This window comes from Chryseobacterium sp. CBo1, from assembly GCF_001693475.1.
Taxonomy (GTDB): domain Bacteria; phylum Bacteroidota; class Bacteroidia; order Flavobacteriales; family Weeksellaceae; genus Chryseobacterium; species Chryseobacterium formosense.
This window is the reverse complement of sequence record NZ_MAUH01000071.1, coordinates 1-57,671: the sequence shown is the minus strand read 5'-3', so window position 1 is coordinate 57,671 and position 57,671 is coordinate 1. Positions and strand designations below refer to the sequence as shown.

Annotated in this window: 33 protein-coding genes and 1 tRNA gene (1 of these 34 running past the window's edge); 7 read left to right on the top strand and 27 right to left on the bottom strand. The window is 35.5% G+C overall.

Going from position 1 to position 57,671, the window contains the following annotated elements:
* From BA768_RS20495 to BA768_RS20475, 5 genes are all read left to right on the top strand, one after another.
* A protein-coding gene (locus BA768_RS20495) for a DUF4450 domain-containing protein (RefSeq protein ID WP_065722240.1) crosses the window boundary here: on the top strand, positions 1-733 show its end. Its footprint begins 2,876 nt before the window's first position; 733 of the gene's 3,609 nt are visible here — the last part of the coding sequence; its start codon lies beyond the left edge, outside the window; the stop codon is at positions 731-733.
* A gap of 368 nt (positions 734-1,101) precedes the next feature.
* The gene (locus BA768_RS20490) at positions 1,102-3,237 is read left to right on the top strand and encodes a hypothetical protein (RefSeq protein WP_065722239.1); all 2,136 of its coding nucleotides are present in this window, start codon (positions 1,102-1,104) and stop codon (positions 3,235-3,237) included.
* Between the two features lie 321 nt (positions 3,238-3,558).
* On the top strand, positions 3,559-4,605 hold the full coding sequence (locus tag BA768_RS20485) for a GntR family transcriptional regulator (protein ID WP_034678383.1): 1,047 nt from the start codon (positions 3,559-3,561) through the stop codon (positions 4,603-4,605).
* 79 nt (positions 4,606-4,684) lie between these two features.
* Positions 4,685-5,119 carry a nuclear transport factor 2 family protein gene (locus tag BA768_RS20480; RefSeq protein WP_065722238.1) on the top strand — a complete coding sequence of 145 codons (435 nt, stop codon included), beginning with the start codon at positions 4,685-4,687 and terminating at the stop codon, positions 5,117-5,119.
* Positions 5,120-5,164: 45 nt separating this feature from the next.
* Positions 5,165-5,719: a hypothetical protein gene (locus BA768_RS20475; protein WP_065722237.1), complete on the top strand. Its 555-nt coding sequence runs from the start codon at positions 5,165-5,167 to the stop codon at positions 5,717-5,719.
* Positions 5,720-6,022: 303 nt separating this feature from the next.
* On the opposite strand, the gene BA768_RS20470 is transcribed toward BA768_RS20475, so the two are convergent.
* From BA768_RS20470 to BA768_RS20365, 22 genes are all read right to left on the bottom strand, one after another.
* The gene (locus BA768_RS20470) at positions 6,023-7,174 is read right to left on the bottom strand and encodes an alpha-hydroxy acid oxidase (protein WP_065722236.1); all 1,152 of its coding nucleotides are present in this window, start codon (positions 7,172-7,174) and stop codon (positions 6,023-6,025) included.
* Between the two features lie 117 nt (positions 7,175-7,291).
* The gene (locus BA768_RS20465) at positions 7,292-8,680 is read right to left on the bottom strand and encodes an FGGY-family carbohydrate kinase (protein ID WP_065722235.1); all 1,389 of its coding nucleotides are present in this window, start codon (positions 8,678-8,680) and stop codon (positions 7,292-7,294) included.
* A gap of 222 nt (positions 8,681-8,902) precedes the next feature.
* On the bottom strand, positions 8,903-10,183 hold the full coding sequence (locus BA768_RS20460; RefSeq protein ID WP_065722234.1) for a TIM barrel protein: 1,281 nt from the start codon (positions 10,181-10,183) through the stop codon (positions 8,903-8,905).
* A 219-nt stretch (positions 10,184-10,402) separates the two neighbouring features.
* Positions 10,403-12,505: a bifunctional aldolase/short-chain dehydrogenase gene (locus BA768_RS20455; protein ID WP_065722233.1), complete on the bottom strand. Its 2,103-nt coding sequence runs from the start codon at positions 12,503-12,505 to the stop codon at positions 10,403-10,405.
* A gap of 195 nt (positions 12,506-12,700) precedes the next feature.
* Positions 12,701-14,779, bottom strand: coding sequence for a RagB/SusD family nutrient uptake outer membrane protein (locus BA768_RS20450; protein WP_065722232.1), 2,079 nt, complete (start codon positions 14,777-14,779; stop codon positions 12,701-12,703).
* A gap of 19 nt (positions 14,780-14,798) precedes the next feature.
* Entirely contained in the window at positions 14,799-17,840 is a 3,042-nt protein-coding gene (locus BA768_RS20445; protein WP_065722231.1) for a SusC/RagA family TonB-linked outer membrane protein, read from the bottom strand.
* A 349-nt stretch (positions 17,841-18,189) separates the two neighbouring features.
* Positions 18,190-18,507, bottom strand: a complete 318-nt coding sequence (rhaM, locus tag BA768_RS20440; RefSeq protein ID WP_317039980.1) for an L-rhamnose mutarotase — start codon at positions 18,505-18,507, stop codon at positions 18,190-18,192.
* 3 nt (positions 18,508-18,510) lie between these two features.
* Positions 18,511-19,599: an L-rhamnose/proton symporter RhaT gene (gene rhaT / locus BA768_RS20435; RefSeq protein ID WP_065722230.1), complete on the bottom strand. Its 1,089-nt coding sequence runs from the start codon at positions 19,597-19,599 to the stop codon at positions 18,511-18,513.
* A gap of 514 nt (positions 19,600-20,113) precedes the next feature.
* Positions 20,114-21,271, bottom strand: coding sequence for a glycoside hydrolase family 88 protein (locus BA768_RS20430; RefSeq protein WP_065722295.1), 1,158 nt, complete (start codon positions 21,269-21,271; stop codon positions 20,114-20,116).
* Positions 21,272-21,530: 259 nt separating this feature from the next.
* On the bottom strand, positions 21,531-22,307 hold the full coding sequence (locus tag BA768_RS20425; protein WP_065722229.1) for a rhamnogalacturonan acetylesterase: 777 nt from the start codon (positions 22,305-22,307) through the stop codon (positions 21,531-21,533).
* 3 nt (positions 22,308-22,310) lie between these two features.
* Complete coding sequence (locus BA768_RS20420; RefSeq protein WP_065722228.1) at positions 22,311-24,191, bottom strand: rhamnogalacturonan lyase; 1,881 nt, start codon at positions 24,189-24,191, stop codon at positions 22,311-22,313.
* Positions 24,192-24,725: 534 nt separating this feature from the next.
* On the bottom strand, positions 24,726-25,529 hold the full coding sequence (locus BA768_RS20415; protein WP_065722227.1) for a DUF4350 domain-containing protein: 804 nt from the start codon (positions 25,527-25,529) through the stop codon (positions 24,726-24,728).
* 130 nt (positions 25,530-25,659) lie between these two features.
* A complete protein-coding gene (locus BA768_RS20410; RefSeq protein WP_065722226.1) occupies positions 25,660-28,434 on the bottom strand; it encodes a glycosyl hydrolase in 2,775 nt (924 codons plus the stop codon).
* Positions 28,435-28,714: 280 nt separating this feature from the next.
* Positions 28,715-30,037, bottom strand: coding sequence for a rhamnogalacturonan acetylesterase (locus BA768_RS20405; RefSeq protein ID WP_065722225.1), 1,323 nt, complete (start codon positions 30,035-30,037; stop codon positions 28,715-28,717).
* 3 nt (positions 30,038-30,040) lie between these two features.
* Positions 30,041-32,896: a glycoside hydrolase family 2 protein gene (locus BA768_RS20400; RefSeq protein WP_065722224.1), complete on the bottom strand. Its 2,856-nt coding sequence runs from the start codon at positions 32,894-32,896 to the stop codon at positions 30,041-30,043.
* Positions 32,893-34,269, bottom strand: coding sequence for a glycoside hydrolase family 28 protein (locus BA768_RS20395; RefSeq protein ID WP_065722223.1), 1,377 nt, complete (start codon positions 34,267-34,269; stop codon positions 32,893-32,895). The genes BA768_RS20400 and BA768_RS20395 overlap by 4 nt, the downstream gene beginning before the upstream one ends.
* Before the next feature lie 173 nt (positions 34,270-34,442).
* Positions 34,443-37,442 carry a LamG-like jellyroll fold domain-containing protein gene (locus tag BA768_RS20390; protein WP_065722222.1) on the bottom strand — a complete coding sequence of 1,000 codons (3,000 nt, stop codon included), beginning with the start codon at positions 37,440-37,442 and terminating at the stop codon, positions 34,443-34,445.
* Between the two features lie 567 nt (positions 37,443-38,009).
* Positions 38,010-38,810, bottom strand: a complete 801-nt coding sequence (locus BA768_RS20385; protein ID WP_065722221.1) for a helix-turn-helix domain-containing protein — start codon at positions 38,808-38,810, stop codon at positions 38,010-38,012.
* A gap of 63 nt (positions 38,811-38,873) precedes the next feature.
* Positions 38,874-40,289: an aldehyde dehydrogenase family protein gene (locus BA768_RS20380; RefSeq protein ID WP_065722220.1), complete on the bottom strand. Its 1,416-nt coding sequence runs from the start codon at positions 40,287-40,289 to the stop codon at positions 38,874-38,876.
* Between the two features lie 250 nt (positions 40,290-40,539).
* Entirely contained in the window at positions 40,540-41,151 is a 612-nt protein-coding gene (locus BA768_RS20375; protein ID WP_065722294.1) for a DUF4142 domain-containing protein, read from the bottom strand.
* A gap of 173 nt (positions 41,152-41,324) precedes the next feature.
* Entirely contained in the window at positions 41,325-41,921 is a 597-nt protein-coding gene (locus BA768_RS20370; RefSeq protein ID WP_065722219.1) for a Crp/Fnr family transcriptional regulator, read from the bottom strand.
* Positions 41,922-42,110: 189 nt separating this feature from the next.
* Positions 42,111-43,544 (bottom strand): hypothetical protein, encoded by a 1,434-nt coding sequence (locus BA768_RS20365; protein ID WP_165601811.1) that lies wholly within the window; start codon positions 43,542-43,544, stop codon positions 42,111-42,113.
* Positions 43,545-44,293: 749 nt separating this feature from the next.
* Between BA768_RS20365 and BA768_RS20360 the strand changes: the two genes are divergently transcribed.
* Both BA768_RS20360 and BA768_RS20355 read left to right on the top strand, forming a co-directional pair.
* Positions 44,294-45,553: a polysaccharide lyase family 1 protein gene (locus BA768_RS20360; protein WP_065722217.1), complete on the top strand. Its 1,260-nt coding sequence runs from the start codon at positions 44,294-44,296 to the stop codon at positions 45,551-45,553.
* Positions 45,554-45,749: 196 nt separating this feature from the next.
* Positions 45,750-47,840, top strand: coding sequence for an outer membrane beta-barrel protein (locus BA768_RS20355; RefSeq protein WP_065722216.1), 2,091 nt, complete (start codon positions 45,750-45,752; stop codon positions 47,838-47,840).
* Positions 47,841-47,920: 80 nt separating this feature from the next.
* Here BA768_RS20355 and BA768_RS20350 read toward each other — a convergent pair whose 3' ends face one another.
* The 5 genes from BA768_RS20350 to BA768_RS20330 all read right to left on the bottom strand — a co-directional run bounded on the left by BA768_RS20350 (position 47,921) and on the right by BA768_RS20330 (position 57,353).
* Complete coding sequence (locus BA768_RS20350; RefSeq protein WP_065722215.1) at positions 47,921-49,720, bottom strand: T9SS type A sorting domain-containing protein; 1,800 nt, start codon at positions 49,718-49,720, stop codon at positions 47,921-47,923.
* Between the two features lie 246 nt (positions 49,721-49,966).
* Positions 49,967-51,925, bottom strand: a complete 1,959-nt coding sequence (locus BA768_RS20345; RefSeq protein WP_065722214.1) for a T9SS type A sorting domain-containing protein — start codon at positions 51,923-51,925, stop codon at positions 49,967-49,969.
* 462 nt (positions 51,926-52,387) lie between these two features.
* Positions 52,388-52,461: transfer RNA gene (locus tag BA768_RS20340), tRNA-Arg, on the bottom strand.
* Positions 52,462-52,537: 76 nt separating this feature from the next.
* Complete coding sequence (locus tag BA768_RS20335; protein ID WP_065722213.1) at positions 52,538-54,307, bottom strand: TonB-dependent receptor; 1,770 nt, start codon at positions 54,305-54,307, stop codon at positions 52,538-52,540.
* 82 nt (positions 54,308-54,389) lie between these two features.
* Positions 54,390-57,353, bottom strand: a complete 2,964-nt coding sequence (locus BA768_RS20330; RefSeq protein WP_065722212.1) for a tetratricopeptide repeat protein — start codon at positions 57,351-57,353, stop codon at positions 54,390-54,392.
* Between the last annotated feature and the right edge of the window lie 318 nt (positions 57,354-57,671).

Here is a 57,671-nt window from a genome sequence, read left to right as displayed (position 1 = left end):
TGAAAACCAAGGTCAGTTTAACAATATATCATTGGCTTCAAAATACAATGAAAAAGTGACTGAAATTTTCAATCAGAAATACCTTTCGCCAAGACTGGAAGTTCCGACTTTACAGCTTCCGTGGCAGGGAATCGGAAACTGGTGTTATCCGTTAATCACCGCTCAAATCGATGACAGCGGATTGATGAGCAAAAGAAAAAATGGTAAAGTTGAATTTCTTGGAATTCCTTTTTTAATTGATAAAACCGATAAAAACATCGCATTTGTCAGTCAATGGGATAATTATTCAGATGCTCTTGAAATTCCAATTTCAGGGAAAGGAAAAAAAATCTATTTTCTGATGGCTGGAACTACCAATCCGATGCAGTCACAGATTGTAAATGGAAAAATTACGGTTCAGTATGCAGATGGTTCGACAACCGAAATGGAGCTGAAAAATCCGACGAACTGGTGGCCGATTGAGCAGGATTTGTTTGATGATAATTTTGCATTTGAAATTCCGGATGATAAGATTCCGTATCGCGTGAAACTGAAAACGGGCGAATTGTACAAGGGCGGAACTTTGAGCAAATATTCAAGTATTAAAGGATTTACAGACCGTCAGGTGGATGGTGGTTCTGCAACGATTCTGGATTTGCCAATTGATGCGAGTAAGGAATTAAAATCAATAAAACTAACGGCCGTGAGCAATGATGTGGTGATTGGAATGATGAGTGCGACAGTTTTGAAATAAATTTAAGATCAATAGGGACGGGCTTTAGCCCGTTCTGAAAAAATAATTATTCATTGGCTTTAGCCAAAACTTAGTTTAGATTTTGGCTAAAGCCAATGATTATTAACCATTAATAAAATGGGCTAAAGCCCATTCCTATTGATAAATATTCGAAAATAACAATCAAAATGAATGATGTTCTATTTTGATACGTGAGATATTGCAGCCCGACTTGAACGGAAATCCTTTTGCGAGGAGGAACGACGAACAAAAGATTGGGAGTGGAAGGCGGAAATGTCTGCCATAAAAAAATAAATTAAGATTCGAGGTAGTCAATAGCTGCCCAAAATATAACATTGAACAAATTTATTTACTGAAATAAAAGAAAAATGAAGAAAATTGCAATATATCTAAGCATTTTCCTGATGGGATTTTCTTCCCTGAATGCCCAGAAAATCGACCGAAAGAAAGTCGTTCAGCGACATAATATTGTCAACACAAAAGCCGATACCCTTTCAACTTTGACTGTTGGAAACGGAAAATTTGCCTATACGGTTGACATCACCGGAATGCAGTCGTTTCCTGAATATTACAAAAACGGAGTTTCTCTCGGAACCCAGTCTGAATGGGGCTGGAACAGTTTTCCGAATAAAGAAAACTATAAATTTGAGGAAACTTTAAAGCCTTACGATTTCAATAATGACGGTCGAAAAGCTTTGTACTCTGTTCAAATCAAAGAACCGGAAAGGAATAAAGGTGCTGTGGAATATTTCCGTGTGAACCAACACCGTTTGCAGTTGGGAAATATCGGGATTGAACTGACGAAAAAAGATGGCCAGAAAGCAAAAATTTCAGACCTGACCAACGTCAATCAGAAGATTGATTTATGGACAGGAATCATCACAAGTGAATTTACTTTGGAAGGAACTCCGGTAAAAGTTTGGACGGCTTCTTTCCAAAATTCAGATAAAATCGGGGTGAAAATTGAATCTGATTTGGTGGCTAAAGGAAAGCTTAAAGTTTTTGCCAAATACCCGCATCCATCGGGACAGTTTTTGGATGATGCCGCATTTTATGGAAGAGAAAACGAACATACCACGAAAATTGTTTCTTCTCAGTCGACCCAGGGTTTGATTCAGCATAAATTGCAAAGCACGGATTATTATACTCAATTCAATTTTACGGAAGGGAAACTTCGTGAGGCAGGAAAACACTACTTCGTTTACGAGCCTTCTTCCAAAAATAAAACCGTTGAATTAAGTGTTGAATTTTCAGCTAAAAGTCCGAAATCTAACAGAACTTTATTCGCTGATGCTGAAAAAGAAAGTACTTCAGGTTGGAAAAACTTCTGGGAAAGCGGTGCTGCCGTTGATTTTGCAGGAAGTACAGACCCGAGAGCCAATGAGCTTGAAAGAAGAGTGGTCTTGTCAGAATATTTAACGAAAGTTCAGTGTGGTGGGAACAATCCGCCTCAGGAAACAGGTTTGACATTCAACAGCTGGTACGGAAAACCACACACGGAAATGCATTGGTGGCACGGTGTTCACTTTGCACTTTGGGGAAGACCGGAAATTTTGGAGAAGCAACTCGATTATTATTTCAGGTCATTTGATAAAGCTAAAAAATTAGCAGAAAGACAGGGTTACAAAGGCGTTCGTTGGATTAAAATGTCGGATAATGAAGGTAACGAAAGTCCATCTTCTGTTGCTGCATTTTTGATTTGGGAGCAACCGCACATTATTTATATGACCGAACTTTTGTACCGCAACAGCAAAGATAAAAAGGTTTTAGAAAAATATAAAGATTTGATTTTTGCAACGGCTGATTTTATGGCAGATTTTGCGACGTATGATAAAGAGAAAAATCGCTATAACTTGGGTAAAGGAGTCATTCCTGCACAGGAAGTTTTCCCCGCGAAAGATACTTACAACCCTACTTACGAAGTGGCATATTGGGATTGGTCGTTGAGAATCGCTCAAGAATGGAAAGAAAGATTGGGTCAGCCGAGAGATAAAAAATGGGATGATGTGATTAATAAACTGGCTCCGCTTCCCGTTCAGGACGGCGTTTATTTATCGACAGAATCTGCAAAAGATTCATTCACATTTCCAAAATGGATGACCGACCACCCTGCTGTTTTAGGCGCATTGGGAATGGTTCCTGAATCTCCGAAACTGGATAAAAAGATTATGAAAAACACGCTGGATATCGTTTGGGAAAGATGGAACTGGGAGCATACGTGGGGTTGGGATTTCCCGATGACTGCAATGAACGCAGCAAGACTGGGACTTCCAAATAAAGCTTTGGACGCTTTGTTTATGGACATTCAAACCAATACGTACCTGAAAAACGGTCATAATTTTCAGGACAAGCGTCTTAGAATTTACCTTCCTGGAAATGGCGGTGTTCTGACAACTGTTGCAATGATGTTGGAAGGTTGGGACAGCTCAACTGGACAATATCCAGGTTTCCCGAAAGACGGAAGCTGGAAAATAAAAGCGGAAGGTTTTAAAAAGATGCCTTAAAAAATTTCACATTCATATTAATTGAAGTCTGTCCTGAAAAGGGCAGGCTTTTTTAATTCAATATTCAAAGCTTTTAGTATAATATTTTTTGGCTTAAAAGTCTTATATTTCATTTTACATCAAGAAATTGGTGATTTATTCGATTTAAACATAATTTAAATAAAAATAAAAACACACTGAAAATCAAATATTTAAAAATAATTAAATATTTAAACATGACGATTATCAGTTATTGTAATTTTTTGTAACTTGTCTTCTGTCACAAAATCATTTTTTGAAATTAAATTTTGTTAAACTAAAATAATTTCATTACGACAAGTCATGGCTGAAACATTCGAAATAAACATCAACGAAAACTCCAGAGTTCCAAAATATAAGCAGATCGTCGATTCTATTCTGAACGGAATTGATGGTGGCGAAATCAAGATCGGAGAGAAAATCCCTTCGATCAACGAACTTAGCGAATCATGTTTTCTTTCGAGAGATACTGTAGAAAAAGCTTATAAAGAGCTTAGAAAAAGGCAGATCATCGAGTCGGTAAAAGGTAAAGGATATTATATTTCACGCATCAATAAGAACGACAGCATTAACATTTTCTTTCTCATTAATAAACCGAGCACTTACAAAATGATGATCTACAATTATTTTGTGAACGCTATCGGTAGCAAAGGAAATGTAGAAATGTACATTTACCATTGTGATGAGACCCTTTTCATCAATTCACTCAAAAAAAATCTTGGAGGTTTTGATTATTATGTGATTATGCCTCATTTCCGTGATGAGCAATCTAAACATACAAGTTCCACCAAAGAAGTTATTGATATTATTGAGAAGATTCCGAAGAATAAATTATTAATGCTTGATAACACGAAACCTGATATTTCGGGAGAATATGGTTCTATTTTTCAGGATTTTGAGAATGATATTTACAACGCATTGAAAGAAGGTTTAGATAAAATTCAGAAGTACGAGAAGATCATTTTGGTATATCCTGACAAAGATATTCACCCCTATCCTTTCCGAATTGCACGAGGTTTTGAGAATTTCTGCAGAGACTATAAGCTTGATTATGAGATTCTTGATGAAATTTATCCCGATATGGAATTACAGGATAGAGATATTTTTATCACCATTCGTGAACGCGACCTTGTAAATTTAGTGAAACAGATCAGACAGAAAAACCTGAAATTGGGCGAAGACATTGGAATAATTTCTTATAATGAAACTCCACTGAAAGAATTACTTGGCATTACAGTTATCACTACAGATTTCAAAGCGATGGGCGAATCCGCTGCTTATATGATTCTTAAAAATAAAAAAGAATCTGTGAATAATGTATTTAAATTTATTCAAAGAGATTCATTATAAACCAAGATTTATTAATATTTAAAACAAATCCATGCAATCGATTACACTAAATCGGTTCATTAAAAATATATATTTAATTATGATCAAAAAAATAATTTTTGCATTTAGTTTTTTAATGGTAATTTCTATTTCTGCTCAAAAGAAAGATGATACACAAGCTGTCACCGAAGCAGCAGAAAAGCTGAGATTAGCTATGGTGAATGGTGAAAAAACAGAATTGGAATCTTTAATTTTACCGGAACTGACTTATGGACATTCTGGCGGGCATATTGACGATGCCAAAGAATTTGTTGAAAAACTTGTCAGCAAAAAATCTGATTTTGTAACGATTGAAATTACAGATCAAAAGGTTCAGATTGTTGGCAATACAGCGATTGTCCGTCATCATTTTTATGCAACAACAGCCGATATGGGAAAAGCTCCGGGAGATGTAACTTTGGATATTTTGTTGGTTTGGGTGAAAGCAAAAAAAGATTGGAAACTGTTGGCAAGACAGGCGGTGAAAGCGAAGTAGTTTGAAGAGCCAAGGAAAAAGGTAAAAGAACCAAAATAAAGTTTTATGAAAGACTACACGACAGAAAAATATAAAATTACTATTTATTCTGAACTAACTTTTACCGAATTGTCAGTTGATAATATTATTAACTATGACTTTATATATTTTGAAAAATCTGAATATAAATTCTCAAGTATTTTTGGAATTAGAGTATACAATAAAGATGCTTTAATTAAAAGTGCAGTAATTGGGTCTGATGGTGGAGAAACAGGTCTTCATGATACTTCCACAATCATTGAAGATGATAAAATCTTAATATGCTGTTCAGATTCAATTTTCTGTTTATCGATTCCCTATTTAAATTTACTATGGCAAACAAAAGCAGACCCTGCTACTTGTTTTGAAATTTATAAGTATAAAGAAAGTTACATTATTCATGGTGAACTTCAAATCTCAAGACTAGATAACGATGGAAAAATACTTTGGCAACAGGGCGGTCAAGATATATTCACAACACCGGATTCTGAGAATGATTTTTTAATTAAAGATGATTATATAGAAGTTACTGATTGGGAAAACAGAGTATACAAGTTTGATTTTGATGGTCAAATAATATAGTCTACGCTAAATAATTATTCTCAAAAATTTACCACCATAAGAACAAAATATTGAGCTATAACTCTCCACAACCGTCTTACAATTTACGTAACCACAAAGAACACTAAAGCTTCCACTAAGGACACAATAATTGTGAACCTTCTGGAAAATATTTGTGGTACCTTGTGGTAAAAAATATTAGTACAAAAAAAATACAATTCATAGAACTGTATTTTAAATTTTATTATCGTTTAAAGAGGTTTGCAATTTTAAAAGCATAGCTGAAAAACATCCATCTTCCTGCTTCCATCTTCCCGCTCAAACCTACTTCACCCTAAAATTCTGCAACTGTTCCGGTTTATCACAGCAAACCTGCTCCATAACCTGTCTGAACTGCATTTTCAGCATTTCGATAATGTGATCCCCACCTTTTTCGCCTAAAGCTCCGACGGCATACATAAAAGTTCTTCCCATAAAGGTAAATTCAGCACCACAACTCAAAGCTCGGGCAACATCCGGACCGGTTCTTACCCCGCTGTCCATCATGATTTTAATCTGACCTTTATATTTTTCGCTAATATCTTTTACCACAGCAATCGTAGATTCTCCGGCATCCAACTGTCTTCCGCCATGATTGGAAATAATCATTCCGTCGAAACCTAAACGTACAGCTTCTGCAGCATCTTCGTCGGAAGCAACTCCTTTAATGACCAATTTCCCTTTCCATTTGTCACGGATCGCTTTAATTCGGTCTGAATTTAATCTTCCTGAAAAAGTAGAGTTCATGAACTGTCCCAATTGCTTCACGTTCATATTTTTATCCATGTATTTTTCCATGGTTTTAAAACTTGGAACACCGTGTTTTAACATTTCTAAACACCACTGCGGTTTTGCCAACGCCTGAGAAACATTTCTAAAATTCAGTTGAGGTGGCATTGCCAGACCATTTCTTATTTCTTTAGCTCTGTAACCAAAAGTCGGAACATCAGATAAAACACAGAGCACATCATAACCCGAAGCTTCACAACGGTCGAGAATATCGTCTCTTAACCATTCTTCTCTCGGATGATAGAGTTGAAACCATGCGTTACCTTCCGTCAGTTCAGCAATTCTTTCGATACTGCTTGTCGTTACGGTACTTAAAATGAAAGGAAGATTATGTTTAAAAGCAGCTTTTGCTAAAATTTCAGGAGCATTCGGCCACATTAATCCCTGTAAACCTACCGGAGAAATACCGAAAGGTGCAGAATAGGTTTTTCCGAATAGTTCGGTTTCCATATTGGCTTCTGCGTAGTTGTTGTTCAGATATTGCGGACGAAGCAAAACCTCTCTTAGTTCACTTGTATTTCGGTCGCGGTTGATGTTTTCATTACAGCCTCCGTCTAGATATTCAAAGGCAAAACGGGGCATTCTTTTTTGAGCCTTTTCAATTAAAAGTTCAAGCGATGCATATTTGGTATCAAATGGAAATGCCATAGTTTGTTTGATGTTTGATGTTGGTTGATGGATGTTTGATAATAGACGATACAAAATTAATTAATATGTATATTTTCATTTAACTTCCAGCATCTGACTTCCAGCTTCCAACAAAATTTATAAATTAAAAATTAACGGTTGAAGCACTTTCATCTGATAATGCTGCTGTAAAAAAGTTTCGTCTATTTTTTTGTTGGAAATTACCATGGAAGCTCCTAAAGCAGAACCCAATGGAGAATGCGTAGACATTACATTGTAGTGGTGGAAATGATGCGACATCAGTTTCATGAATACATCATTATCTGTAAATCCGCCGTCGATGTAAATGTTTTGAATTTCAGAATTTCCGATGGCATTTTTGATGGTGTGAATCTGTAAATCCATCAACTCAATCATTAACTGATGATATGCTTCTTCAAAGGTTGCAAAAGAGTTCAAATCTGTTGCGCTTATCATTTTCCTCTTTAAAATAATGCCTTCAAAACGGAAATAAACTGCTTTATGCTTCATCAAACGCAGATACAAGTCCTGATCAAACTTTACTTCTCTATGATAACCATATTCTTTTCCGTAATGAGCACACAGTTTTTCAACCTGAATTTTATATTCATTCCCCATGAAAAAACGGGATGCTTTTACACGTTTCCCATCAATTCTCATATAGTTCAGGCAATTGTTTTCGATGTCTTCATCGGTTAAACTTTCATCATTAAAAGGATTCAGTGAAATACTCCAGGTTCCTGTTGAAAGCAGTAAAAATGGCTCTTTTTTACTTAAAATATAAGGTAAAAGCGCTGAAGAACTGTCGTGAATTCCAACACCGATTTTCATTTTTTGATTTCTGTACGAAGTATTGATACTTGCCGAAGTAGGAACAATCGGAGGTAACATATGATCGATTTCCTCTTCATAAACCCAGTCGTGATAATCTGCTTTATCATAATCCCACAAATTGGTGTGGCAGCCTATCGAAGTGAATTCCGACACACAAATTCCGGTAAACAGATATGATAAATACTGAGGTAAATGAAGACTGTAGCGAATCTTTTTAAATACTTCTGGATGTTTATATTTTAACCAAAACAGCTGCAATCCTGAGTTGAGCATTCCTGCTTGTGGAGAAGCTGTTTCACGGGCAATTTTCAGTTTGCTGCCGTGTTTTTCGTAGAATAAATCCAGGATCTCCTCTTCGATTGGTTTTGTGTAATTGTACAATGGTGTGAGAACATTTCCTTTCTGATCCAGATGTACAAAACTTGCTCCGTACGTAGAGAAATTAATAGCCTTAACTTCAAAATTTTCATCGTCAAGAATGGCATTAAAATTATCTTTGATCCAGTTTTGCAAAGCAACTAAATCTTCCGTTGGATAACCGTCTTCATCGGTCGTAAGTGGTAATTCTGTATACTCACGAACAACTTCTTTATAATTTTTATCAAATAGAAAGAATTTTTTATTGGTTTTCCCAATATCAAATACGATGGTTACCTTTTTTTTCTTGGACATTCCTGTGATGAATTATTTATTTAAACATAATAGCGCAGATGTTTTGACTAATAGCGCTAACTTGTTTACTTTAATTAAAAAACAAAATCATTAAGGAGTGTTCAGATATTAAGAAAAACTTAATAATCTAAACACTTTCCCCTTAACGAAACTATATAAGGATACATATAATAAAAACTTTCGATTGCACCTGAAAGTTAGAATTATCAAATTAAAACAGGTTTATAATCCTGTTGCTTTTACATTTAACCCTCTTTCGGAGATTAAATTTTCTCTTACTTTAAGGTTTCTGTATGCTGCGATCGGGTCTAATGCTGCACCGGTTTGTAATCTTGCTGCTTTTAATAACGGACGAACGTCTGTTCTGTATGCATTCTGCAAAATTTCCTGAGCACGAACCACATCGTTATTCAGTTGAGCATCTTTCAATGCTTTCTGATCTACTAAAAGAGCCTGTGCATAAGCAATTAAAATTGCCTCTAAAGACTGAATCAAATCTTCCAGCGGATCTTTGATGTTGTGACTTGCATCGATCATCCAAGCCGGGTATGGGTTATTCGGATTGTTCTCGATTCCGTAAACCAATTCGTTGAAAATCAAGAACAGCGCGTAAGGTTTGATAGAACCTACTGTTAAATCATCATCTCCATATTTACTATCGTTGAAATGGAAACCTCCTAATTTCCCTTTATACATCAAAGTTGCAACGATTTGCTCAATATTTGAGTTTGGCAAATGATGTCCTAAATCTACCAAAGTATACGCTCTTTCACCACAAGCGTTTGCCAACATGAAAGATGTTCCCCAATCCTGGATTGTTGTTGAATAGAAATTTGGTTCGTAAGGTTTGTATTCGATGAATAATTTCCAGTCTTCCGGTAAATCCGAATAAATTTCTTTTAAACTCTGTTCAGTTTTTGACAAAGCCGTCTGGAAATTCAACTGTCCCGGAAAACTTGCTCCATCCGCCAACCAAACAGTTAAGCTTTTTGAATCTAATTCTTTTCCGATTCTGATTACTTCTTTATTGTGTTCAACTGCGTAAGCTCTTGCATCTTCATTTGCTGCATTTAACGAACCAAACTTATAAGATTGTTTTGCGTTCGGTTGATCCTGGAACGTATTTGAATTCATCGCATCGAAAATCAATCCGTGAGAAGCTGCTTTTTCTTTAATCGCCGCTACATCACTTGGAATATCCCATGGAATATGCAATGAAATCGCTCCTGCAGAATGTGTCAAAGCGTGAATTAACCCTACATCATCTAATTTTTGTTCTAAAGAAGAAGGTTCGCCACCGTAAGAAAATCTTCCGAAACGGGTTCCACCTGCTCCTAAAGCCCAACTTGGAATGGCTACCTGAAAGTCAGCAATTTTGTTGACAATCTCAGAAACATTAGCTCCTGATTTTGTTAATTTATCTGATAAATATGCGAAGTCTGAATTGAAATTTCCTACTTCGATTTTATTGTTTTGTTCAATAATATCTTTTCCTATAATCATACTTTGATTTTTATTAACCTTATCAAGGTTTTGAACCTTGACAAGGTTGAATTTTTTTGATTAAAATTAACATTAAATATTGATTCCGGCCCATAATTTACTTTCGAATCCTTCGCAGCCCGACCTGAGTGGAGCTCTTTTTGTGAGGAGGTACGACGAGCAAAAAAGCGGGAACGGAGGGCGGACTAAGCTGCCCAAATAAAAAACATTAATCAATAATTATCTTGGGAACGCATTTGCCATTCCGCCATCTACATTGATGATATTTCCTGTACTTTTATCTAAAATTGCCACACAAGCAAAAACTCCGTTTGCGATATCTTCAGGTAGAATAATTTCGTTCAGAAGATTTCTTTTTGCGTAGAAAGCAGGCAATTCTTCAACGGTGATTCCGTTTGCTTTTGCGCGACCTTCTGCCCAAGAACCTTCCCAGATTTTACTTCCAACGATTACTCCGTCCGGATTAACCACATTGACTCTGATTTTATCTGCTGCCAATTCTGCCGCCAATAATCTTGTCATGTGTTGCTGAGCTGCTTTAGCAGTTCCGTACGCTACGTTATTCGGTCCTGCAACCAATCCGTTTTTACTTGCAATATTCACGATGTCACCCCCTAAGTTCTGCTTTTTGAAAATTTCAGTTCCTGATTTAGCCATCATAAACTGACCTTTAACCAAAACATTTTCAAGCAATTCCCAGTCTTTTATCGTTGTATCTTCCAACGATTTAGAAATCGCCAAACCAGCTGAATGAACGATGATATCTACTCCACCGAAAGCTAAAACAGCTTCTTTATAAGCATCTGCAATTCCTTCTTCGCTTGTAACGTCACACTGAACAGCGATTGCCTGATCTTTGCTGTATTTTGAAGTAACAGATTCTGCAGCTTCTTTGTTTAAGTCTGTGAAAACCACAACTGCACCTTCAGCAACCATTTTATCCGCAATTGCTTGTCCGATTCCACCTCCGGCTCCGGTTACGATTGCAATTTTTCTGGATAATGGCTTTTCTTTCGGCATTCTCTGAAGTTTAGCTTCTTCCAACAACCAGTATTCGATGTCGAAAGCTTCCTGTCTTGGTAGTGATGTGTATTCTGAGATTGCTTCTGCACCACGCATTACGTTGATTGCGTTTAAATAAAATTCGCTTGCAACACGCGTTGTCTGCTTATCTTTTGAGAAACTGAACATTCCCACTCCCGGATAAATGATGATTACCGGATTCGGATCACGCATCGCAGGGCTGTTTGGATGTTTGCAAGTTTCGTAATATTCTTTGTACTCGTTTCTGTACTGTTCGAAAAGTGGATTTAATTTTTCTAAAATTGCTTTAGAATCCGTTAAATCTTCATTTTTATCTAAAGTTAAAACTAAAGGCTGAATTTTCGTTCTCAAGAAGTGATCCGGACAAGAAGTTCCAAGCGGAGCCAATCTTTCCAAATCATTACTGTTGATGAACTCCAATACGACATCGCTGTCTGTGAAATGACCCACCATTCTGTTTTCAGAAGAAGCCAAACCTCTTAATAAAGGCATAATTTGAGCTGCCTTGTTTTTACGTTCGTCAGCAGGAAGTGATTCTACTTTTTGTCCGCCAAAAACCTGACCTTTTTCTTCAATTTTTTTAGCAATATATTCAGAAGCCATTTCGATAACTTCTAAACTGTTGATATAAGATTCGTAAGAAGTGTCTCCCCAAGTGAATAAACCATGACTTCCTAAAACGATTCCTCTGATTCCAGGATTGTCAGCTAAACATTTTTCTAACTGTAAACCTAAATCGAAACCTGGTCTTTGCCAAGGAACCCAACCCATTGTATCGCCCCAGATTTCTTTTGTAATTGCTTCGCTGTCTTTTGCTGCAGCTACTGCAATTAAAGCATCCGGATGAAGGTGATCAATATGTTTGAATGGAAGAAGTCCGTGAAGCGGCGTATCAATAGAAGGTGCTTTGCTGTCAAGATCGAAGATACAGTGATCGAACAAGCCTACCATTCTGTCTTCGTCTGCCAAACCTTCGTAAACATTTTTAAGGTTTCTTAATCTTTCTGTATATAAACCGGCAATTCCTTTTCTTGTCAAAGTTCCGATATCACCACCTGAACCTTTTACCCACATTACTTCAACTTCTTCATTCGTTAAAGGATCTTTCTCGATGGTTTTACAGCTTGTGTTTCCGCCCCCGTAATTGGTGATTCTAAGATCTGCCCCCAAAATGTTTGAGCGGTATAAAAATAAAGCAACCTGGTCATCACCGAAAGATGCTGCTTTTTCATCATCCCACAAATAGTCTACGTATTTGAATGTTTTTACTTTTTCCATTGATTTCTTTTGTTTTCTGAATTTTAACCCAAATTTAGACTGTAATATTTTCAACAGTATCCCGCACTATACTGCTGAATCTATGATTTAAAGATAAATTAACAGTGACATTTATCATGTCTAAGATTCAGCTGCACGGTATTTCATTTAGGTAAATGGTAAATTAATATTATGATTTGGTGTTTTGTAAATTTCTTAATACCCAGGAAGCTGAGTTAAGTTCGGATTATCAACCATTGGATGACCTGCAGATTGCGCTGCAAACGGAAGTAATTCTGTCTTATTCGGTACAAATCCGTAGAAAAGACCATCTCCTCCACCCTGAATCCAGTTTGGATAAGTTCCTCCGTTTTCTGCTGAACCAGTTGGTTTGGTGTAGATGATGTTTCCGATTTGTAATGTGTTTACCGCACCTGTACTAAAGCCAACTGTTCTTCTTGCATTAGCATTAAAAGTACTTGTATATGCCTGGAACATATTTACAGGGTACCACTTGTCATCAGTTGTTGAAGTCTGTCCGTTCGCTAATGCTATGCTTTTTAAAGTTGTTTGATATGCAGCATAGTTAGCCGAGTTCGTTGGAATTGCCGAAACCGTTGCAATTTGTGCAGGATCTGTAATATTGATGTAGGTTACCGCTAAGAATGGATCACCGTAAACCTGTGCATTTTTATGAAATTTATACAAACGAATCGCAGGCGTATTGGCATAAGCACCTGTTTTATCTGATAAATTTTTCATTGCCTGTCTTGTAGCATTGATTTCGCTTTCAAGTTTATTCATTCTGATTAAATCAGTACGAAGGTTAAACTCGCCCGCAAATTCCCATTTACGCTCCTGAACAAGAGCCTGCTCAAATGCCGCCTGACCACTTGGAACAGGCATTGAGCCAATTCCCGCACGATTTCTAACCTGCATCAATGCAGCAATCCCCTGTGCTGTAGGACCTCCGTTTAGATAGTTTTGGGTTTCTGCATACATTAATAATACATCTGCATATCTTATTAATGGAATATTTAGATTTCTTGCATCTGCTGCCTGTGGTTCTACACACCACGAAATTCTGAATTTACCCGGCATAATACATGAGAATGTAGTTCCCACATCTACGAATGTATCACCAGCATTTCCGTTATTTAAGAAATAAATGCTGTATGATGTACAAGAAACATCTCTTCTGGTATCTCCGGGAGCAAAAGATAAGTAGTAGGTCGGTAAGACGAACTGAAGTGCTTTACGAGATCCATAAGTTCCCCCTCTTGTTCCGGGATGTGCATATACTCCAAATGCCGAATTGGTATTTTGTCCGTACTGAGCGATCTGCCAAATAATTTCATTATTTACTGCCGATAAATTTCTTCTGCAGAAATTAAACCATAAGTTTTCGAAACCGCTTTTTCCTCCAGAAGCCTGCATTAAAGAATGTCCTCCTCCGTTGATGACCGCCGCAGCTGCATTGTCTGCAATCTGATATAATTGCTGAACTCTTGCATTATCCGGACGTCTTGACATTGTTCCGGGAGTTGAAGAGTTTAACGGCCAACGAAGAGAATATCCTGCAGCATATAAAGCAATTCTAGCAAGCAAAGCATTTACTCCAGGTTTTGTTAATCTTTCTGTAGTAGGAAAACCAGGCTGTCCTAAACTAGGCATTGCGTTTACCGATTCCTGAAGATCAGCAATGATACGGTCGTATATTTCATCACGTGAAGCACGTTTCGGATATAATGTATTTGGGTCATTCGGATCTAGTTCTAAAAGCTGTGTCCAGATTGCAGGAACATCACCATAAACTCTGATCAAATTATAATAGCAATATGCTCTGATGGCTTTTACTTCTGCCAATAAAGCATCTCGCTTTTCGCTTGCAGGCATTTGTCCTAATCTGCTGATTGCAATATTTGTTCTCTCAATGGATGCATACATTGCTGCATAAATTCCTGTAACCGTATTGGGCGTATAAGCATCATACTGATAATTACAGATATTGTATTTTGAATTGTTTGTAGAACCATCTTCGCTGGAATGAATTACTGTATCACCAGCTCCTAACTGATAGTACATTTCTGTAGGAACCAAACTTCTGTAGCAACCCTGAACAAATATATCTGCAGTAACAAGATCTGCAAATACAGATTCGGTATCGGCTGCATCATATGCAGGCTGATCTAAAAAATCATCACTGCATGAATTTATCATTTGTGTTGCCACGATTAAAGACGGAATAATGATCAGTCTTTTTAAAAGTCTTAATTTATTATTAGCATTTTTCATGATCTAAAACATTTTTTTCTTAGAAGGTTAAATTTAAACCAAGAACATAACTTCTTGAACGTGGATAGGTAGAACTATCAAATCCAGGGGTAACTGCAACACCACTTGCTGCTGTAACTTCAGGATCATAACCTGAATATCCTGTAATTGTCGCCAGATTATTCACTGTAAAATAGATACGAGCATTACTTAGTTTCACATGCTCAAGAAAATCTCTCGCAAAGCTATATCCTAATGTTACCTGTGCAATTCTCAAATAAGAACCATCTTCTACATAATATGATGAAGGATAAGTAATGTTTTGAGAGTTGATCGCACTTAAACTCCAAACACGAGATCCTTCGTCGGGATTCAGTTCTCTCAATCTTGCAAGATTATTGGTAATTAAACCTGTATTAGGATCAATTAAACGGTAGTAATTATCTCCAAATTCTGAAGGCACGTTCTGAAACATCGCATACGGACTTAAGCTGTGTTTTGTCGCATTATAAATGTCGTTTCCTACACTGAATTTCATGAATATATTAAGATCAAAACCTTTATACGAAAAACTATTACTGATACCTCCAATAAAATCAGGAGTACCATTACCAATTTTTTGCATTTTTCTTGTAAATTGATCACCTTTTTCATTGTCTGCAGCAAATTTCATATCACCAGGTTTTGGAGTTCCAGTTGCAGGTTTTACAACACCCGGTTTTAAGCTAAGAGATCCATCGGCGTTCTGAATAAAATCATCAGTAGTATAAACTCCCTGATAAACATATCCGTACATATCTCCTAATTCTTCGCCTACTGTGGCATAATAGGTAACCATACCCGTTCTGTTTCCTCCTACACTGAATGTTCTGTTCGTTTGCCCCTGTTCCAGAGACATTACTTTAGATTTGTTGAATGAAATATTGAAATCTGTTGACCATCTGAAGTTTTCAGATTTAATGTTCACAGTGTTTAAAGTAAATTCCAGACCTCTGTTTCTTAAAGAACCAATATTCTGATACTGTCTTGAATAACCTGTTGAAACCGGAAGTAAACTTTGCAATAACATTCCGCTTACATTATTATTATACCATTCTGAAGTTAATTTAATTCTGTTATTAAATAATGCGATGTCAACCCCTAAATTTGTAGCTTTCAATTCTTCCCATCGAAGTAAAGGGTTACCCAAATTTGAGCTCGTTACATACGCAGGATTTCCAGGAGTATTATTCATCGGATAATCGCTTAATGAAAGATTTGTTACAAATAAATTGTTTCCGATATCATTATTACCCGTAATACCATATTCAAATCTTAACTTTAAGTCATTAATGAATTTTTCAATTTTAGAATCCTGCCAGAAACTTTCCTGAGAAACACGCCATGCTGCCGCAACAGATGGAAATACTCCCCATTTATTGCTTGGTCCGAATTTAGAAGAACCATCTCTACGCACTGTTGCAGTTAATAAATAACGATCATCATACGTATAGTTTACACGACCGAAATAAGACAATAAACTGTTGCTCGAACGACCTGAAGATTTCTCCTGTACAAATGCATTAGATATATCATCAAGCCCAAAGTTTGGGAATGGGAATTTTGTTAGTCGCATACTGTTACTTTCAGATTGTGAATAAACAATTTCGTAACCCGCTAATACATTCACCCTATGTTTTTCTGCGAAAGTTTTATTGAACGTTAAAGTATTGGTAATCTGATACCTGTAAGACTCACTATTCCCAATACTACCATTGATACCTGTATTTACAGGATCTGTAAGATACGCTCTAGAATTTTCATCTGAGAATGAAGTAGATTTGCTTTGGTTCCAGTTGTACTGACCTGCAGTTCTGAAAGTGAAATTTTTCAGGAAGTCAAACTCAATCCCTGCGTTGGCAATAAAAGTTCTGGAACGGTTGTTTGAAGTTGACGCACTGGTTTCCACAAAAGGGTTTTCTGTATCAAAACCTGAATCAAGACTTGAGAAGTCCGGGAAAGTCTGGGTATTAAACAACTGATCCTGGTTGAAAAGTGTACCGCCCGTGATCGGCTGAAGTAGAATTTTTTTCATTCCGCTATAAGCTCCACCTCCATTGGTTGAATTCGAATTAAACATTGAGTTAAAATCTACTCTTACCCCTTTGTATAATTCTGAATTGATGTTTGCACGTAATGAATTTCTTGTTTCACTGGAATTTTGCAATAAACCCTCCTGCTTATTGTAGTTATAACTAATGAAAGCCTGAGTTTTTTCGTTTCCTGTAGAAATATTAACATTCTGATTCTGAGTTAACCCTGTTCCGCCCAACATTTTATCTTGCCAGTCTAAAGCCGAAGCCGATGCATAACGATTGGAAATTCTGTTGAAAGCACCCGAATAGAATCCCGGAGTATCTAGTGGAAGACCATTGTCGAAAACACTGCTCCATCCTGTCATTTTATTCTGAAGCTGGGCAAACTCATACTGATATTTTACATATTGCTCTGTATTGGAAATCATATCCAGCTTTTTAGAGAGCATATCAAACATCATGAAAGAATTATAATTGATGGTTGTTCGACCTTTTTTACCGCTTTTAGTTTTAATTACGATAATACCGTTAGATCCACGAGCTCCGTAGATTGCAATCGCAGAAGCACCTTTTAGAACGTCAATACTTTCAATATCATTCGGGTTAATTACGTTTAATGCATTATCAAGTTGGAAACCATCAACGATATATAATGGTGAAGTTCCCTGTGTGATTGATGCTCCTCCACGAATGGTAACATTTGCACTTGCTCCCGGAGCTCCACCTGAAGTAACGATATTCAAACCTGAAGCTCTACCCTGCAAAGCCTGTAAAGCATTCATTGCCGGTGTTGCGGCCAGGTCTTTAGCTGACACGGATGCTACAGATCCTGTTAAATCAGACTTTTTAACTTTACCATAACCTATTACAACGACCTCTTCAATATCTTTTATATCTGTTTTAGCAGTATCACTTACCGCTTTTTGCCCGAACATAAAGCCGGACGCAAGCAGAAATAGCGGCGCAATGAGTGGCTTAAAATTCGTCTGTTTAATAATCAAACACATATCTATTAATTTTTTATGTTACCAAAGTACACCGTTACAAAAGTTTTGGCATCCTGCAATATCCTGCATAAGAAAATTCATAATTTATCATAAATAATTATATAAAAATGCTTTAATAAATACAAATATTATCGATTTAATTATGAAAAATAAAATTAAATATCAATTTTTAAACATTTATTAACCAGTGTGTGTTAAATTAATATAACCAAAAACGATCACCGGAATTCATTTTTAATTAACACAAAAAAAGACACCAGAAAATTTGGTGTCTTTGAGCTTCTAACTCTTAACTATATGAATATGATAAAAAAAATAAACTATTTATCTTAAAATGTTGCAATTCTTATTATTCCAGATAAAATACCTCTTCTAAACTGATACTTCTCGGAGAATTATCTTTATTGGTCTGCATAATGTCTTTATTATGTTCCCACCATTTTTGCATAACAGGCTGTAATGGTAAATTTTGATATTCCATCTCTTTACTGCATTTTAAAACACCAAATAAAAGATGTGTTTCTTCGTCTAAAAAAATCGAATAATCTTCCACTCCAGATTCTTTTAAAAGAACTTTAAGCTCTGGCCAGATTTCTTTGTGACGTCTTTTATATTCTTCTTCGAAACCTTCATGAAGAAACATTTTAAATGCAATTCTTCTCATCATTAATTATCTTAATGAATTCCCGTATCCTACAATTAAAATAGAAACAAACATTACAATCATCCCGACAACGATTGTAGAAATTGTTTTTTTGGAAACACCTTTCCATTCTTTGATGACAACTCCCCAAAGATTGGCAATCAAAATAATAAATGCCATATGCAAAATCCATGAACTTGGGCCGTTCCCCATTTTACTCTCGCCCATTCCGTAGAAGAAGAACTGTAGAAACCACATTGTTCCTGCTAAAGCGCAGAAAATGATATTTTTTACAACGGGAACATTTTTCTTAGAATAATCAGTATATGATTTATTTTTAAATGAAAGATAAAGACAACCAATAAGATTGGAAGCCATCCCACCCCAAAGCACAACGATATAGGTAACATTATTCTGAAATAAAAATTCTCCCTGTCCCGGATTTGCCAGTTTCCAGGCTTCGTTTGCCACAGACGCCATTGGTTTTCCTGCCTCAAGTCCGAAATTGAAACAGGCACTCAAAACACCGGAAATAATAGCAACGGTTAATCCTAAACCAAATTTATATTCAGTTTTTACTTCCACTCCATGTGGGTCGATAGAATCGGTTTGAAGCTCTTTGTCTTTCATGACACCCGCTTTCCCGCTGATGATAATCCCGACAACACAAACCAAAAGTCCCAATAAAACAAACTGTCCCCAACTGCTGGAAAACATGAGACCGATATTATCTTTTCCTGCTTCAGGAGAAAATTCATAATAAATAGATGGAACGAGCGAACCAATAACCATCGTCAACCCCAACATGATGCTGCTTCCGAGTGCTACTCCTAAATAACGGACACCCAAACCGTACATAAAACCGCCGATTCCCCAAAGCGCACCGAACAAAAAGGTCAATCCTAAAATTGATGAAGATTCATTCTGAATGATTTCCCAAAAATTGGGAATGGTAAGAAATGCAGCCAAAGGCGGAACAATAATCCACGAAAATACACCGCCAACCAACCAAAAAGTTTCCCATTGCCAACCTTTTACTTTTTTATAAGGCATATAAAAACTGCCCGAAGCAAAGCCTCCGAGAAAATGGAAAATCACTCCTAATAATGCATTCATAATTTATTCTAATTGATTGATGTTGAAAATTACCAAGATGAAACCGATTGCGCATCTTGTAGTGTCATGCTAAAATTTTCGATAAAATAAGAATTTTTGCAATGTCTCAAAAAGGTTATTTAAAACACTATCTTATTGACACTTACACAGATTTCATATTAATTTTAAACCTAAAATATTTCCTAAAACACAGAGTCAGATTCAGGAATTTGACTTATCATGTGTAAAATATTATGAAATTAAGTTGACCAAAAAGAAATTAAGGAAAAGTATTTTAACGCAATGTTCGCAAAGTTAATGTTTGAATGCTTTATTTTTTCTGTTCTCAATGGCGCTCCGCTCAGCAAATGACAACTGAAAACATATTAAAATTATTGTTTACAAAAAACCTTAGAAAAACGCTTTGGTTTGAGGAAATAAAAAAACCTGATGAATTAAAATCCATCAGGTCAAATTATTTAAAAACCATGTAATCATACTTGGTTCTTTTTACTTTTTACTTGTTTCTTTAAACCTACTTCAATTTATAAACCTCACTTCCCGCCAATAAAAAACATCCTAATCCGTAATCTTCAAAATCAGGAACTTTGTCAACCGCTAAAGGTTGTCCGTCTTTAGGCTCCTTTCCGGTTCCCTGAACCCAACCTAAAAATCCGTTGGGCTGAACTGAATCTTTTACCATTGCGTTCCATGCTTTTACTAAAACCGGTAAATAAGTATCTCTGTCAATTAAATTATTGTTCACTCCATAAGCCATTCCATATACAAAAAGTGCAGTTCCTGTCGTTTCTTTTCCGCCATAATTGGTTGGATCATGAAGACTTACATTCCAGAAACCATCTTCTCTCTGAATCGGAAGTAAGGCTGCCAACAAATCTTTATAATCCTTCAGATATTCCTGGTAATGAGGATCTGTTTTCGGAGTATCCTGCAGCGTTTTCGCTAATGCAGCCACTACCCAACCGTTTCCACGGCTCCAGTAACAATCTTCACCATTCGGTTCTTTGTAAGGCGGGACAAAACTTTTGTCTCTCCACCAGATTTTATCCTGTTGGTTATAAAGTCCGTTTCCACCATGCTTATATTTCGTATAAGCGTACATTTCGTAGTTTTTATCAAAATACTTCTGCTCACCTGTAATTCTTCCTAATTTCGTAAAAATCGGCATTGACATTTGTAAAGCATCAATCCACCACCAATCATCAACTTTTGAGGTTGCAATCATACTGTCCATCGCCGCTTTCACATTTTTGATTCTTTCAGGATTTTTTCTTCCGTCGATTTCATACAAATCAATGTAGGTCTGTCCACAAGCCTGATGATCGGCATTTCTGGTGTACGTTCCACGCTGTAAATCCCAATTATGATTGTTTGCCCATGACATTGCGTAATCGTAATATTCTTTTTTCGGATCTACCGAATACAAAGCCATCAAACCTTCATAGTAAACCGCTCTCGTCCAAAGATTACTTGGCCATACTTTTTTACCAACGATGTCTTTTTTGGTATCGGACCATTTGTTCATAAAATATTGGTTGGCTCTTCTCGAAACTTCCAAAACTTCTTTTTTGTTAGGAAGTTCAACCTTCGCAGTGGTATTTTTCTGTACTGAACAGGAGGTTATTCCTGCGATAATCAGTGCGAAAAAACCTGTTGTTAATAGCTTTTTCATAAGTATTATATATTTATTTTTCTTTATTATTTTCTTTAACGCTAAGTCCGCTAAGTTATATTTAACAAGACAATGCATATTTTCATTCGCAAAGGCGTTTGACTGCGTCGAATCTCCCGATTTCACTCAGCTAAGGTATATGCTATCATTTGCTGAACATAAACTGAAAGTTTACGAACGAAGTTCTGCCATTGCGAACGAAAACATTTGCTGATTCTTTTTTTTAATTCCTTGCGACATCACCGTTTAAAATCATGTGTTACTTTACGTATTTTCTAAGTTCACATTTCTCTAAATCTTTAATTCCTTTCGCTACCAATTCAGCATTTACAATTGCTCCTTCTTTGTTGGTATGCGTATGGTCTTTTGGGAAATAAGCATTTACTTTTTCAACGCCCATTTTCTCATATTTTTCGATAACCATTGTATTTAAATCTAAAAAATAAGCTCCGGTTTGCTGTGCCACTTCTTTTGCCCAAACTCCGTACTGATCCTTTTCTATTTTTCCCTTATCATTAAATTTATTCCTCGGAACAGGCGAAACAATAATCGGAACCGCTCCTTTTGATTTTGCTTCGTTTGCGTATTTTCTCATATAATGACCATATGTAAAAACCGTTTCGTTGACTTTTCGGATTGGATTAAAAATATCTTTTGACTCTTCGCCAATACCTTTAATTGTTCCTCTGGCTCTCAACGTATCCGCCAATTCGCCACCATCATTATGCCCAAACTGCATCAACACATAATCACCTTTTTTAATGGTTTTCATAATGGAATCCCAGCGACCTTCTGTTAAAAAAGTTCTGCTGCTTCGTCCACCTTTTGCGTGATTCTGGATTTCGATTTTATCTGTGTTTAAAAATAAATCCATAAAACTTCCCCACCCCCAAAGTGAATCAGCTCCTTTTCCTGAACCATTCTGCACAGTGGAATCTCCAATAATATATAAAACAGGTTTGTTTTGAATTTTCTGAAATGAAGCTGCAATCATTACCATTAAAGTGACAGCTGGAAGTAATAATTTTATTTTCATAGTTTATTTTTGAGATTTTACAGTTACAACATTCGGTTTCGGCATTTCCTTAATCGATTCATCCAAGTAGTAATCTGTATGTGGTGGCTGGTTGTACCCAACATTTTGCCACACAATACTCAATCGATACTGAGGATTGTGCATCAAAGTGTATAATCTGTGTTTTGTCGGAATCGTTGTACTAAAAATCCTCAATTCCTGATTGTCGGCCGTTCTGTACATCACCTCTTCACGCCAATCCCCGAATAAATCGGCAACTAAAGCAGGATTTTTCTTCGTTCCGTTATTCGATTCACACTGATAATTTTTAGCATCAAAAATGACATTTGATTTCTCCTTTTTCCAATCCCATTTTGAAACAACTGTTCCGTCTAAAATTTCGCTTAAAAAATCTCCGTCCCAGTAAATTCCCATATTGGCGGGCGGATTTTTCTCGCTTATTTTCTTGCCTTTGGTATTATATATTCCTTTAAGTCCGGCTCCGGCTGCCCAAGATTCCGAACCTTCATAACGGGGGTCAATATTCAAAGACAATCCTCTTCCCGGACCTTGAAATTTACCTTGTTTACTATAAACAGTAGATGGTAATTTCCATAAAACTTTTCCGGTCTTCCCGTCTCTGAAATGCGCTCCTGCATCATCAAATTTTTCCTGAATATCAAAAATCTCCAATCCGGGATTGGATGGGTCTAAATCTCCAACGTGCAAAGCATCTCCGTGACCGTAACCTGTACTGTTCAACACTTTTCCGTCATCATCAACGGTCATTGCACCGAAAACGATTTCGTCTTTTCCATCATTATCAACGTCCGCGATACTCAAATTATGATTTCCTTGCCCACGAAATTTTTTATTTTCTTCCGAACTTTCGGTATCAAAAAGCCATCGCAGACTCAGTTTTTTATTTTTATAATCCCAGGCTGCGATCGCAGTTCTTGTATAATATCCTCTCGACATAATCACACTCGGAGTTTTTCCGTCCAAGTAAGCAACAGCCCCTAAAAATCGGTCGACGCGGTTTCCTTTCGCATCGCCCCAAGTTTCGGTCATTTCTTCGTTGTTTGGGTTTAAACTTCCTGCAAATCGTGGAACTACATAATTAACGGTGTGAATTTCAGCACCGGTTTGTCCGTCAAAAACTGTCAAATATTCCGGTCCGGAAAGAATCATTCCGTTTTCGTTGACGTAATTTTTGTTTGGGTCTCCAATGAATTTTCCTTTTCCGTCTTTGCTTCCGTCGGCGGTTTTCATTACGATTTCCGCTTTTCCGTCTTGGTCTAAATCATAGACTAAAAATTGTGTGTAATGTGCTCCTTCCCTGATATTTTTGCCTAAATTAATTTCCCAGAGAAACTTACCATCCAGTTCATAAGCCTGAATAATTGGCGGGTCTGTTTCTCCTTTCTGACTATTGTCCTTTGACCTTCCGGTTTGATGAAGAATGATTTCGTATTCTCCATCACCATCCAAATCAGCAATTGAAGCGTCATTTGGAGTGTAACCTTGCGGCGTTTTCAAAGGAATTGAAAAATAAGGTTTTTGATTTGCCGTATATTTTGCAAAATCCTGGTCAACGTCCTGATGTTGTGTATTTGATTTTACAAAATAAGTATAGCTTTTCCTTTTGTCAGCGGTTTTATCTAAAAAATTTGTTTCGTTGAGCAAAGGTTTTTCATTCAGTTTTTTCGTCTGATTATTTTCTGTACGATACACATCGAAATGGGTATTCTGAGCTTCTGTTCCCAGCAATCGCCAACTTACAAAAACTCCTGAATCTGCCGGAATGGCAACAATTCCTCTTTTCAGGTATTCCATTTGTCTTTGGGCAAAGAATGTTTGCGAAAGAAATAATGCGGATGTAATGAATATGTATTTGATTTTCATAATTATACCTTTTTTCACTTTTTTCTATAAAAAAAGAAGAAGTAACAGGTCGCTCCTCCGGAGCTTGTTTTTATGGTCTTCATTTTTCTACTAACAGTAAATCCCGATGGGATTTCAAGACGTTCCACTAAGAACGGACTGTTAATAGAAAATAATCATTCAATGAATTAAAGCTCTAGAAGAGCGACCTGTTAATTGTATTTCGATTTTTTATCACTTTACCTTTTACCTAAAGCCAGATTTTAACCGTAGCCTTTCGAAATAAACTTCCTATTCTTCGATTTTTTTTGCATTGAATTTATCTCTATTGTTTTATTTTTACTTTGAATCGATGAATCTCGTTCCTCGATTTTTCGCAGCCCGACTTGAACGGAAATCCTTTTTTGCTATGACTTTAATTTCTATCTAAAGCAAAATCGTCGTGCAAAAAAGATTGACTTCGTCGAACCACTTCGTTAGGTTTGGGAGTGGAAGGCGGATTAAGCTGCCCAAATAATACCAATCACTAAATTTTAATCGATTGCACAAAATTGTTTATTTTTGAGAAACTTGCTTCAATAACCATTTAACCCATTCTTCAGTTCCCTGGTAATTGGTAAAATCTGCGGGTAATTTTTTGCCGTCGATATATTCGTTATAACACCACGGGTCGCCCAATGCGAAAACAGTTCCTTTACCTAATTTTGCAATGGCTGCGATGTTTTTACCTTCCGCCGACAACAATTCTTTTGCCGGACTTTTTACAGAAATTGTCGCCACTTCTTTCATGTATAATTTTTGCTCAGAGAAAATCTCATTTCCAGTCGGAACCATAACTTTTCCTTGTTCAAATTCTCTTTTCTGAACTCTGTTATAACTATCTTCATTGAAATGAATGCCGAATTTTTCTGCTAGATGATTGAGATGTTCAAATTCTGAATTTCCCTTATCGTTGCTCATTAACACTAAAACACCACCTTTTTCAACCCATTTTACTAAATTTTTAATAGATTTTGCGTCAATCAAATTGGCTTTTCCACCGTACGCTTCTTTGTCGATATCGGCATCTACAATGATGTAAATATTGGCATTTTTTAAATCATTTTTTGAAGGAGCTGTTGTTAATGTACTGATTTCCGCACCCTGCTTTTGGAAGATTTCGCCCAACAAAGAAAATCCTCCATTGGTTGTATCATTCCAAGTATAATGAGAGGATTCCAAAACTTTGGTTTCTTTATTTTCTCTTTTTTCGTTGTTGAAAAAGTTGTCTAAAACAACTTTCGGTTTGTTCTGAGCACTGGAAAATCCGAATGCGAGAAGACTTCCTAATGCAAATGTTTTTACGATATTTTTATTCATAAATCTTTATTTTTATTTCTAAAAGGCTTCGACAAGTTCAGCCTGACAACGCTAAATATAACGTTTATTATTAGAGATGTCACACTGAGCTTGTCGAAGTATCTCTATTTATTAATTCCTTCTTTTAAAATTATTTTGAGAAATATACAGGAATTAATTGAATTTCACCATCCAATCCTGAAGGTTGCACTTTCCAATTGGATGCATCAAAAGGCTTATAGTTAATATTCACAAAGTTAATTTCGTGGTAATTTCGCCATTCGATTTTATTTTGATCCATATATCGGATTCGGTTTGCCATCAAATTTGAAACCTCAATTTGTATTGTGTTTTTACCTTTCTTTAAATATTTCCCAACGTTAATTTCAAATGGATTGCTCCAGACAATTCCGGCTTCCTGTCCGTTGACAATCACTTTTGCACTTTCATAGAGCTTATCAAATTTCAAAAGATAATCATCTGCTTTACTTTTCTTTACATTTAAAGTTGTCGTGTAAACTCCAGTTCCTGAGAAACTTTGGGTTGAAGCGTCTTCTGTGAAGTTTGTCCAGGGCTGAAGTTTCGTTATCGTTCTGGATTTCGGAAGTTCAGGACCGCCTTCTTTGAAAGCTAGTTGCCAATTTTGGTTTAAAATAATTGGAGCTTCTGTTTTTTCAACATATTTCCATTTTGGAATCGATGAATCTGTATTTTCTGAAGCTTTTATAATTAAAGATTCTCCTGATTTTAATTGAATCCTAACTGAATTATTCTGAATTTCAGAAATTCCAAAATCTCCATTTTCAGGATTCATTGAAACAACTTGTTTTCCTACAAAATTGAACGGAATATTTTGATTGATTTCTTTCGAAGTATGATTGACAATGTAATAAAATTTCCCGCCATCGAATTGTCTTCTGACAAACTTCAATCCAGTATCGGTTAATTTTTCTCTTTCAATTTTTAAATATTCTAAACCCTTTTTGACATCAGAACTTAATATGATTTTTCCTTTTCCGAAAGTTGCCAATTTTAAATTCCCATTTTCCTGAAAAGGAATTGATTTCCATAAAGCCTGTAAATCCGATTTTCTTTTTTCGGACTCAAAAAATCCTGGAATATTTTTCGGCTCATTTTGAAATATGATGGATGCGCCGTTTTGAGCTAAATTTAAAATGCTTTTTAAGGTTGATTCAGGTAAATAATCAAGCTGAGGAATGATGAGAACTTTGTAAGAACCTCCTTCTTTTGAAACCTGAATATTTTGATCATCCAATTTTGCCTCGCCAATCATTTTGTCAGAAACCATATCCAAAGAATATCCGGATTTGCCTAATTTATCGAGGTTTTTATAGAATTCTGTCGGCTGTAACCACTTTTCAATATTGTGAATTTTAAACGCTACATCTTTTCCTTTCGGATTTGCCCATTGGTCATATATTGGCCAGTACATCAACAGTTCATTATCCGATTTTCCGCTTTGTAAAACACTTTGCGTTCTCGCAACGTAAGAATTTAATCCCGTTAAATGTGACCACAAACTGTTTTCAGGAACAAAATTGGTCGATGCATAAAAAAGCCAACCCGGGAATTTCACATCCGCGGGAGTGTAAGTCGTTCCGTGATAGAAAACGTGATTGATTCCTGATAAAAACACCTGCTCAACTTCCGGTTTTGCCTGTGACCACGAGGTTTTAAAATGTTCTGTCAACCAAGTAAAAGTTTCGTTTGAAATCACTTTTTTTCCCATCACATTTGCTGCCGAAGAAGAAAATTTTAACATATTAATATCCGGAACATCCGCTTTCTGAATGTCTGCGCTATCTCTTTTCAAACCAATAACATCAAACGGTGTACTTCCGAAAGTTTCAGATTCGGGAATATCTACAGCAGCATATAAGTCAAGCAAATTTCCCGGTGAACCGTGTGCCTGATTGGTATTTTTTGAGTTTTTGAAATGCGCCCAATCCGAGAAATCTTTAGTAAAACGATTTAAAATCAGTTCGCTCATCGTTTCTCTGTAATCGGATTTTATTTTTCCGGCGAGTTCAGTTTCCTCATTTCCGACCAAATATTTGATATATAGACTTAAGTCATAACCGCGTCTTTTCTTAAACTCTTCTTTAAAATCAGCAGTCCAGTCGGCATTATAAACTTCATAACTGTCATTGAAAAAAGAACGAACCCCATAATTTGAATTACCGAAAGCCTTATCGAAAGTTTTCAGATAATCCTTTGTAGCAGTTGGCGAAAAATGATCTAAAGTGTACCCTTCACCACCCGGAGCGGCGCGTTTTACTTTTTGTAAAGTTTTACCCACAAAAACAGTATAAATTATCCATTTTCCTGAAGTCGGTTTCCAGTTTAAAGTTCCGTCAGCACTGATTTTATCCGTTAAAACTATTGCTTCATTTTTCTCATTGTAAGCAGTGACAATGTCGAGTTTTACTGTTTTTAAATTCTTCTGTTTCTCATCTTTAAGAACAATTTTTTCTGAAAACTTTTCATTAGGGAGAATTTCGTAAGTCTGAACAATCATTTTTGTTGCAGCATCCTGCTCGTCAACCTGCGGACCACCAATAGGCCAACCTGTTCCGACAGACATATCAACGCCCATATTCAGGCTTTTTGCTTTAATGGTCGTAAACTGAAGCATTTTCATCCACTCCGGAGAGAGATAATTGATGTATGTATTTTCAAAACTTTTTGCACCATAAATCGGGACGATTTCTACCCCACCAAATCCCGATTTTGAAAGTGTTGTGAGTTGTTTGTCTAAACCTTTTTCGTCAACGGCACTTCCCATCCACCACCAACGTGTCCAAGGTTTTGCGGTCTCGGTAACTGTTGGCCAAGGATTTTGTGCAGAGAGATTTCCGAAGGCAAAACAGAGAACGCTTAGTTTTATGATATTTTTGATATTCATTTTTTACTTTTTATTTGACCACAATTTTCACAAAAGTCTTTAAACACATTAATTATTTGGAGTTTTGTGATTTGGCTTTTGATAGAGCACATTAGTTTTAAAATTCAAAGATTTTTTGTTTATTTCAATAAGAAAATTATGATTTTAAGACCCTTCTTAATGATTGTATTCCAAATCATTTTATGAGTTTTAAGATTGAACTCCTACGGAGTTCTTTTGTTTGTATCATATATTTGTTCTACACAGATTTCGCTCCTACGGAGCAAGTTATATTTAAACATTAATTTCCATCAGGTTTTAAAGATTCCATAAAAACAGATTCCGGCCAATGAAATTTTTCTACATCATCAGGTTTTTGGGGGTTAAAATTTTTATAATTTTTTGAAATATATTTCTTTAAAGGTAAGTTTTGGTCAACGATAGATTTTACAACACATTGCGCCAATTCATAAGCTCCATAAGGGTTAAAATGCGTATCGTCTGCCAAAGCATTCGGTTGATTGGGGTAAGCATTTGCAGAGTAATGAACAAATGCTTTCTTTGCATTTTCAGGTCCCATGGCTTCAAATAATGTTTTGCTTAATGCATTCAAATCAATTAAATCTACTTTTTCTTCTTTGGCAATTTCTCTCATTGCATCTGGAAAATCATCTAAAGTATTGACGATTTTATTATTTTCATCAAAAACTCTGCGGTTCATTGAGGTGACCAAAACCGGAATTGCTCCCAATTCTTTGGCCTTTAAAATCCATTCTTTTAATCTTTTTCTGTAACCCGATTTCGTACTGTTTCCCGCTTTTTGGTCGTTGTGCCCGAATTGGATAAAAAGATAATCTCCGGATTTTATTTTATTCCATATTTTATCGATTCGGTGGCGGTCTTCAAAGGCTTTCAAAGTTTCTCCACTTTCTGCATAATTCGCAATGACAACTTCATTCGTAACAAAAAAATACGGCAACATCTGTCCCCAAGAAGCCCACGGTTCGTATTGCGCATCGACAACTGTGGAATCACCCGTCAGGTAAATCGTCTTCGCTGTTTTGTTGGCCTGAATGATTACCGAACAAACTTTCGGCGCTTTATCATTAAATTCAATCGTCAAAAGATTATCCCAGTGCAGGTATTTTGTTTCTCTTGGTTTTAATTTTACAATACCGATTTGAGTTCCATCCTGCTTTCGGATAATGCTGTCTTTTACGTGAACTGTGATTTGTTTTTCGACAATTTCGCCTTGTTTTGTTTTGATATCATTCAACATCAATCGACGGTTTTCTACCCGAACTGTCGTTTCCGAAGTTCCTTTTGTATCGCCTAAATTCAGTTTAATATCGTAATTTCCTTCAGGAATTGCCACCGAAAAATAGAAAGGTTTTTCGCTTGTGATGAAATCTCCTGTCAAAGCATTTCCATCGTTGTCAATCGATTTTAATCCTGAAATATCCATAAATCCGTAACCGATTTTCTTGTCAAATTTTGAAGTTGAATTAATCGGAATGAAACCTTTTTCAACTCTTTCTCCGCCAAAATCAAATTTGAAAGTAGTTTGTTGAGAAAATATCAACGTACAAATAAAAAGCATTAAAAATCCTACTTTATTTTTCATAATTTAATCCGTTAAAATATTTTCTTTTGGCATTGTAAACTGTTTATTTTCATCGCCCAAATCCGGTAATCCGAAATAGAAATATAATGTTCTTTTAAAAGTTCCGTTCAGGTGATTTGGCTCGCTTTCTAATCCTAAAGATTCGGTTTTATCGTTAATGTTAAATGCCAAAACAGTTCCCAATGGCGGAATTGCGTCTAAAAATGAAATATTTCCGCTTGGCAGTTTCGGATACCCTTCAGCTCCGTAAATTCCGTAAAAATCAAAAAGCCTGACAAACATTTTTTCTTCTTTTGTTCCGACTGTTATTTTTCCTTCTGCAGTATCGAGTTGCATCCAGGAAACATCATCAAAATAGCCTTTAAACTCAGGATAAATCCAAGGCGACTGCCCTGTTCTTGTGGAGTTTTTTAAATTTTGCCAAACATTATAAGTCTGTCCTTGCAAACGGTTTTTCCAAACGTGATAAGGCCCTTTCCCGAGCCATTTTGCATTGATGACATAATTCTCAGGATAATCGAAACTTACGCCTGCAAATTGATAATCTCCAGAAAGCGAATATTCATAATTCAGTTCTAAAATCCCATTGGATTTGAGCTTCCAAATAATTTTATTTCCGTTTTTGAAAGTAGCTTCTATGTTTTGATTTTGTCCTTGTGCAAAAGATTTAATTGATGATAATTCCATTTTTCCGTTTACGAAAACTGGTCCGTTTCGGAATGTCATTTTCTTACTTTTTTTATCGACAATGACGGATTTTAATAAGCCGTCTTTTTTACCAATTGAAAATTCTTTTTCGTCTGTTTTTAAAATAAATAAAGAATCATTTTCAATAACCGAAACCGTATTTTCTTTGATTAAAGATTTTGAAAACTGTTTTGAAATTTCATCATTAGATTTTAATTTCCAAGACCAGGTGTAGATTTCTTTGCCGAAAGAATCGGTTGCAGTAAGTAATAAACCTTCACTTTCTTTCCAGTTTGGAGGAAGATTGAGATTAATATTTCCTTTTTCAGTCGGTTTAATATTTGGAGATTCTGCTTTTCCTTTTTGAATTATTTCAAATCCCGATTCTGACGAAAATGGTGTTTTGAACTTGACCAATTTCCAATCAAATCTACATTCATTAATATTGGTAAAATGATACCGGTTTTCAACAGGAATTGTTCCATTAAAATCATCCGGCAACGTTTTCAAATCTATTTTTACCGGACTGTAAATTTCACGAATCGCATAAAAACTGCCCTCTTTCTCACGATGCGGACCCACCACTCCATCCGGAGCGTTGATTGCGTTGACGTCAATTTGATTATTAAAATCGGTTCGTACCAAACCTTCGTCAGCAAACGCCCAGAGAAAACCGCCCGCACCTTTTTTGGAATTCCAGTGCAGTTCCCAATAATCGGCTAAAGAAGTTCCGCCACCGCCGTCATCCTGAGCGTGCAAAAATTCGGTCGGTATATAGATATTTTCACCTTCGAGGATTTTTTTTGTACTGTAATAATCTTCGTAATGATTGCAGTCGATTCCGTTGAAAGCATTTCCTGGCTTATGATGTGCGTGAATGACGGGACGGTTTGACAAATCGAATTTTGCAAATTCGGCATCCAAATCAAAATTATGTCCGCCTTCGTTTCCGTTGCTCCAGAAAATAATCGAAGGATGATTTGCATCTCTTGTAACCATTTCTTTCACGAGCTTTTTTCCTAATTCTGTGCTGTATTTTTTTTGCCAACCCGCCAGTTCATCCAAAACGTATAAACCAAGCGAATCGCAAATTTTCAAAAACGATTTGTTGGGTGGATAATGCGAACAACGAACAGCATTCATATTCATTTCTTTGATGAGCTGAACATCCATTAAATCGATATTTTCCGTAACTGCTCTACCCGTTTCAGGCCACCAGACGTGACGGTTAATCCCTTTCATTTTAATTTTTGTTCCGTTGACGAAAATTCCGTCGCCTTTGCGGATTTCAATCGTTCGGAAACCAAATTTTTCTTCAGTTTGGAAGATGCTTTTTTTGTTTTTATTTACGCTAAATCTTGCTTTGTACAAATTCGGCGTTTCTGCCGTCCAAAGTTTTGGATTTTGTATTGAAAATTGAATCTGTTTTAAAGTATCACCTTTTCCAATTTTAATCTGAGATTCTCCAACTAAGTTATTTTTAGCATCAAATAATTCAACCTTTAGATTATTAGCCGAATTAATTTCTTTTAAACTAATATTCGAACGGAAAGTTCCGTCTGCTTTAGCATCAATTGCCGTTGATGAAATGTGTTCTTTTGAATTGGCTTCCAGATAAACAGGACGGAAAATTCCGCCTAAAATCCAGTAATCGGCAAGTCGTTCTGCATTGTTGACCGATTTATCTGCCGACATTTTGGAAACTTTTACTTCAAGAATATTTTCTTTTCCAAAGATTAATTTATCCGAAATATCATATTTAAATTCATAAAAAGCACCCTGATGAATTTCGCCGGCCAATTTTCCATTAACTTTCACTTCGGTGTCGGTCATTGAACCTTCGAAAACAATGTTGATGGTTTTTCCTTTCCAGGAATTGGGAACGGTGAATTTGTGTTTGTATAATCCAGTTTCGTCGTGAAATTTGAAATTTCTTCCGTAAGTCACATAGTCCCGACCATAATTGTACGAGCCAAAACCCTGCTGTTCCCATTGGGAAGGCACATTTATTTTACTCCAACTTCCTGATCTGCGTCCAGAATTTATCCAAAAATCCCATTCTTTGGTGTGCTCAGCATCTTTCCCGCTCAGGAATTGAATTTCCGAAGATTGAGAATGCAGGAATTGCGAACACAAGCATAAGAACACGGATATTTTGGAGAAAAAACTCATTTTGCAGTAATATCAGAATCGTCTTTTTTGTCGTAAGATTGGCTTAGAGAAGCAACTTGCTCCACTTTAAGATTTTTTTGTTTTAAATTTTGAATGTTTTTCAAATTTTCCATTTCAGGCTTTAATGCTTTGATTTTAAAATTCTCGAACGTAAAATCTTTTAAATCAAACAAATCTGATTTTTCAATGGAAAACGCCGTTTCGCAACTTAAATCGATGTTTTTAACTGTAATATTATTCGCCAAACCTTTTCTCGGTCTTGCTTCACCTTTTAAATCAAAAAACTGATTCCATCCTTTTACATAAATAAAGGTTTTTACGTTTCCTTTAATATTGTCAACAGTAAGATATTCGTAATGTTGAGGCGTATCGGGACGCATTTTTAAGTGTAGCAATCTTGATGCATCTTTCACGGTAGAATTTCTTAAAATTACATTGTAATTGTGAATCGATTCACTTCCACAAGTCAAAACCGAGTGGCAAAATCCGAAATTGTTGTCTTCAATCAAAATATTTCTGTTTTCTCCGTTGTTTGGATCAACATCGGCTTTCGGACCTTTCCCCCCTTTTAATGCAATTGCATCGTCATTTACCGACATATAACAATTTTTAATAAGAAAATTCGTGCAGGCATCGATATCTACGGCATCTGTACTTGGTGCTTTTACTGGTTCTTTCGGGGCTACAATTGTCAGATTTAACAATTTAACAAAATGAGATTTGTAATAATGTGTGCTCCAGAACGGCGAATTTTTGACGGTAATTCCTTCAATCTGAATATTTTTTGAGTTTGAAACATAGATAATTCTCGGTCTCATTTCATCCATATTGGTGCATTTAGGATTCCATTCGCGTCTTTTCCAGAATGATTTCCAGAAACGAAGTCCGTTTCCGTCGAGTGTACCTTTTCCTGAAATCGTGAAACCGTCCAATCCGTCTGCATTAATTAAAGCCGGAAAATATTTTACGGTTTGACCTTCCATTCTGGTTGTCATTACCGGAAAATCGTTGATATCATCGCTTCCTTTTAATTTTGCTCCATTTTCTAAATATAGATGCGTTCCCTGTTTAAAGAAAACTGAACTGATTAGGAAAGTTCCTTTTGGTACGATGACAACTCCGCCTCCATTTTTCGCAGCTAAATCGATAATCTCCTGAAGCTTTTTGGTCTGAAGAACCGTACTGTCATTCTTTATCCCATTTTCAGTAATGATGTATTTTTTTCCTAATTTACTGATGTCGGTTGGTTTGTTTTCTTTGAACCATTTCGGAATGGCTGTTCCGTCCGGGAATTTATCCTGGCTTTTTAATTCCGAAAAAGAAAAGAACAATGAAAAAGCTAAGAAAAGCTTTGATATATTTTGAAATGTCATAATCGATTTTGTATAGCTAATAAACGAAAATAAAAATAGAGTTTTTGGCAATTTGAAGCATCCTGCTCTTTCATGTTGGGAATTTTAAACTAAAAAAAACAATTTAAAATATAAATCCCTTCAAATAGCTTTGAAAGGATTTATTAATATAATATGAATGAAATTTAAGTAGATTATTCAAAAATTATTTTAAAATTACTGTTCAGAGCTTCACCGGAAACATTCAGGATGTAGTTACCAGGTATTTTTGTGTTGGCGATATTCAGCTTGAAAATACCATTTCCATCAGCATTGATTTTTTCTTTCATCATAATTTTCCCGCTCATATCGAGTACTGTAGCGGTAAGATCTGATCTTTTATAATCCGGTAGTTTGATGAAAAGCTGGTCTTTAACGGGATTCGGATATACTGTTCCCGCATTTTTACTGATGCTGAATTCTGCATTTCCTAAGACTGCCTGATTGTATAAAGCATTTATTTCCGTAGAAGTTAGAGCATAGTTATACATTTTAAGCTCGTCAAAAGCACCTTTATACGGAGCGGAAGCATTAGCGGTTGATAAAAATTCCAGCTCGCCGATATTTCCGAGCACTAAATCACTTGGTTCACCGATGCCTGTAACCGCAGTTTCGTCTCCTTCACTGCTAAGAACGCCGTTTGTATAAATTCTCATTTTATGCGCAGCAATATCTCTCTGGATCACCACGTGAACCCAATTGCCTGTAAAATAATTGGCGATCGGTGAAGTGATTTCTTTTTTCGTAATGTCATCATCAATCGCATATCTAAGCTGACCGCCTTTAATTTCTATATTAAAACGTTTTCCTGTTGCACCTGTCGTCGTATTTTTAGTAAATGATCCTTTACACAACACATAAAGACTCGTGGAAGACGACGACGGAATCATGGTTGTCGGTGCTTTCATCCAGAAAGAAACCGTAAAAGAGTTATTATTGAATAAAATCTGTTCCTGATGCGGAATACTTGCGATATACATATTATTTGATGCTGTTGCAAAATCCAGTGCATTATTTTCTTTACCCGGTATTCTTACACTGCTGTTATCAAAGGCAGTATCTAAAACTCCGTGATTGGCAAATGAGCTTATATCTGCGATCTGTGCTCCTGTAGCTGGTGCTTCTGAGAATGGCCAGTTCCCAACAAGAATTGGAGTGAGTGCACGGAATTTCCAAACATCTCCTGTAGTTGTACCAAGATTATTTACCGCATCAATTCTCCAATAATAATCTGTTGATGTGTTTAAATTGTTAAGTTGATATGAAGGTGTCGCACTGTAAGTCACTGTTCCAACATTAACTAAATTCTGAGGATCTGTTCCTAAATAGACAGAATATGTGGTTGTGTTTGTACTTCCTGACCATTTTAACGATAAATTACCGTTTGTAAGCTCTACCTGATTATTCATATTTGCAGGAACAGGATTTGTTGCTTTTGTAGGCGCAGACGGAATTGGCGGAGTAGTAATTGAAGCATTTGAAGTATAAACAGATGACTCTGTAGCATTTATAGCTTTTACCCTGTAATAATATTGGGTATTGGGCGTTAATCCCGAATCGTTATAACTTGTTGTATCAGCCTGAAGTGTTGCAATTACGGTAAAATTTGTTCCATCACCTGAACGTTCAACGATATAGTTGGTTTCATTATTTGCATTATCCAACCAATTCACTGTTAAAGAACTTAAAGGGGGAACCGGAGTGGAAACGGCATTGGTAAAATTCAGATTGGTTGGCGGGATGATAAAAGCAGGAGGTGTGCTGTTTGGCAAACTGTTGATGTAAACCTCGATATTCAGATACTGAGCATGAGCTGTACTCACTGCCAAAGCATCAAAAACATTTGGATTCAATCCATTTGCAGTTTCCCATGCATCGGGCATACCATCATTATCTGTATCCAGCGGAGCCGGAGCGCCATAAATATGTCCTGCTCCGCCATTGGTAAACCCAAACTGAGTTGTAAGATCACTTTGTATATATACATAAGTTGCTGTTGTTCCTTTAGACATCAGATCTGAAACCATCAACTGATCTACCTGATCACGCTTTGGGAAAGAAGCTCCTACTTTTGCAACAATATTATCGAACGCAGCCTGAGCGGTTAACACAGGATTTTTCATCGGATAATCATAAGCTGTTGACTGTATTGCTGTTAAATCTCCTACAGGATAACCTGTTAAATCCTGAGGAACTAAAGCTCCGTCTAAGATTCCGTTTTTATTATTATCAAAATAATTTCCTTCGCCGTATAAATTGAAATTAGCATTTCCTACACTGAACGGTGTAGAAACTGTACTGCTTGTATTGGGACCTCCAATAAAATAATTGTTGATGATATTAGCATATGATGCACCCGCCGAATCTCCACCCATAATGTATGCTTCACCGGATTGCGTGTGTCCATAAGTATTTCCGTAATTTCCCCAGTTGTATACGACGTTGTTTACAAATTCGTTAATTCCTTTTATTTTATTATTTCTGGTTTTATTGCATATATATAAATTTCCGATCAGACTGACTTTTCCGCCTGTAGGAGGCTGAATTAGTCCACCTGCTGAATGATTATGACGATGCAATCCCTGTCCGATAATAGAATTCTGAATGGTGATATTATCCGGGCTTGTTCCGTTATTGTCCCAATTAATAGAAAATACCTCATCCGTACCCCAACTGAAAGTCATGTGATCTAGAATGATGTTTGCGCCGTTTGCAATTCCGGAAGCATCCTGATTCTGAGAAGTTCCACCATAACGAAGACGAAGAAATCTTGCGATCGTGTTGTTGGCTCCAGAAAAAGATACTCTTGGTCCTAAAAACAAAACACCTTCTCCGGGAGCGGTTTGTCCTGCAATGGTTGTATTGCTTGATACCGCTACTACGGATTGTAAATTGATAATTCCTCCGACTTTAAAAATAACAAATCTGCCCGGTTGGCTTACTGCGTCACGAAATGAACCGGGACCGCTGTCATTTAAATTCGTAACCAAATAAATTTGTGGATTCGCAGCCCCTCTTGCTCCTGTTGTAAATCTTCCGAAACCCGTAGCTTCAGGAAAAGCGAGCGTCTGAGCGTGTAATTCTGCAGTGGAAAATACTAATCCACAAAACAGCAAAGATTTGAGAACTTTACCAGATAGTAGTGATTTTTTCATAATATTAATTTTGTGTTAACTAATCTAACAACAAACGTAAAGTGCAGCATCCTGCCCCATCCTGTCTACACATTAGAGATCAACATATTACAACAAAAACACAGGTAAAAAGGTGATTTATCGACCTATTGAATAATTCAGAAGATAAAAATTAGGGTACAATTTCTTACGAAGAAGCCTTTGTAAATAAAAATTTAAGCAAAAAAAATCTCACAATAAATGCAAGAAATCATTAAAATAAGAAATTTAGCTAAATTTATTTATCGAATGTCACTTTAAAAAGCTTTTTGAGAATTAAGAATAAAACAATACAATACTTATTATTTATAAAAAACATATTCCATTATATATACTTTCAGACAACATTATTATCTATAAAAACCACCTTCTTAATATATTTTAAAAGTGAAAAATATTTTATTCTAATATACCTCATGACCCATTTTTTATTTTAGCTAAATGGTTACAAATAGTGTACCACTGTTTTTATCTCATCCTGGGATTTGAAGTTTAAGCCAACTTAAAATAGCGTTGTCAATTCATAAATCATTGATAAAAGATTAAATATTAATTAGTTTTAACTGTTTGCGTAGGGCTATAGCCAAAATATTTTTTGAATGCATATGAAAAATGCGACAGATCTTCAAACCCAAGATCAATAAAAATATCGGATGCTAATTTTTCTTTTTCTTTGATCAAAAAGTGAGCTTCATCCAGTCGTTTTTGAAGAATCCATTTGTGGGGTGAAGTGTGAAATGTTTTTTCAAAATCTCTTTTAAAAGTTGCCAAACTTCTTCCTGTAAGATATGCGAAACGTTCAAGATGAACATTGTAACGATAATTTTGAATCATAAAAGACTCCAAATCAATTTTATACGGCTCAGAAAAATTAAAAAGAATATTTTTGAGTTCCGGTTGAGACTGCAACAAAATAAGTATGAGTTCTTTTATTTTCAGATCGAAAAGAAGTTTATTATTAAAACTGTCACTTTGAATGATACTTTTTAAAGAAATAAAAAAACTCTCAATCAGTTCATTAATTGTAATGGAAACAAGCGGTTTCGTCTCTTCAAAAAGTTCGGACGTGAAGTTGTATTCTTTTGCAGCATTTCTAAGATTTTCTTCGCTCAGATAAATATTCATGCTCTCAAAAACTCCATTTTGGGGTGGATATTTTACAAATTTCACGAGCTGGTTTTTACGGATCAGGTTCAGATGCCCTTCTTCAGCAAGATATGTTTTTTTACCATCTGCCAATGCAAAACTTCCCGACAACTGATACGAAATTGTATGTTGAGGAACAAAATTTTCACCTTTCCTGCTGATTTCGTGATAACAGGTATACAGAATGTCTGATTTTTCGCTCATGATTTTAATAATAAACGATAAAACGCTATCGTTGAGATAACGCTTTATCAAATTTACACATTATTACTTTAGAATAGCTTTTGTTTCTAAATAAGGCATTAATCCGTATTCACCGTATTCCCGACCAACTCCCGATTGTTTAAAACCACCAAACGGAACCATCGGATCATGACGGAATCCGTTGATGCAAATTCTTCCTGCATCTATTTTTGAAGCTACCTTTTCTGCTCTTTCAGGATCTGCCGAACTGATATAAGCTGCCAAACCATAGGGAGTATCATTGGCAATTTTTATCGCATCTTCTTCATCTTTGTAAGGAATAATACATAGAACAGGGCCGAAAATTTCTTCCTGAGCAATTCTCATTTCGTTTTTTACATTGGTAAAAATAGTTGCTTGCACAAAATTTCCAGCTTCTAGTCCTTTTGGTTTTCCCAGACCGCCAGTTAATATGTTTGCGCCTTCATCAATTCCTATTTTAATATAATTCTGAACCCTTTCAAATTGTTTTACGCTCACCATAGGTCCGATGTTGGTTTCTTCATGATCCGGTAAACCTACAATGATTTTTTCGGCTACAGATTTTGCAATTACATTCACCTCATCAAGTTTATTCTGAGGAACTAAAAGTCTGGTCGGAGCAATACAGGCTTGTCCGCTATTCATGTAGGCTCCATAAATTGCCATCGGAATTACCTGATGCAGATCTGCATCATCCAGAATAATATTTGGAGATTTCCCACCCAGTTCTAAGGTGACACGCTTCATAGTATCGACTGCATTTTTAGCAATTAATTTTCCTACAGCCGTTGATCCGGTAAAAGAAATTTTAGTAATATCGGGATTGTTAGTTAATTCTGTTCCTACAACATTTCCGAGCCCGGTCACAAAATTCACGACTCCTTCTGGTAAACCTGCATTGTGAAATGCATCCATCAGAACCTGTGTTTGCAAACTGCTCATTTCGCTTGGTTTTATGACAACAGTACATCCTGCTGCAATTGCCGTCGCTACTTTGCTTGTTATGGAACTGTTGCTTGCATTCCAAGGAGTAATAATGGCAACTACACCAACCGGTTGTAATTTTATAGTTGAAGAATTGATATTTCTTGTAAATTCAAAAATCTGAAGAACATCAATCATGCTGTCGAACCAACTTTCGGTGTGTTGATTACTCATTGTTACAAACTGTCTAGTTCCACCGTATTCTTCAATCATAACTTCAATAAGTTCCTCCTTTTTCTCATTCACCGCTTCTTTCAGTTTTTCAAGATAATGAATGCGTTCAGAAATAGTGGTTTTTGAGAATGTTTTGAAAGCTTCTTTTGCTGCAGCAACCGCTTTTTGGGTATCAACTTCATCAGCGAGCGTTACTTCACCAATTTTTTGATTATTGGAAGGATTAATGAGATCGAAAATTTCCGTTCCTTGTGGTGTTACAAATTCACCATTAATGTAAATTTTATTTACCTTTTTCATTTTATTTAATTTTAATAAAACAAAGGTAAAGCAGGCACAATTCTTTCACTTTGTAAAAAAGCTCAATCTCCTTTGTAAAAGAGCTCAGATATAAGTACAATATCGGCTAAAGAAAATATTATAGTTGGTAAGTTTTAAACTCAATAAAAATTTATTAAAACAAAAAGTTATTCCGAGGTTGCCGATAAAATCAGTTTCCTCAGAATAACTTTTATCATTAAATAAGATTAAATCCTGCGATTATGATCTGTTATTTTACTGCTGCTTTTGTTTTTTCAGATTCCATTAAATGATGCTCAAGAGCAGGAATCGTTTTTTGTGCAAAAGATTTTAATGAAATTTCAGTTCCATCCGCAGCTTGTTTTTTGAAATCTGCAATCGTCGTTTTATGATCGTTGACCATCATATCGGTATATTTACGATCAAAATCAGCTCCTTTTTTGGCTTTCAGATCATCATATGCTTTCTGCTTTTCTGCATCTAAACCTGTTGGTAACTGATAACTTACTTTCGCAGCCCAGCTTTTAAGCTCGTCATTAGCTTTTGTATGATCTTTTACCATCATTTCGCCAAAAGTTTTTACTTTTTCGTTTGTTGAATTTGTAGCGGCAAGCTGTCCTGCCATTACTTCCATCATACCTCCTTTGGCAGCTGCATCTGCAAATTTTTTGTCCTGATCACTTAGTGTTGACTGTGTTTCTGTCCTATTAGAAACCGAAGTAGAATCATTTGTCATCATTCCTGTATCTGCAGGTGTGGTCATAGAAGAGCTGTCTGTTGTTGAATCAACGTTGGTTGTGTCGGTTTTTTTGCAAGCAACAATGGCTGCAAACGCCAGAATGCTTAAGATTGAATTTTTCATATTATTATTTAAAATGGTTTTGGTGAAATGCAAATTTTGCATTATCGTAGCAGTAACAATTTATCTGCCAAATCGTTAGAAAAAAATTACAATCGTATAAGATGTGGTACAATTTTACAGAAATATCGGGAAGCGGCTATTTTTCTTCAGAAATTATAAAATCATACAATTTATTAAACAAAAATCTTTCTGTTAACAATCTTCAGCGCACCTTCTTTCTCAAGTTTCTTTACTGTTCTGATTACTGTTTCAACTCTTAATGCAGTGAGGGAAGCCAATTGCTGTCTCGTTAGAGGGATTTCATAAGAGAATTTCTCTGTTTTGCCAGTATAACTTTTATAATAATCTAAAGCGCCCTGTACACGAACATCAGGACGCAATGAAGAGTTATTTTCCAGCATAATATATTTATAATACAGCCTTTCTGACAGAAATTTATTGATATCACGCGAAACAGCAGGGTTTTCATCCAGCATTTTCTCAAAACTCAATTTTGGAAGTTTTATCACTGTACATTTTTCAAAAGTGATGGCATTCACCGGATACGTTTTGTCGATAAATAAAAGCAATTCACAAACACTGAGCCCTTTATCTAAAATGGCAAAAATAAGCTCCTTGCCGTCTTCATTATAATTATTCAGCTTAATTCTTCCTTCCAGCACCTGATAGTAATATTTAGGAACGTCTCCTTCATTAAAGATTACATGAGAAGGTTCAAAATCTTCAGTTTCAGCCCCGTATTTTTTTAAGAGTTCCGGTGATATAAGCATAATAATAATTTTTATGGTTTGTTAAGAATTATTTGTAAATGGTAGATCATATTTTGCAACAATTATTCCATTACCTCAATAAAAGCTTTAGATTAAATGACAATGATGAATAATAAAAAAACCTGCTGTAAAAAACAGCAGGCTGGATAAATTATTTAATCTGAATTTAAATTAAGTCAAATTAATTAATTACTTTTTGCAGGTGGTTTGATAATCGTTCAGTATATTAATGATGCCTTCTTTTGTTTTGGTATCATATTTTGAAAAATCCAAACCAGGACAGCTTACATAATCATCAAAAATTTTCTTTGTTTTTTCGGGTTTTCTCTTTCCAAAGCCTCCTTTTTCACCAAGATAAATAGCTTTAGACTGGTTGGCTAATTTCAGATAATAATATTGAGGATTTTTAACATGATTTAAAACATAATTCCCATCATTTTCAGATTGAATTTCAAAGAATTGGCTTTCTCCGAATACGCTCAGCTGTGATCCACTGTTGTTTCCTGTCCCGGAATCTTCTGAGCCCTGAGTTCCTAAAAAGCACCTTTCACCAGCACAAAATTTCACTCCGTCTTTTGCTTTAAAGAATTCGTCTTTACCATTTACATTCAAAACAACAGTTCCGCCATAATTTGTTATATCTGCTATACCTTTTTCTCTTCCAAGCTTTGCATTGATTGATTCAAACTCTATGGTAATACTACCTTCTTTTTTATCACCTGCTTTATCAATTACATAACCGGAAATATTATAAATATTTTTTGAGTCGCTTTTGGCATTGTTTTCTGCAGTTTGGCTTTTCTCATCAAAGAAACCTTCTACTGTGTTTTTCATGTCTCCTAAAGCATATCCGTTGGCAACCAATTTTTTCACCATTCTATCTGCCATTTTATCTTCAGATAATGGACCACCGAAATTATTGTTGGTCACTAAAATCTCAGCTTGTTTATTATCATAAGTAATAACTTTCAATCCGTTTTTACTATTATATGTATCATTGTTTGTACAATTCAATTTAGCAATCCTAATCTTATTATTCTCATAAACGCTGTATTCATAATTAAGAACAATATTGTTTCCTGTATTGACTCTTTGGATAAAACCTAATAAGACTTTATTTTTATCCCAAATTTTACCTGCATTGTCAATACGTATTCCTATTTCGTTAGTTATTTTATCTTCTTTATCACTTGTTTCTTGCTGCATTATTTTCGTTTTTGCTCTACCTTCTGTTAAAGAACGATCATTCGTCTGAAAAAATTCGTTTACTTTTGCTTCATTAATACCGTCTAACGTAATAAGACCTTGCGCTAAAGCATTTCTGACAAGTATTTTCCCCATATTTAAACTAAAGGTAGTATCCGAAAATTCAACTTCCTTTACGTTGCCATTTTCACCTTTAAATTCTACCCATCCTTTTTCAGTAGTATCACCATTAAACATTTGGGCGGAAAATTGTGGTTTCCCATTAAGGTCACTGAAACTGTAAACCCTTCCTTTGTCACTTACTTTTGCCACTGCTTTATCATCCAAAAGCAGCTCTCCTTTTTTTATTTTTATTTCCTGTGAAAATGTAGAAATAGTCATAAAAATTGTGAAAATTAAGAATAATCTTGTGTTCATCATTTGTTGTTTTTTGTTTTAATATTATTTTATTTTTTTCTAAGACTAATTGCTGGTAAAACATTTATATTTTCAGCGTTTAGATGAAGAATACTACTAATTCAAAATGAAAATAGATCTGAATATGAATTGGGATAAATAGCAGTAAGTAATTTGCTGTTTTTTATGCTGTTCGATAATCGAATAGAGTCAGTAATATTCAAATTTCTGGACATAATTTTGCCACAGAAAAAGAACAAAATAACTATACAGATAGCTAAATTTTTTTTCATGAATTTTTATTGTGTTGCCGCAAAATTATAAAAATTATTTAAAACAATAAACTATTTATATTAAATTAAAGTAATATATAATAATTTTATCATTAATAATTATCATATTTTTAAAAATAAAATAAAATGAAATATGAGTTTTTTCATCATTTTATTGAATATTTAATAATACAAGTTCGCTTCAAAATAACAGTATTTAAATTAAAATAGATTAGTAGAATAGCCTATTAGATTTAATAAATTCATCATAATTTTATTTAATCGTAATGATTTTTTTTTCTGAACTAATGATTTAAAATTTTAGATTCTTCCAGTCATCTAAAAAGCAAAGCAAATTCAAAAATCATTAATAAAAATATTTCCGACACCTCAAGAGCAGGATACTTTATTAAGATACCCATAGTAACTTAGCTGTAAATCAATTTGATGCAAAAATTGAATCTTTGATCTCTTTAGATTTTTTTTAAATAATTAGGTATGCTTAGAAAATTATATTTGTCCATCATCTTATTAAGTTCAGGTTGTGGATTATTTCAAGCCCAACAATTGGCTTTTCCCGGAGCGGAAGGTTTTGGGCGTTTTGCTACAGGCGGTCGTGGTGGTAGTGTTTATCATGTAACCAATCTTAATGATTCAGGAGCGGGTTCATTCAGAGATGCAGTAAGTCAAAGCGGGAGAACAATTGTTTTTGATGTTGCCGGAGTCATTAAAATTAAAGAAAAGATTTCTGCTGCACCCGAAATTACGATCGCAGGTCAGACCGCGCCCGGAAACGGCATTACCGTCTATGGTAACGGTGTATCTTTTAGTGGCAACAGTATTATAAGATATATGCGCTTCCGGGGAAGCATTAATATGCCGAAAGGTGCATGTACTGTTGTAGCAGATGATTTGAAAGATATTATATTTGATCATGTTTCTATTGAATGGGGAAGATGGGATAATCTGCATATCAAAAACAGCACAAATATTACCTTACAATACTGTCTTGTTGGAGAAAGTATAGATCCTCAGCGTTTCGGAGCTCTTCTGGAAAATCCTGTAGATATTACCGTACATCACAGTTTGTGGACTGGAAACCAAAGCAGGAATCCGAAAGCAAAAGCAAAGATCGAATACCTTAATAATGTAGTCTACAACTGGGGAAAAAGCGCTTTCGTGGGGGGACATTCTGCTACAGACCATTACCAGGATATTGTGGGAAATTACTTTATTGCCGGACCCAGTTCAACGGATGAGTTTTTAAGCATGTTCAGTGCTACAGATCATGTTTACCATAAAGATAATTATGCCGATCTCAATAAAGATGGCAAAGTAAACGGTCGATTGATTACCGATGAAGATTTCATAAAACAAACCGCAACATTGGTAAAAGAACCATCGGCTATCTCAAGAAGCAATGTTAAGATCAATGCTGCTGCAGATTCCTGGAAAGTGGTCATGAAAGAAGCCGGTAGTTCCTTAAAACGGGATGCGATTGATAAGAGAATCATCAGTTATTTTAAAAGTCTTGGCAAAAAAGGTCAGATTTTTAAAACTGAAGCAGCTGCCGGTGGACAACCAGAAGTAAAACCACAGATTTCAAAACTAAAAGATTCAGATGGTGATGGCATACCCGATAAATGGGAAACGAAAAACAAACTCAATACAAACGATGCATCCGATGCAAAAACCATAACCATAACGGGTTATACCAATCTGGAAAACTATATCAATAGCTTGGCAAATAATATTTAGTAGTTAGATTCAAATCCACTCACAAATTAGGAGTGGATTTTTTATTTTATTTAATTATTAAAATTTAAATATTGATAAAACATTTATTATCACTCAGTTTATAAATATAAAAAATTCCAAGTAAAGTGAAATTTCTTTTGATAAACCAAACAGTTGTTTTAAATTTGTCATCGCTAATCTTTTCCAAGAAATTACAATGAAAAAACAAATAAGTTTAGCCTTAATTATAATAGGCAGCTTAGCTTTTGCACAAGAGAATACAACATCACCCGTTCAGGATTCGGTACAGAATACAAAAGACATCCAGGAAGTCCTGATAAAAGCACAACGCAAAAAACAATTTGTAGATAAAGCAGTCTACAGTTTTGATGAAGAAGCTTTGAAAAAAGCACGATATGCAAATGACTTATTGCAAACTTTACCCGAACTTCAGTTCGATCCCATATCGAGTACAATTACCAGTATTAAAGGTGGTAAATTTTTACTTTTAATCAATGGTGTGGAATCGACAGAGCTTCAGGCAAGAGGAATACGACCGGAAAATGTGGTTCGGGTTGAATATTACGACAATCCTCCCACCCGATGGGCAACCAGAGCAGATACTGTAGTGAATATTATCACCAGAAATCCTGAAGTCGGTTTTGCAGCGGGAGCTTCGGTGAGCAGTGCACTGACAACAGGTTTCGTGAACGGACAGGCGTATGCCAATTACACCAACGGAAGAAACAATTTCGGGCTTGAATATGGGATCAATTTCAGAGATTATGACAATCGGGTTAGCAACAGAGTTTACGATTACACGCTTCAGAATTCTCATTACAACACCAACGAAAACAAAACAGATCATTTCGGATATACCTATCAGGATATTGCTTTAAGATATACAAATTCACTGATGGATAATTATGTTTTTCAGGCAAAATTCTCAATGAATATCTTCAATTATTTCTCTAAAGGAAACGGTCAGAGTATTTTCACCAAAGACAATAATTCTGAGCTGCACGGAACTTCACAATACAGCGGCGAAAACTATAATCCACCCAAACTTGACCTTTATTTTTCGAAAAAACTGAGCAAAAAGGACGAAATCAGCTTTAATGTTGTCGGATCTTCCTACACAAGTGAAAGCTTCCAGATTGATAAAGAATGGGTAATCAATACAGGAAATATTGTTTTCGATAATGATATGAATTTACAGGCAAAACAAAACAGCATTGTAGGAGAAGTTGCTTATACTCATGATTTCAAAGCGGGAAAATTAAGCGCAGGATACAGAATCGATAATAATAATGTAGACAACAACCTAGAGAATTTAGCCGGAAATTTTGATTTTTCGGTTAATTATTTAACTCAATATTTATACTCAGAATTTGCCGGGAAAAGTAAAAAGCTGATGTATCGTGTAGGTTTAGGTTTAACCAATATTCACAATAAAACAGCTGCAACAACGGATGATGACTGGACGATTACTCCTAAAATTATTCTTGGTTACGAACTTAAAAAAAATCAAAGCTTACGATTAACGAGCAGCTATACTCCATACAGCCCGGGAAGTGCCACATTGAGCCCGAATATCAATCAGGTGGTTCCCAACATTGTATCTACCGGAAACCCTTTTCTCACTATACAAAAAGCATGGAATAACAATTTAAACTATTCTTACAACAATAAGTTTTTTGATTTTAACGCTAATGCTTTCTACAATTATGTAGATAATGCTATCAATAGTATGTATGTTTTGTATAATAACTACACACAATATGCTTTAACCTATGAAAATGCACAGTTTAGTTCTCGTGCCGGAATTCAGCTGACTGGTTCGGTAAAGCCATTTGGGAACAGATTATTGGTCATTAAGGCCAATATCTATCCTACGATGCAGCGCGTAAAAACAAATGCGGGAGTTTTGCTGAAAAACAATTATTTCGGAAACAATTTTACTATTTCTTCCGAGTATAAGAACCTGAGCGTAACGTATATGTTTAATATTCCTGTCTATACGCTGAGTGGTGCATTTTTAAATACAAATGAAAACCAAAATCATATTTTTGCCAACTATAAACTGAAAGACTGGACGCTGACAACAGGAATGTACTGGTTGGGAATGCCTTCAAGATATAAAACAAAGACTCTTGACGAAAGTTTAGTCAATTACGTGGGAACAACTAACATTTACAACAACAGAAATATGTTTATTCTGGGAATCGGCTATGATTTTGCCAAAGGTAAAAAGAATGAAGTCAACCGAAAACTGAATAATGACACTGCTCCTGCAGCGACATTCTAAGATCTATAAAAACAAATTGCTCATTAAATCTTTATGAATTAATTTAATGAGCAATTATTTTAGTGATAAAGATTCATCAATTATTTTACAATCATTTTAAATGATTTAATCATCGTTGTTCCATCGGATATTTCAAGAATATAATTTCCTTTTTGCAGTATAGAGTGCATTTCAAACGTTTGCTTTTTCTGATTGCTTAGCTTTTTTGTATCAATCAATCTTCCCGAAGCGTCGTGAATCTTCATTGTGCAGTTCTTTTTAGCCAAAACAATACCTTCTAACGTAAAATTTCCGTTATTTGGATTATTGTACAGCATCAATTCATTTTCTTTTTTTGTTTCATTTACAGCTAATGTTGTTTTATTAAATTTTGCCACGAAACAGGTTAATCCATTCGTGTTTGAGGGATTTCTTGTAGGCATCCAAGCTCCTTCTGTAGTGTAACCGGTATTTGAATTGGTGCTTCCAAACAGATACAGTGTATTGTTCTTGAATGCTACATTAATGGGTATAGCAATACCCGCAGCTGCTGAAGAGCCTCCATAATACGATGCCCAGGACAAACTTCCTGATGCGTTGAATTTTGCAAAATAAAAATTGTGCGATCCCACACTATTAGATTCCGGAGCAGACTGATAAGAATTGGGAGTCGCAATATTATTTCCTCCTCCAAACGTAGTTCCGGTAATGTAAATCTGATTACCATCGAGAGCGATTACTTTGTCGAATTCATTCATATCTTCACCGGATGATCCGAAATAGGTACTCCATTCACGATTACCAGATAATGAAAATTTCGAGAGAAAAATATCTGAGCCCCCGGTTACATACTGCTTAAAACTGGCTGGAGTTCCGAAAAAACTTGAACCATCAAAATTATAATCTGTACCCGTTACATAAAGTCCGGTTTCATTTACGGCTAAATCAGTAAACATTGCAAATCCGACCGATGGAGCTCCGCCGTAGTAAGTACCCCACATTCTTGTTCCGTCTGAAGCATTCATTTTGGTGATAGAATTATTTGACGGAGATGTCTGAAATGCACCGGAAGTCGCCATTGTACTCAATGCTGAATTAGTGTTCATGCCGGTAAGCATATACAAAGCTCCATCATAATATTGCATAGAAATACTTAAACCTGTAGGCATATACGTACCCCAAATTTTCTGCCCGCTTGGAGAGAGTTTCATCAAATAACCGCTGGGAATTAATTGTCCTGCAGAATCATAAATAATATCGTAATTTTCCTGCAATACACCCGGATTTGAAATATTCTGTAGCATTTGTGTTTCTCCAGATACGTAAACATTGCCTGCTTCATCCAATTCAAGATTTATAGCTCTGGAAATAGATGGTAAATACGAAGCCCAAATCAAAACTCCTGCGGAAGAATACTTCGCCAGTATTACCTTATGAGTAGAAGATGGTTGTGGATCATTGGGTAAATATACTCCTGCTGTAGTTTGTACTGATGGCGGACTTCCAAAAAACAAGTAATATTTATTATCCTGCTGATCTACTTTTTCTAAAGATTTTGAATCTAATGCATTGAGATATCCATAATAAGAAAGCATACCCGATGAAGATAAATTTGCATCAAAACCGTAAATATCATTTTGTTGATTGCCCCAAGAACTACCACCGCCTAGTAAAAACTGATTAAAATAGCTACCAGTCATGCTTTGTTGATTCCACATACTGCCTCTTACATGAAGATTTTGTTGAGAATCAAATAAAATTCCTTTTGTGGTATGTATACCGGCTATCTGACCGCCATTTGCTCCGAAATAAGTTCCCCAGCTACGTTCAAATTCAAAAACACTTTGCGAATAGAAAAAATTAAAAATAAATAAAAGTGCTACAGCTAAAGTGCTTTTCATAATATTTTGTTTTTTGGTTTTCGATTGAATAACGGATCAATCAAATCATGGGCTATAAGTATTCGTATCACTACCCTATTGTTTTCAAAGATAACGAACCTGTTTGTAATCAGCAACTTTCAACAATAAATATCAAAATTAAGTGATATATATTAAATAAAATATACTTAATTAATTAGATGGAAATTCAAGTTATCAGTATAATTTTCAATTAAACCCAACTATAAGCCGCAAAAATTTTTTATATTATTTCTTCACCACTTTTTCTGTCACTACAGATTTATCAGTTCTAATCTTTAAATAATAAATACCAGCACTAAACGAATTGAAATTAATTTTCGCATTATTATCTTGCAATTTACCGCCAGAAATTCTCTGTCCTACTGAAGAATACAATTCAAAGCTTTCCAGCTTATTTTTGCTTCTTATATTTAAGATATCTGTAATTGGATTCGGATATATATCAATTCCGGCAACATCAGCTTTAACTTCACCAGTATTGAGTGAACAATTGGAGCTACTTCCCAATTTGGCAATAAAGAATTGAGAATACCCGGTCATACTTGTACTGTATAAAGTAGGAATCCCATCATTAGAAGCAGCAAATAATTGATCGGTAAAAAAACCTCCGACAATATAATTCCCATCTTTATCAACTGTAACAGCCGTAATCTGATCCTCGGTAGAATAATTACTTTCAATTTCATGTGTTGCGATGACAGCTCCGGTTTGAAGATTCAATCGTACCATAAAGGGATCTGATCTTGCATTTAATGGTTTTGTCAGCGGAAAATTAGCCCATTTTTCACGAATTGCTCCTTTTGTAAAAGCTATTTCATTACCATTGATCGCCAAGCCTCCAATGAAATTTACGGAGAGCGACTGGTCATCATGAATACCGTTTAATCCGTTCTCAAGCGGCACTGTCATCCAAAGCACATTTCCTGAAGGGTTCATTTTAGCAACAAAAGGAATTGTATTATTCAAATTGGTTGAGGGCAAAGTGTAATTGCCAAAAGTACAGGTTGGTGACCAGCCATTTACATTATTTACCGGAAATTTAGAATAGTGCCCACAAATATAAATATTGGAGTTTTGATCTTTTTTGATGTCGAAAATTTTTTCGAACTGCTTCTGCCCCGGTCCCATGAATGGAAACACAAATTCTTTCCTCCATATCTCGTTTCCTGTAGCTCCGTCAAACGTAAAAATAAAACCTTCATTGTTGAATGGTAATCCGCCATAAGATAGATTGGTATATTGAAAACTACCGGTTCCGTACATTCTCCTGCCTGTAATATAATATCGATTCAGATTTTCATCATACAGCAATTTTGCCTGACCGTCAATAGATGTTCCTCCAAAATCACCGGTAATAGGAAGCAACATCGGATTCGGGGCAACGGTCATATTTCCATTGTCATAATTAAATTTTACAAGATAATATTGAGGACCTACATTGTTATTCCCTAAAGCTATATCATAATCAAACGAATTGGGTACCGTAATTTTCCCATCAAGATGAGTTCCTTTGTAAAAACCAAGAACAGCATGAATATTTTTATTGCCATCCATATCCCAAAGACCGTTATCACCTCTTCCTACAGGAAACGTTACATCTCCCTGCAAAGCTTTATACCAAACCAAATTACCGGTAGCAGTATTGTATTTGAGAAGGTACATTGTTTTAAAAGCGGGATCTATTGCATTACCGTACGGATAAGGCGGTGCAGGAAGAGCAGAAATAACCGGCAATGTAACATTCGTATCCAAATGTGTTGGGCTGAAGTTCGAAGGAGAATCCACAGCAACATTATTTGAAAGATTGGCCATTAAATATATTCCGCCGTTATTATCTACTTCTATTTTCATGGCAAATTCTGAATTGGTATATCCACCAATAACGGTTTTCCATCGCAGATTCCCAACACAATCCGTAGAATATAATAGCAAATCCCGAGTCCCATATACTGTTACAGGAGAGTCATTTACTAATGGCTGGTTATTATAAATCCAGGTAAGAAAATAATAATTGCCATTATTGTCAGTCGTAATCGCTTTGATATTTTCATCTGCGGAAGTAGATGCGAAAACATCATGACCATTATTTCCTCCACCCTGTTTAGCCCATTGCCATTGATAGGTCTGTGATAGGAGTAAACTTGCCTGAAATAAAAAATAAATAATGAGTAGGTTTTTTTTCATAAGATGATCTGGTTATTAGTTTTTACGTATCTCATAATCTTAGGAACGAATAATTACAAAAGATCCCGGGGTAAAAATATCAAAAATATGTGAAATATTTACAATTCATATTAGTTTATTTTTAACATTAAAAAATTTAATTATCCTATAAGAAGCAACTGTAAAAAAGAAGAGCAATGCACCAGAAATGGATCTGCAAAATCAAACTTAACTCACAAAAATATTGAGATCAAAGAAGAATTTGATCAAGAGATGAAATTTCAAAAAAAACTCACTAAGATCAAAATAAAGATGATGAAGACAAAAAAACTGTGCTGTAATCTATTTTAAAACTAAAATTCTATGAAAATGCATTTCAAACAACACAATTAAACTTTGAATTATTAAAAAAATATTGATTAGCAATTAATTCCAACATAAAAAAAGAGAAAGCATTATTTAAAAATGCTTTCTCTTATTGGGTGACCGCGAAGGGATTCGAACCCCCAACCCTCAGAGCCGAAATCTGATATTCTATCCAGTTGAACTACGCAGCCGGTTTTTATAAGTGATAAGTAATTAGTAATAAATAATGCAAATATTGCCCCATTACTAATTACTCATTACCCATATTTAGAACGTGATCTTCACACCTCCCAAAATCTGTGCACCAAGAACTTTATATCCTTTGTACGTTTGGTATTTTGAGCTCAGAAGATTGTTTCCGAGTGCGAAAATACTGAAATTTTTGTGAATTTTATACTCTGCAGACAAGTTTAAATCTGCATAACCACCAACTTTATCATTGGTATCTTCCGTAGACTGGAAAATTAATGCAGGACTTCCCGTTCCTTCAAGCATGTAAGAATTTGTCGTTCTGTCTGTTGCAAAAATTCCTTTGAACCCTAAAGACAATTTTTTCTCCAACATCGTATATTTTGCACCAATACTTCCGCTCACTAAAGGAACATTATAAATGTTTTCATAATTCTTCAGATCATACTTCAAAAATCTCACATCAGCATCCACAATAAGATTTTCTAATGGGAAATACTGCAAACTACCTTTAATATCGCTTACATTTCCGTCATCATAAATGGCAGAAAAAGTATTTGCAAAATCATATCCCGGTCTGTCTAAAGTAAATTCATTATTGAAAAGATTATTGGCTCCGAAGAACATAATATTTCTCATTTTTCCGAATCCTGCAGAAACATCATATTTGAAAGTCTCATCAATATCTCCTCTCAAACCTGCATAAATATGATATTGGGTTTCTGTTGGTCTCAACATCTGGTCAGATACCAAAAAAGGATTTTCCTGTAAAAGTTCAGCGTATGTGTTTAATTTTAAACCACCGTCAACTCCACCATAGAATTTGAATTCTTTTGAAGCAGCCACCTGAAATTCAGCCTGCGGAAACCAATATGTTTTGTTATTCTTTAATTCTTCCGCTAAAATTAAGTTTGAATTTCTTGCATTCAGGAAAGTAATTCCAGAACCGAGCATCAAATAAGATTCTCCTTTGGCAAAAGTCAGTTTAGGCGTAATATTAGCGTTGAAAAATGTTGCAGAATTTTTATTTAAAAGATTAAAATCCGTTTTTACCGTTTCCAAGCCTAAACCTAAATCAGCATTCATTACGATTCCGCTTTTTGCTATTTCCACAGCATGTTTTGAAAGGTTTGCCAGTATGGAAGCCTGATTTTCTTTTGCATCAAAATGATCCGATAAAAATGAAGATTTTACTCTTACGTCATTCAGAATTTCATTTGAATAAAAATCATAATAACCGTTTACCTTAAACTGATTCACTTTCTGTTTCAAATCAACATCTGCTGAAGGTGTTAAAGCATAAATTCCGTAGTAATTATAGTTATTTAAACCATATTCAGCATTCACATTGATTTTCCCTTTCTCTCCGTAAGAATTTAAAAAAGCTCCAAGAGTTGCAGAACTTTGTTTGGAATCCCAATCGTAGTCTTTTTTCAGACCGTTGGTTGATAAAACATGAACATCTGCACCCACTTCCAGTTTATTTTCAAGAGTTGTAGAGACATTAGCATCCGCTAAAATCTTCCCATAGTTCCCCATTCCGATCTGGAAATAGTTATTCTGAGCCGTTCCGTCAAATTTCGGAGCAACATCTTCACCCTGAATCGTAGAAGTTTTAAAATCTGAAACGGCAGGAACATCCGTAATGGTATATTTCACAGGATTTGCTGATTTCTCTTCCGGCGGATAATTTTTCTCTGTAACCACAGAAGTTTTTTTCTTCTCGATTTTCTTTACTTCCGGCTCTCTTTTTTTATTAAGAATAAGCTTCTCTTCTTTGATCTGAGAAAACGCTACCGACGAAATTCCTAAGAATAGTATAGATAATATTTGAATTTTCTTGTTCATTGCTTATTGTATTAAGTATTGATGTACAAAGGATTAATGATTTAAAATTAATAATCTATTGTACTGAATACATGAGTACATTTTACTTTTTAATAGTCTTTTTAACCTCTTTCGCTTCCGCTACAATTTCAGGGAAATCAGCATAGTTTGCAATAATCTGGTCACAGGTATAACTTGCCTGATAATTATCTTTCAGACCGACATAATTTTTAGCCATCAACACCAAAGCTTTTGCTCCCCAATAATCTTCTGATGCGTAATTGTTGGCAATTTTAAAGATGGTCTCGTTAGATGATTTAAATGCTTTTGCTTTATTCTGATAGAATGCTTTTGCGTAAAGTGCTTCAGCTGCAACTTCGGTGTTTGATGATTTTTCAAGAGCCGTATAAGCCGTCTGAGCGTCTTTATCTTTTCCTGAATTCATCAGACTTCTCGCCTTGATTACTTTTGCAGTTTCAATGACCGCTGCAGAGTTTTTATTGTTGCTGATTACGGCATTGGCTAATTTTTCTGCTTCTGAGAAATTCTTTTCTTCAGCATACATTTTCATCAATTCTACATTCGCATAATTTTTCACATTAACGTCTGACGAATTTCTGATATTCTCTAAATATTTTTTAGCTTCCGCAGAATTCCCCTGAGCCAAATAAATTTGTGCTAAACGGGTCTGCGCATCATCCTGATAATCGTTCTGAACATTTCCTACTTCCTGAAGAACCAAGAGTGCTTTTGTAGGATTATTGGTCTGATAATAACTCTCTCCCAATTCGTATTTAGCCTGATAAAGACCTTCTCCGGTAGGATTTTGCGTTAAATATTTCTCATAATAAGAAATCGCATTTTTGTAATCTTTCTTCGTGAAATACTGTTTTCCGGTTGATAAGTTGATTTCATCGATTTCTGATGCTTCAACATTCACCCCGATATTTCTTGCGAAACTTTCATACCCTGAAACATCACCATTTTTCGTAAAAATAGGTTTTGCTGCCTGAACAATTTTTTGTGCATAAGCCGTATTTTTATACTGTTCGCCTAAAGATTTCAGTTCAGATAGCGCTTTATCATTTTGATTCTGATCGATATAATTCTGCGCTCTGTAAATCGCTGCATTTGCCACCAAATCTTTGTCTGAAGAAGATTTAACAACTTTTCCGAAGAAATCGTTTGAATTGCTGTAATCATTCTGAGCTGCATAAGCTACTCCGATTTCATATTGCGCATCATCGATGTATTCGGAAGCAGGATATTTTGAAATCAATGATTTTAAGTTCGTGATTTTCGCTGCATGATCATTTTTAAATCCTAAAGCCAAAGCTTTTTGGTATAAAGTATAATCTGTAGCGTCTTCGTTTTTATCGTAAATCGCAATTGCCTGATCCAGATCGTTATTAGCATAATTAATGTCTGCTAAACGAAGCTCAGCATCATTTTTAAATTCAGGCTTTGGATCTTTTAAATATTGGGTGAAATACTGTTCAGCCTGATCGAATTTTTTAGATTTAAAATAAGCGTATCCCAAATCGTAAGGTAACTGCTGTTTTTCAGGGAAACTTTCATTCGCTAATTTCTCATAACGGGCAATTGCCGAAGGATAATTTCCTTTCTGATAATACACCTGACCCAGCCAATACAACGCTCTGCTGTGGAATTCTTTATTTAAATCAAACTCCAGACTTCTTAAAAAATATCTTTCCGCTTCGTCAAAATTACCTTTGTTGAATTCCTCAGTTCCCAATAAATAAGAAACTTCCTGATCTACTTTATCGGTTTCAGGGGTAGAATTCGGCAATTTATCGATCGCATTCAATGTCTCTTTAAAGTTCCCGGAATACAGATACGATTTCACCAAAAGTGATCTCATTTCCGAAGTTTTCGCATCATTATTGTTGATGGTGATATAGTTCTGGATAACGTTTGTAGGATTTTCAAACGGGTTTCCGATGTCGTAGCTTAATTTTGCATACTGTTCGTGCGCCAGTTTTTTCACATTCGCATCATAATCCATCTGATAAGACGAACGGAACGCGGAAAGAGCTTCCTGCTTTTTGTCAACCGCTAAATAAGCATTTCCTAACTGATAATATGCATTCTGAGCCAAAGCTGAATTGCTGTTCAGTAACTGGTTGTAATATGAAACGGCTTCATCATACTTTTTCAGCTGTGCCGCTACAAATCCCATTTCGTACAAATCATTTTCTGAAGGATTCAATTGTACCGCCAGATAATCTTTCAGATGCGGATAAGCAGAATTGTAATCATTCTTCATGAAATAAGATTCACCGATGATTTTGTGAACCTCTGCTTTGTATGATTCTGAAATATCTTCATTTAATAGAGCAGTTCCTTCCGAAATCGCTTTATCATAATCTTTATCGTTGTAGTACATCTGCACATAATACGGACGCACCAGTTTTGAAAATTTAGGCTGGTCTTTTACCGAATCAAAATATTGGAACGCCTGAACATTGTCTCTTTTGGAATAATACAAATGTCCCAACATATAAGCAATATCACCTTTCTGCGATTCATCGGCAGTTTTGTAAGCTTCTTCCAATGCATCAATCGCACCTTTTGCGTCGCCCATCATAAATTTAGCATACCCCAGTTTCAGAATATATTGCGTATTTTCTTCACGGGTCAGCTGATATTGATTAACTTTCTTTAAAGTTTTTAAAGCTTCCTTAAAATCTTTTTTAGCCAGATAATAATCTGCCAAAGGTAAATTCGCCTGTGCAAAATAAGCCGAATTAGGATATTCTTTCATAAAAGCCGTTAAACCTTCTTCCGCATGATTTTTCTGAAGGATAACGCCAATCACATTATCAAAAAACTGCGCTGCTTCTTTTTTAGACTGCACCAGATTCTGATTGTAGAAATACTGTCGTGCATATTCGTATTGGGAAGCGTTGTATATTTTGGTCTGATAAAGATTCTGGGCAAGATTAAACCTGTAGTTTTCCTTTTGGGTAAAGTATTGAGACTGTTGCGCTTCGGAAACTCCGAAATAGAAAACAGCAGCCGCTAAAAGTATTTTTTTTGATTTCATTAATATCAAATTTTAAAATGGGAAGGCTTCAAAAATGAGACCATTTATTTTAAATTTCAGATAAGATTTTATCCACAAATTATCAACGAAAATATCGAAAAGATATTGTATAAACAAGTCTTTTTACATAATGTTAGTATGTGGATTATTTTTTAATACTAATTAACTTTTGTGTAAGAAATATTAAGAAAACCCGTAGTGCATTATCACACAATAGCTATTTTAATATTATTCATTTTTCTTTTATAAACAAAAACATTTATGAATTGGATAAATGTGAGTGTCATTATTTTACTTAGTATTCTTGTTTTGAATCCA

Excerpts from the sequence above, each read along its gene's own strand:
- BA768_RS20380 (WP_065722220.1), bottom strand. The coding sequence starts at position 40,289 with ATGAAAAAGGTAAATAAAATTTACATTAATGGTGAATTTGTAACACCA.
- BA768_RS20390 (WP_065722222.1), bottom strand. The coding sequence starts at position 37,442 with ATGAAAAAATCACTACTATCTGGTAAAGTTCTCAAATCTTTGCTGTTT.
- BA768_RS20360 (WP_065722217.1), top strand. The coding sequence starts at position 44,294 with ATGCTTAGAAAATTATATTTGTCCATCATCTTATTAAGTTCAGGTTGT.
- BA768_RS20385 (WP_065722221.1), bottom strand. The coding sequence starts at position 38,810 with ATGAGCGAAAAATCAGACATTCTGTATACCTGTTATCACGAAATCAGC.
- rhaT (WP_065722230.1), bottom strand. The coding sequence starts at position 19,599 with ATGAATGCATTATTAGGAGTGATTTTCCATTTTCTCGGAGGCTTTGCT.
- BA768_RS20355 (WP_065722216.1), top strand. The coding sequence starts at position 45,750 with ATGAAAAAACAAATAAGTTTAGCCTTAATTATAATAGGCAGCTTAGCT.
- BA768_RS20450 (WP_065722232.1), bottom strand. The coding sequence starts at position 14,779 with ATGAAAAATGCTAATAATAAATTAAGACTTTTAAAAAGACTGATCATT.
- BA768_RS20455 (WP_065722233.1), bottom strand. The coding sequence starts at position 12,505 with ATGGAAAAAGTAAAAACATTCAAATACGTAGACTATTTGTGGGATGAT.
- BA768_RS20330 (WP_065722212.1), bottom strand. The coding sequence starts at position 57,353 with ATGAAATCAAAAAAAATACTTTTAGCGGCTGCTGTTTTCTATTTCGGA.
- BA768_RS20370 (WP_065722219.1), bottom strand. The coding sequence starts at position 41,921 with ATGCTTATATCACCGGAACTCTTAAAAAAATACGGGGCTGAAACTGAA.
- BA768_RS20445 (WP_065722231.1), bottom strand. The coding sequence starts at position 17,840 with ATGTGTTTGATTATTAAACAGACGAATTTTAAGCCACTCATTGCGCCG.
- BA768_RS20405 (WP_065722225.1), bottom strand. The coding sequence starts at position 30,037 with ATGAAAAATAAAGTAGGATTTTTAATGCTTTTTATTTGTACGTTGATA.
- BA768_RS20350 (WP_065722215.1), bottom strand. The coding sequence starts at position 49,720 with ATGAAAAGCACTTTAGCTGTAGCACTTTTATTTATTTTTAATTTTTTC.
- BA768_RS20335 (WP_065722213.1), bottom strand. The coding sequence starts at position 54,307 with ATGAACAAGAAAATTCAAATATTATCTATACTATTCTTAGGAATTTCG.
- BA768_RS20490 (WP_065722239.1), top strand. The coding sequence starts at position 1,102 with ATGAAGAAAATTGCAATATATCTAAGCATTTTCCTGATGGGATTTTCT.
- BA768_RS20400 (WP_065722224.1), bottom strand. The coding sequence starts at position 32,896 with ATGAGTTTTTTCTCCAAAATATCCGTGTTCTTATGCTTGTGTTCGCAA.
- BA768_RS20420 (WP_065722228.1), bottom strand. The coding sequence starts at position 24,191 with ATGAAAATCAAATACATATTCATTACATCCGCATTATTTCTTTCGCAA.
- BA768_RS20345 (WP_065722214.1), bottom strand. The coding sequence starts at position 51,925 with ATGAAAAAAAACCTACTCATTATTTATTTTTTATTTCAGGCAAGTTTA.
- BA768_RS20460 (WP_065722234.1), bottom strand. The coding sequence starts at position 10,183 with ATGATTATAGGAAAAGATATTATTGAACAAAACAATAAAATCGAAGTA.
- BA768_RS20470 (WP_065722236.1), bottom strand. The coding sequence starts at position 7,174 with ATGGCATTTCCATTTGATACCAAATATGCATCGCTTGAACTTTTAATT.
- BA768_RS20480 (WP_065722238.1), top strand. The coding sequence starts at position 4,685 with ATGATCAAAAAAATAATTTTTGCATTTAGTTTTTTAATGGTAATTTCT.
- BA768_RS20415 (WP_065722227.1), bottom strand. The coding sequence starts at position 25,529 with ATGAATAAAAATATCGTAAAAACATTTGCATTAGGAAGTCTTCTCGCA.
- BA768_RS20475 (WP_065722237.1), top strand. The coding sequence starts at position 5,165 with ATGAAAGACTACACGACAGAAAAATATAAAATTACTATTTATTCTGAA.
- BA768_RS20375 (WP_065722294.1), bottom strand. The coding sequence starts at position 41,151 with ATGAAAAATTCAATCTTAAGCATTCTGGCGTTTGCAGCCATTGTTGCT.
- rhaM (WP_317039980.1), bottom strand. The coding sequence starts at position 18,507 with ATGATGAGAAGAATTGCATTTAAAATGTTTCTTCATGAAGGTTTCGAA.
- BA768_RS20425 (WP_065722229.1), bottom strand. The coding sequence starts at position 22,307 with ATGAAAATAAAATTATTACTTCCAGCTGTCACTTTAATGGTAATGATT.
- BA768_RS20465 (WP_065722235.1), bottom strand. The coding sequence starts at position 8,680 with ATGTCCAAGAAAAAAAAGGTAACCATCGTATTTGATATTGGGAAAACC.
- BA768_RS20485 (WP_034678383.1), top strand. The coding sequence starts at position 3,559 with ATGGCTGAAACATTCGAAATAAACATCAACGAAAACTCCAGAGTTCCA.
- BA768_RS20410 (WP_065722226.1), bottom strand. The coding sequence starts at position 28,434 with ATGAATATCAAAAATATCATAAAACTAAGCGTTCTCTGTTTTGCCTTC.
- BA768_RS20430 (WP_065722295.1), bottom strand. The coding sequence starts at position 21,271 with ATGAAAAAGCTATTAACAACAGGTTTTTTCGCACTGATTATCGCAGGA.
- BA768_RS20365 (WP_165601811.1), bottom strand. The coding sequence starts at position 43,544 with ATGAACACAAGATTATTCTTAATTTTCACAATTTTTATGACTATTTCT.
- BA768_RS20395 (WP_065722223.1), bottom strand. The coding sequence starts at position 34,269 with ATGACATTTCAAAATATATCAAAGCTTTTCTTAGCTTTTTCATTGTTC.